40 protein-coding genes are annotated in these 44,868 nt (G+C 74.5%); 6 read left to right on the forward strand and 34 right to left on the reverse strand.

The genetic code is table 11. From position 1 onward, the window contains the following. Positions 1-618 precede the first annotated feature (618 nt). Genes CUD01_RS10615 through CUD01_RS16575 form a run of 3 tightly spaced genes read right to left on the reverse strand, consistent with a single transcriptional unit; the run spans position 619 to position 4,496 of the window. Positions 619-1,545 carry a tetratricopeptide repeat protein gene (locus CUD01_RS10615; protein WP_141320951.1) on the reverse strand — a complete coding sequence of 309 codons (927 nt, stop codon included), beginning with the start codon at positions 1,543-1,545 and terminating at the stop codon, positions 619-621. Between the two features lie 60 nt (positions 1,546-1,605). Continuing rightward, positions 1,606-2,622, reverse strand: coding sequence for a DUF8094 domain-containing protein (locus CUD01_RS10620; protein ID WP_141320953.1), 1,017 nt, complete (start codon positions 2,620-2,622; stop codon positions 1,606-1,608). After that, positions 2,619-4,496, reverse strand: coding sequence for a hypothetical protein (locus tag CUD01_RS16575; RefSeq protein ID WP_166772132.1), 1,878 nt, complete (start codon positions 4,494-4,496; stop codon positions 2,619-2,621). The genes CUD01_RS10620 and CUD01_RS16575 overlap by 4 nt, the downstream gene beginning before the upstream one ends. Before the next feature lie 333 nt (positions 4,497-4,829). On the opposite strand from CUD01_RS16575, the gene CUD01_RS10630 reads away from it, so the two are divergent. Further along, positions 4,830-7,136 (forward strand): hypothetical protein, encoded by a 2,307-nt coding sequence (locus CUD01_RS10630; protein WP_141320955.1) that lies wholly within the window; start codon positions 4,830-4,832, stop codon positions 7,134-7,136. Positions 7,137-7,260: 124 nt separating this feature from the next. Next, the gene (locus tag CUD01_RS10635) at positions 7,261-7,683 is read left to right on the forward strand and encodes a hypothetical protein (RefSeq protein WP_141320957.1); all 423 of its coding nucleotides are present in this window, start codon (positions 7,261-7,263) and stop codon (positions 7,681-7,683) included. 21 nt (positions 7,684-7,704) lie between these two features. On the opposite strand, the gene CUD01_RS10640 is transcribed toward CUD01_RS10635, so the two are convergent. From CUD01_RS10640 to CUD01_RS10670, 7 genes are all read right to left on the reverse strand, one after another. After that, positions 7,705-8,484, reverse strand: coding sequence for an alpha/beta fold hydrolase (locus tag CUD01_RS10640; protein ID WP_141320959.1), 780 nt, complete (start codon positions 8,482-8,484; stop codon positions 7,705-7,707). After that, positions 8,481-9,353 carry an alpha/beta hydrolase gene (locus CUD01_RS10645; protein ID WP_232514594.1) on the reverse strand — a complete coding sequence of 291 codons (873 nt, stop codon included), beginning with the start codon at positions 9,351-9,353 and terminating at the stop codon, positions 8,481-8,483. The genes CUD01_RS10640 and CUD01_RS10645 overlap by 4 nt, the downstream gene beginning before the upstream one ends. Before the next feature lie 10 nt (positions 9,354-9,363). Continuing rightward, a complete protein-coding gene (locus CUD01_RS10650; protein ID WP_141320961.1) occupies positions 9,364-10,227 on the reverse strand; it encodes an HAD family hydrolase in 864 nt (287 codons plus the stop codon). Between the two features lies 1 nt (position 10,228). Beyond that, complete coding sequence (locus CUD01_RS10655; protein ID WP_141320963.1) at positions 10,229-10,558, reverse strand: Rv1322 family protein; 330 nt, start codon at positions 10,556-10,558, stop codon at positions 10,229-10,231. A 189-nt stretch (positions 10,559-10,747) separates the two neighbouring features. Next, positions 10,748-12,193, reverse strand: coding sequence for a GH1 family beta-glucosidase (locus CUD01_RS10660; RefSeq protein WP_141320965.1), 1,446 nt, complete (start codon positions 12,191-12,193; stop codon positions 10,748-10,750). A 169-nt stretch (positions 12,194-12,362) separates the two neighbouring features. After that, the gene (gene yicI / locus CUD01_RS10665) at positions 12,363-14,666 is read right to left on the reverse strand and encodes an alpha-xylosidase (protein WP_141320967.1); all 2,304 of its coding nucleotides are present in this window, start codon (positions 14,664-14,666) and stop codon (positions 12,363-12,365) included. A 51-nt stretch (positions 14,667-14,717) separates the two neighbouring features. Beyond that, the gene (locus CUD01_RS10670; protein ID WP_141320969.1) at positions 14,718-16,751 is read right to left on the reverse strand and encodes a beta-galactosidase; all 2,034 of its coding nucleotides are present in this window, start codon (positions 16,749-16,751) and stop codon (positions 14,718-14,720) included. A 263-nt stretch (positions 16,752-17,014) separates the two neighbouring features. On the opposite strand from CUD01_RS10670, the gene CUD01_RS10675 reads away from it, so the two are divergent. After that, the gene (locus CUD01_RS10675) at positions 17,015-18,025 is read left to right on the forward strand and encodes a LacI family DNA-binding transcriptional regulator (protein ID WP_141320971.1); all 1,011 of its coding nucleotides are present in this window, start codon (positions 17,015-17,017) and stop codon (positions 18,023-18,025) included. Between the two features lie 10 nt (positions 18,026-18,035). On the opposite strand, the gene CUD01_RS10680 is transcribed toward CUD01_RS10675, so the two are convergent. From CUD01_RS10680 to CUD01_RS10695, 4 genes are all read right to left on the reverse strand, one after another. Beyond that, complete coding sequence (locus tag CUD01_RS10680; protein ID WP_141320973.1) at positions 18,036-20,564, reverse strand: glycosyl hydrolase family 95 catalytic domain-containing protein; 2,529 nt, start codon at positions 20,562-20,564, stop codon at positions 18,036-18,038. A 10-nt stretch (positions 20,565-20,574) separates the two neighbouring features. Beyond that, complete coding sequence (locus tag CUD01_RS10685) at positions 20,575-21,570, reverse strand: carbohydrate ABC transporter permease (RefSeq protein WP_094179444.1); 996 nt, start codon at positions 21,568-21,570, stop codon at positions 20,575-20,577. Then, the gene (locus CUD01_RS10690; RefSeq protein ID WP_094182034.1) at positions 21,567-22,493 is read right to left on the reverse strand and encodes an ABC transporter permease; all 927 of its coding nucleotides are present in this window, start codon (positions 22,491-22,493) and stop codon (positions 21,567-21,569) included. Before CUD01_RS10690 ends, CUD01_RS10685 begins: the two co-directional genes overlap by 4 nt. A 158-nt stretch (positions 22,494-22,651) precedes the next feature. Continuing rightward, positions 22,652-24,319 carry a type 2 periplasmic-binding domain-containing protein gene (locus CUD01_RS10695; RefSeq protein ID WP_141320975.1) on the reverse strand — a complete coding sequence of 556 codons (1,668 nt, stop codon included), beginning with the start codon at positions 24,317-24,319 and terminating at the stop codon, positions 22,652-22,654. A 390-nt stretch (positions 24,320-24,709) separates the two neighbouring features. Here CUD01_RS10695 and CUD01_RS10700 point away from each other — a divergent pair, with 390 nt between their 5' ends. Further along, positions 24,710-27,661, forward strand: coding sequence for a glycoside hydrolase family 3 N-terminal domain-containing protein (locus CUD01_RS10700; protein WP_307722678.1), 2,952 nt, complete (start codon positions 24,710-24,712; stop codon positions 27,659-27,661). Here CUD01_RS10700 and CUD01_RS10705 read toward each other — a convergent pair. Next, positions 27,651-27,791, reverse strand: a complete 141-nt coding sequence (locus CUD01_RS10705) for a VOC family protein (protein ID WP_174773870.1) — start codon at positions 27,789-27,791, stop codon at positions 27,651-27,653. The two genes, CUD01_RS10700 and CUD01_RS10705, sit on opposite strands and share 11 nt — an antisense overlap. A gap of 199 nt (positions 27,792-27,990) precedes the next feature. On the opposite strand from CUD01_RS10705, the gene tatA reads away from it, so the two are divergent. Next, positions 27,991-28,248 carry a Sec-independent protein translocase subunit TatA gene (gene tatA, locus CUD01_RS10710; protein ID WP_094179442.1) on the forward strand — a complete coding sequence of 86 codons (258 nt, stop codon included), beginning with the start codon at positions 27,991-27,993 and terminating at the stop codon, positions 28,246-28,248. Positions 28,249-28,252: 4 nt separating this feature from the next. Here the strand turns inward: tatA and CUD01_RS10715 are convergent, their stop codons facing one another. From CUD01_RS10715 to rpmE, 18 genes are all read right to left on the reverse strand, one after another. After that, positions 28,253-29,485, reverse strand: coding sequence for an N-acetylglucosamine-6-phosphate deacetylase (locus tag CUD01_RS10715; protein WP_141320977.1), 1,233 nt, complete (start codon positions 29,483-29,485; stop codon positions 28,253-28,255). 4 nt (positions 29,486-29,489) lie between these two features. Beyond that, positions 29,490-29,897, reverse strand: coding sequence for a hypothetical protein (locus CUD01_RS10720; RefSeq protein WP_094179440.1), 408 nt, complete (start codon positions 29,895-29,897; stop codon positions 29,490-29,492). Between the two features lie 35 nt (positions 29,898-29,932). Further along, on the reverse strand, positions 29,933-30,628 hold the full coding sequence (gene nucS / locus CUD01_RS10725) for an endonuclease NucS (protein WP_141320978.1): 696 nt from the start codon (positions 30,626-30,628) through the stop codon (positions 29,933-29,935). A 25-nt stretch (positions 30,629-30,653) separates the two neighbouring features. After that, on the reverse strand, positions 30,654-31,073 hold the full coding sequence (locus tag CUD01_RS10730; protein WP_094179438.1) for a DUF2550 family protein: 420 nt from the start codon (positions 31,071-31,073) through the stop codon (positions 30,654-30,656). A 10-nt stretch (positions 31,074-31,083) separates the two neighbouring features. Then, entirely contained in the window at positions 31,084-31,362 is a 279-nt protein-coding gene (locus CUD01_RS10735) for a F0F1 ATP synthase subunit epsilon (RefSeq protein ID WP_094179437.1), read from the reverse strand. After that, positions 31,362-32,849: a F0F1 ATP synthase subunit beta gene (atpD, locus tag CUD01_RS10740; protein WP_141320980.1), complete on the reverse strand. Its 1,488-nt coding sequence runs from the start codon at positions 32,847-32,849 to the stop codon at positions 31,362-31,364. Before atpD ends, CUD01_RS10735 begins: the two co-directional genes overlap by 1 nt. Before the next feature lie 62 nt (positions 32,850-32,911). Further along, positions 32,912-33,811, reverse strand: coding sequence for a F0F1 ATP synthase subunit gamma (locus tag CUD01_RS10745; RefSeq protein ID WP_094179435.1), 900 nt, complete (start codon positions 33,809-33,811; stop codon positions 32,912-32,914). Between the two features lie 2 nt (positions 33,812-33,813). Then, the gene (gene atpA / locus CUD01_RS10750; protein ID WP_141320982.1) at positions 33,814-35,442 is read right to left on the reverse strand and encodes a F0F1 ATP synthase subunit alpha; all 1,629 of its coding nucleotides are present in this window, start codon (positions 35,440-35,442) and stop codon (positions 33,814-33,816) included. A 55-nt stretch (positions 35,443-35,497) separates the two neighbouring features. Beyond that, positions 35,498-36,310 carry a F0F1 ATP synthase subunit delta gene (locus CUD01_RS10755; RefSeq protein WP_141320984.1) on the reverse strand — a complete coding sequence of 271 codons (813 nt, stop codon included), beginning with the start codon at positions 36,308-36,310 and terminating at the stop codon, positions 35,498-35,500. Then, positions 36,310-36,894 (reverse strand): F0F1 ATP synthase subunit B, encoded by a 585-nt coding sequence (locus tag CUD01_RS10760; RefSeq protein ID WP_141320986.1) that lies wholly within the window; start codon positions 36,892-36,894, stop codon positions 36,310-36,312. Before CUD01_RS10760 ends, CUD01_RS10755 begins: the two co-directional genes overlap by 1 nt. Further along, positions 36,891-37,136, reverse strand: a complete 246-nt coding sequence (atpE, locus tag CUD01_RS10765) for an ATP synthase F0 subunit C (RefSeq protein ID WP_280525821.1) — start codon at positions 37,134-37,136, stop codon at positions 36,891-36,893. Before atpE ends, CUD01_RS10760 begins: the two co-directional genes overlap by 4 nt. 95 nt (positions 37,137-37,231) lie before the next feature. After that, the gene (gene atpB / locus CUD01_RS10770) at positions 37,232-38,026 is read right to left on the reverse strand and encodes a F0F1 ATP synthase subunit A (RefSeq protein WP_141320988.1); all 795 of its coding nucleotides are present in this window, start codon (positions 38,024-38,026) and stop codon (positions 37,232-37,234) included. Positions 38,027-38,181: 155 nt separating this feature from the next. Beyond that, on the reverse strand, positions 38,182-38,697 hold the full coding sequence (locus CUD01_RS10775) for a Cg1360 family ATP-synthase-associated protein (protein WP_141320990.1): 516 nt from the start codon (positions 38,695-38,697) through the stop codon (positions 38,182-38,184). Further along, positions 38,694-39,806 carry an MraY family glycosyltransferase gene (locus tag CUD01_RS10780; RefSeq protein ID WP_141320992.1) on the reverse strand — a complete coding sequence of 371 codons (1,113 nt, stop codon included), beginning with the start codon at positions 39,804-39,806 and terminating at the stop codon, positions 38,694-38,696. Before CUD01_RS10780 ends, CUD01_RS10775 begins: the two co-directional genes overlap by 4 nt. Next, positions 39,803-40,570, reverse strand: coding sequence for an L-threonylcarbamoyladenylate synthase (locus CUD01_RS10785; protein ID WP_141320994.1), 768 nt, complete (start codon positions 40,568-40,570; stop codon positions 39,803-39,805). Before CUD01_RS10785 ends, CUD01_RS10780 begins: the two co-directional genes overlap by 4 nt. Beyond that, positions 40,567-41,505, reverse strand: a complete 939-nt coding sequence (prmC, locus tag CUD01_RS10790) for a peptide chain release factor N(5)-glutamine methyltransferase (protein ID WP_280525822.1) — start codon at positions 41,503-41,505, stop codon at positions 40,567-40,569. The genes CUD01_RS10785 and prmC overlap by 4 nt, the downstream gene beginning before the upstream one ends. Continuing rightward, entirely contained in the window at positions 41,502-42,587 is a 1,086-nt protein-coding gene (prfA, locus tag CUD01_RS10795; protein WP_141320996.1) for a peptide chain release factor 1, read from the reverse strand. Before prfA ends, prmC begins: the two co-directional genes overlap by 4 nt. 127 nt (positions 42,588-42,714) lie before the next feature. Beyond that, the gene (rpmE, locus tag CUD01_RS10800; RefSeq protein WP_048342972.1) at positions 42,715-42,927 is read right to left on the reverse strand and encodes a 50S ribosomal protein L31; all 213 of its coding nucleotides are present in this window, start codon (positions 42,925-42,927) and stop codon (positions 42,715-42,717) included. Positions 42,928-43,137: 210 nt separating this feature from the next. On the opposite strand from rpmE, the gene CUD01_RS10805 reads away from it, so the two are divergent. Next, a complete protein-coding gene (locus tag CUD01_RS10805) occupies positions 43,138-44,304 on the forward strand; it encodes a glycosyltransferase family 4 protein (RefSeq protein WP_141320998.1) in 1,167 nt (388 codons plus the stop codon). A gap of 38 nt (positions 44,305-44,342) precedes the next feature. Here the strand turns inward: CUD01_RS10805 and CUD01_RS10810 are convergent, their stop codons facing one another. Further along, entirely contained in the window at positions 44,343-44,711 is a 369-nt protein-coding gene (locus CUD01_RS10810; protein WP_141321000.1) for a TfoX/Sxy family protein, read from the reverse strand. Positions 44,712-44,868 lie beyond the last annotated feature (157 nt).

The raw sequence follows: 44,868 nt of genomic DNA on the forward strand, positions 1-44,868 counted from the left end.
GTTCGTGATCTTTCGATCCGGCCCGGAGGCAACCTCTCTAACTTAGCGGATCCGGATCCTCTCGTCAAACCGCTTGTCAGCGGTTCGTTGATCGGTCGGGCCCACGGCCGGCGCGCCTCTCAGTGCCGGCGACATGGTCGTCGGCTCGAGGAGCTCCGGGGGGCGTCACCTGCGGGACCAGCCATCGCGGTTCGATCCGCGGTGTCCGTTCCTCCCTGCCGGGCGACATCGAGAACATTACGCAGCGGATGGCGCGGAGATCAAATCCGCGGCTGCGTGACGCCGGTCACCGCGCGCGGATGCCCATGATCATGCGGATCCGGCACCCTGCGGCGGCCCCGAGGGGCCAGCACGGCACGGTCGGCGGCCGTTCGGCGTGCTCGGAGCGACTCGTCGCGCGCGATGACCCGACGGGTCGATGAGCGGTCGCGCGCCAGGAGCGTCCCGCATGCACGAGGCCGGCCCCCGCAGTGGGGGCCGGCCTCGTGTCCGGATGACGAGCGGGTCGGGCCCGCGTCCGTCCGGCATCGCGCTCGGACGGCGCCGGCGGGTCAGGCTCGTCGGCTCGTCTGCGCCTGGCCAGCTCGCGGCATGGTCCGCGTCGCCGTCGGTGCTTCGTCAGTACAGGGCGCTCGCCATGGCGCGGCGGGCGGCCACGACGCGAGGGTCCTCGCCGCCGACGACGTCGAACAGCTCGACCAGCCGGACCCGGACCCGCTCGCGGTCGTCGCCCGCGGTCGCACGCAGGAGGTCGACCAGGCGCTCGAACGCGTCGCCCACCTTCCCGCCCAGCACGTCGAGGTCCGCGACCGCGAGCTGCGCGTCCACGTCGGTCGGGCGGTCCGCCGCGGCTGCTCGCACCGCGCCGAGGTCCGCGTCACGTGTGCGGGCCAGCAGCCCCACCTGCGCGAGTCCCGCACGCGCGTCGTGGTCGCGCGGGTTCTCCCGCAGCGCCTGCTCGTACGCGGCGCTCGCCGCCTCGAGGTCGTCGCGCTCGATCGCGTCGTACGCCGCCTGGTGCAGCGGCGGCAGCTCGGGCTCGGGCTCCTCCTGCGACACCTCGCGCGGCGTCACCGTCCCGGTCAGGCCGTTCGCCTGTGCGGCCTGCAGGACCTGGTCGATCACCGGGCGGATCTGCTCGCGCGGCGCCGGACCGTGGAACAGCGGGACGGGCTGCCCTGCCAGCACCGCCGCGACCATCGGGGCCGACTGCGCCCCGAACGCCTGCGCGATCTGCGGGTTCGCGTCGAGGTCGACCCGGGCGAGCAGCCACCGGCCCCCGTCCTCGTCCGCCAGCGCGGCCAGGTCCGCGACGACCTGCTGGCTGGCCTCGGACCACGTCGCCCACAGGACCACCAGGACCGGGTACTGGGTCGAGTGGCGCACCAGCTCGGGGAACGACGCCTCGTCGACGTCGACGACGTACGCGCCGGGCGTCGGCAGCCCGCCGGGCGTGCCGGGCGGCGGGGTCGGCTTCGCGAGGGCAGACAGGTCGACGGCCCCCCTCGCGTCGAGCCGGGGTCCCTGGGGGTCGTTCAGTGCCATCGCGTCGTCCTTCGTCGTGCCTGTGTCCGCCACGCGTCGCCCACGGACGACGCGATCCTGTCAGGAAGCGGTCGCCGCCGTCACCACGAGCTCGCCCGCGAGCACGCGCACCTGCGCGTCCGAGCCCGACGGGGGCACGTACAGGACGACGACGCCCGTGTACGTGCGCTTGAACTCCTTGGTCGCCGTGCTCGTTCCCGCGAGCGCTGCGTAGAACGGGTCCGAGAGCGGGAGCGACGAGCCCTCACCCGTGATCGTCATGCGCGCGACCGCGGTGAACGAACCCGTGACGATCGCGCCCCCGTCGACCGTGCGCAGCGACGCCACCGGCACCGGGTCCACCGCGTAGCTCGTCGCGGCCTCGCCGACCTTGCCCATGGACGAGCGGTCCTGCGCGCGGACCTTCGCCATCTCGTCGACCAGCGGGCTGTCCGCGAACTGCTCGGCGTACTCCGAGGCGTCGGCGTTCGCCGTGACGTCCATGAAGCGCTCGAGCGCCTCGGCGGGCGTCATCGTCAGGCTGTCGTCGTCGGCCGCGAGCTCCTCGGACCCTTCGTCCGCAGGCGCCGTCGCCGGCATCTGCGCGCCGGGCATGAGCCGCGCCCAGCCCCACAGCTTGTACACCGCACGGGGTGCGTCCTGCCTCAGGACGAGGATGCGCTGGGCCTGCAGGTCCTCGGGCTGCTCGGTCACGACGAGCTGCGTGCGCGACCACGCCGTCGTCTGCGGCACCACCATCGCGAGGGCCGACGTCGGCAAGGACGTCGGCTGCTTGGCGCCGTCGGTCGCCGACGCGCGCACGTACTCCGCGGTGCGCATGGACAGCGCCGGGCCCTCGACGCGCGGCTTGAGGGCGGCGGCATCCAGCTTCTCGTCGGCGGTCGAGAGCACGTCGCCCAGCGCGCTCAGCACGCGCTCGGACTGCGGCACGGACAGCGCGGCCGGGGCCACCGCGGGGGCGGCCGGCGCAGCGGGCTGCGGGAGCTCGGGCGCGCACGCGCCGACGAGCAACGCGAGCGTCGCCATGGCGGTGACGCCGACGAGTCGACGAGGCGCGGACGTCCGTCGTGCGGTCATCGCTGTCCCTCCTGCGGCTGCGCGCCCTCGTCGTCCGTGCCCGGTGCGGCCGGCAGGCCCCACGCCCGGCGCCACGCGTCGGCGCGCGACCCTGCCGTCTCGCCTGCCCGCTCGTCGGCGGGCTCCGTCCCCGCGTCGGGGCCTGGTGCGGTGGGCGTGTGCGGGACCCAGCCGCCGGGGCTCGGCAGCACCGGCCCGGCGCCCGACGGGGACGTCGGGGCGGGCGGGCTGACCGCACCGGTGGGAGCGGTCGGGCCCGCGGGGGTCCGGGCGCCGAGCCACGACGGGCGGGTCCGGCCGGCGTGGTCCGCGGCGGCCGCACCGGACGGGGCCGGAGCGGCAGCGTTCGGAGACTGGGCGTTCGGGGCCGGAGCGCTCGGCGCACCCGCGTGGCCCGGTCGCCCGGCGGTGGGCGACGTCGCCGAGGACGACGGCGGAGCGCCGACCGGGTAGCCCGTCGCCGCGACCGGCGCGGGCCGGCCGGGGCGCGCGCCGGGCGTCGACCGTGGCGGGTTCGCGCCGGGCCGGGGCGGCTGCGGGGCGGACGGCCCGGGGCCGGCGGGGCGCGACGTGGGCGCAGCTGGCGGGGCGGCGCTCGCGGTGTCGTGGACGACGGGGATCGCCGAGGTGGGCGTCGAGCTGCCGCGCAGCGCGCGACGGCTCGGCGGACGCTGGTCCCCGGACGGTGCCGCGGGGCCGATTGCCGCGGGGCCGATCGCCATGGTCGCGGCCGCCCTGCCCTCGGGACCGCCGGTGGTGGTCGCCTCCGGCGCCGACGCCGCGGCGGACGAGCTGACGGGCGCCGACGAGGCCGTGCGCGCGTCGTCGGGACGCGTCACGGTCGCGGCGCCAGGGGCAGCGGACCCTGCGGTGGCAGGCCCGTGGGTGAGCGGCGGGATCGGCGTCAGGGCGGGGGTCGCGGAGTGGCGGCCCTCCTCGTGCGGGGGGTGGACCGTCTGCTGCGGGCCGGTCACGCGTGGGACGCCCCCGGTGGGCGGCCGGCCGGACCGGGCCGCCTCCTGCGCCTCGCGGATCTGGCGGCGGGTGAGCGGCTGCCCCTCGGCCGCGGCCACCGGGACGCTGCCGGTGTGCACCGGCTCCCAGCTGCCGGTGCGGCGCGAGGACCAGTCACGCAGCAGGACGACCCCGGCCGCCGCGACGAGCAGCGCACCGACGACCACGCACGGCCACAGCCACGGGGTCGTCACGACGCGGGGCCAGGAGATCTCGAGGGTCGGCTCGACCTCGCCGCGGCTCACCGCGAGCAGGCTCCACCGTCCCGGCTGCGCGGGCCACACGAGCTCGGCGCTGCCGTCGCCCGTCGCCTGCGCCACCCAGTTGTCGTTGCCCGCCGGGCTGGCCTGCGTGGGGGCGGCGGGAGCCTTCGCGTCGGCGGTCGCCTTCCCGGTCGGCGCGGCGGACGCCGCCGACGAGGCGGCGCTAGTCGCGGCCGCGGTCGCGGCAGCCTTCGGGGACCCGGTCGCGGCGGGCGTCGACGCGGGAGTCGGTGCGGGAGTCGGCGCGTCGGTGGGGACGGCTGCCGGGTCCGGCTCGCCCGTCGTCGTCGCGAGGCGGTCCCAGGCCGACAGCCCCGTGACGCGCGTGTAGGCGTCGGAGCCGACCCACCCGTCGACGTCGGTGTCGCGGCCCACCACGACGACGACCTCGCCGCCGTCGGAGGCCGTCACCCGCACGGTCGCGGGGTCGCCGCCGAGCTCGAGGACGCCGGGGTCGGTGACGACGACGTGCGACGACGCGGTCGTCGTCGCGACCATCACGTCGTCGGCACGCCACACCGTCGCCGATGCGACACCGAGGCCGATGACGACCAGTCCGACGACGCCGGCGGCGGCCGTGATCACTCGCTTGCGCACGCACAGTCCTCTCGGGCGGAGACGCCCAGGATAGGCGCAGGACCGCGAACAGCGACGACATGACCGGGCATATCCGGGCATTCCGGGCACCACTGACGACGACCTGCACATCCTGTGCACACGACGGCGACACCTGCCCGCCCCCGGGCGCGGGCACCGGGGCCGCCCCCGGGGCCGAGCGCGAGCCGGGCACCGGACCCGTCACCAGGCCGACCACCGGCACCCCGACCGCAGCCACTATCCTGGCGCAGGGCCCGGAGCCGCCGTCCACGCGCGCCGGCGGCTCGGCGACATCGCCATCAGCCCGGCCCACGCCACCGAGGAGGAAGTCTCGTGCCCGAAGCCCGGCCGCAGTTCCCCGTCGTCAACTTCCGCGGGTACGAGCGTGAGGCCGTCGACGCCCGGATCGCGAGCCTCGAGCAGGCGCTCGCGGACACCCGCGCCCAGGTCGAGGCCCTCGACTCCAAGTCCCTGCAGATCGCGGGCGAGCTGTCCGAGGCGCACCGTCAGCTGCGCGAGGCCGAGCGGCCCACGTACTCCGGCCTGGGCTCGCGGATCGAGCAGCTCCTGCGGTCCGCCGAGGAGCAGTCGTCCGACGTCGTCACGCAGGCCAACGCGCAGGCCGCGGACGCGCTCGCGCGGGCCAAGCTCTCCGCCGGCCAGCTGCGCGCCCGCGCCGAGAACGAGGTCGCCGAGCTGCTCGCGACCGCGCGCCGCGAGGCGGAGGAGGTCCGCTCGACCGCCGCGACCGAGGCGGAGAGCACGCTCGTCGCCGCACAGCGCCGGGCCGAGGAGCTCGTCGGGTCCGCGGAGCGCGAGGCGGCCCGCATCCAGAGCGCCATCACGACCGAGGAGTCGGAGCGCCGCACGACGCTCGAGCGCGAGCTCGGGACGCTGCGCGCGACGGTCGAGCACGAGGCGACGCAGCTGCGTGTGGCGACCGAGCGCACCGCGAGCGAGCTGCGCGCACGCACCGAGGCCGAGACGACCGCGCTGCGCGACGAGGCCGACCGGTACGCGCAGGACCTGCGGCAGACGGCCGACGAGGAGACGACGAACCTGCGCACGCGCACCGAGGCCGAGGCCGCGGCGCTGCGGGCGGAGGCCGAGCGGTACTCCGCCGAGCTGCGCGCGACCGTCGCGGTCGAGGCCGCGCAGGTGCGGCAGGAGGCCGAGAACGCGGCGACCACGCTGCGCACGCAGGCGCAGGAGTTCGCCGACAGCACGCGTGCCGCGGCGGAGCGCGACGCCACCGCGCTCCAGCAGCGCGTCGCCGCCGAGGTCGCGGCGCTGCGCACCGAGGCGGACCAGTACTCGGCGTTCGTGCGCGCCCAGGCCGACCGGGAGACGGGTGAGCTGCGGGCGAGCGTGAACGACGAGGTCGCGGCGCTGCGCCAGCAGGCCGACCAGGAGGTCGTGCTCGCCCGCACCGAGGCCGAGCAGTACGCGGCGGAGGTCCGCGCCGCGGCCGAGCGCGAGGCCGCCGAGCTGCGCGAGCGCGTCGCGTCCGAGACCACGCACCTGCGCGAGAGCACCGAGCGGGAGACCGCCGAGCTGCGCGAGACGACGACGCGCGAGGCCGCGGAGCTGCGCGCGACGACCGAGCGCGAGACGCGCGAGCAGCGCGAGCAGACGCGCCTCGACACCGAGCGTGTCCTCACCGAGGCGCGTCGTTCCGCGGGCGAGACGTTCGCGAACGCCAAGGCGCGCGCCGACGAGCTCGTCCGCGAGGCCGAGCAGCGCCTCGCGGACGCCGAGCTGGAGATCGCGTCGCGCCGCGAGGCGAGCGAGCGCGAGGACGCGGCCCGGCACGACGCCGCGCGCGCCGAGACCGAGCGTCTCGTGCGGGACGCCGAGGCGCACGCGGCCGACGCCGAGGAGCGGGTCGCCAAGGCGCTCGTGCACGCCGAGAAGGTCCGCGTGGACGCCGAGACGCACGCCAAGGAGCTGCTCGCGAACGCGCGGCGCAACGCCGACAAGGTCGTCGCGGAGGCGCGCGAGCACGCCGAGAAGCAGATCTCGGAGGCCATGACCGAGTCCGAGCGCGAGCGGACGACCGCGGCACGCCAGGTCGAGGACCTCAACCGGCAGCGGGAGTCGATCACGACGTACCTCGACGAGCTGCGCGGCCTGCTGGGCAGCGAGCCCACGAGCGCGTCGGTCGAGCGGGCGCGGCGCGCCGAGGCCGAGTTCGCGGCGGCCAACGGCCCCGCAGCGACGGCGACCGCAGCGGCTGCGTCGGCCACGCCCGCGGCGACGGAGCGCACGGCGCCCCCGGCGGCGAAGTCCCCGGCCCCCGCCCGGCCCGCGGCGAAGGCGCGCGCGAAGTCGCGGCCGGCGCCGCTGTCCGCCGCACCCGCACCGGTCGCGGTCGACGACCCCGCGCCGGAGCCGGCCGACGAGCCGAACAAGGACGCCGCCGAGGAGCAGGGCGGCTCCGCGCCCGCGGAGCAGGTCGACGCCCAGGCCACGGCTCAGGGCGACGGGCAGACCGACGGGGTCGCCGAGGCCGAGGCCGACGGCGAGCGCCCGCAGGACGCCCCGGACGGCGCGGCCGAGCAGGCCGACGACGCGGCCGCCGCGCAGCACGACGACGAGGCACGCAGCGACGCGGACGACGAGCAGGTCGGCTCGCGCTGACGCCGCAGCGGCGGCCGTCCCGACCGGGCCGGCCGCCGTCCCGCGTCGGACGGACACCTCGTCGGACGCAGGACGACCGCCCGGACCCTCAGGTCCGGGCGCCCGACGACCGATCAGGACGGTCATGAGCGACACCGACGCCGCGCGCTGGCGCGCCGAACGCCGTGAGGCCGCGCACGCGCACGCGGAGGCGCTGCGCCAGCGGCGCGAGTCGGAGTCCGCGCAGGCCCGCGCGATGATCACCGAGTTCCTCGCGCACGCGCGTGAGCACGGCCCGCAGCCCGAGCCGCTGCGCGTGCGCACGTACGACGGCCGTGCCCGCTACCGCACGCCGCTGCACGGCTGGTACCTGCGGTTCGACGAGACCGTCGCGATCGACACCGACGGCGAGTTCTACGTGCTGCGCACTCCCCCGAGCGTCGTCGGCCGGTTGCGCGGCGTGCGCCCCGAGCCGTCCGACCCGCCGCTCGTCATCGGTGCGGGCGGCAAGGACGGCGAGTCGATCGACATGAAGGACGCGCTCGCGCGGCTGCGCACGGAGGGCTGAGCGGGCCCGGCGTCGACGGCGTCAGGACGACACCGCCCGCTGCACCAGGTCGTCGAGGGCGGCCGCGACCGCGCCGGGCTGCTCGACCGCCGACATGTGGCCCGAGCGCGGCACGACGACGAGCTGCGCGTCGCGCGCCGACGAGGCGAGGTGCTCGGCCGCCGCGACCGGCGTCACCGCGTCCTCGTCACCGACCACCACCACCACCGGGCCGTCGAACGCCGCGAGGACGTCGGTGCGGTCGGGCCGCGACGCCATCGCGCGCTGCGCCCACGCGACACCGCCGGGCGACTGCTCGTCGATCCAGGCAGCGAGCTGCGCGGTGACGTCCGGCTGCGCGGCGCGCGTCGACTCACCCACGAGCGTCGTGGCCATGCCGCGGACCGGGTCGACCGTGCCCGTCGACTCCGCCTCGTCGGCGATGCGCAGGCGGTGGGCGCGCGCGTCGGCCGTGTCCGCGGTCGACTTGGTGTCGACCAGGCCGAGCGCCGCGACGAGGGGCGCGTGCCGCTCCGCGAGCGCGAGCGCGACGTAGCCGCCCATCGAGAGCCCGACGACGACCGCGCGCGTCACCCCCGCCTCGGCGAGCTCGGCCGCGACCCGGTCCGCCGCGGCCTCGACCGACGGCTCCGGCAGGTCCGCGTCCGCACCCGCCGCGCCCGGCAGGTCGGCCGCGAGCACGCGGTGCGGCGCGGTGAGGCGTCCCGCGACCGCGGTCCACATGCGGTGGTCGAGCGGGAAGCCGTGCAGCAGCACGACCGCCAGGTCGTCCCCGCCGTCCCGCAGCACGTGCAGCGTCATGCGTCCTCCTCGCGCGCGTCGCCGCGCTCGTCGTCGGCACCGTCCACGGGCGTGCCCGTCCCGGTCGTCGCGGTCGTCGACGGCCCGTCCCACGTCGTCGGCAGCGGAGCGTGCCCCGGCAGGACGTGCGCGACCACCTCGTCGAGCACGCGCCGCACGGCCGGCTCGCCGACCCACAGGTGCTTGGCCCCGTCCACGCCGATGACCTCGGCCTGCGGCACGCGCGCGAACCGGGCGCGCGCCTCGTCGGGACGCAGGTAGTCGTCGAGCTCGGGCACGAGCACGACGAGCGGACGGCCGAACTCGGCCCACGCGTCGAGGTCCGCGTCGCTCGCGCGGTGCAGCGGCGGCGAGAGCAGGATCGCGCCCTCGACCGACGGGTCGTGCCCGTGCATGAGCGCGAGCTCCGTGCCGAACGACCAGCCGACGAGCCACCGGCGCGGCAGGTCGTGGAACTCCGCGTACTCGATCGCCGCCGCGACGTCGAAGCGCTCACCCCGGCCCTCGTCGAACGACCCCTCGCTGGTGCCGCGCGGGCTCGACGTCCCGCGCGTGTTGAACCGCAGCACGGCGAGGTCCGCGAGCGCGGGCAGCCGCCAGGCCGCCTTGCGGTACACGTGCGAGTCCATGTAGCCGCCGTGCGTGGGCAACGGGTGCAGCGTCACGAGCGTCGCGGCGGGCGTCGCGGGTCCGCCGTCCGGGCCGAGCGGGCGGGCGAGCTCGCCGACGAGCGTGAGCCCGTCCGCCGTGTGCAGCTCGACGTCCTCGCGGTACGCGGGCAGGACGGTCAGGGAGCGGATCTGGGTGGGACCAGCGGTGGTCGCGCCTGCGTCGGTGGCCGGGTCCGGGGTCGGGGTCGTGGTGCTCATCCCGACGAGCCTATGCCGTGCCCCCGGCCGTGCGCGCGGGGCCCCGGACCAGCGCGGTGGCGTGCTCGAGCACCACCGCGACGCCGTCGTCGACGTTGGCGGGGCACGTGTGCCGTGCACCGGCACGCACCTCGTCGTACGCGTTCGCCATCGCGAACGAGTGGCCCGCCCACGCCAGCATCGGCAGGTCGTTGGGCGCGTCGCCGCACGCCCAGACGTCCTGCGCGCGCACCCCACGCTGCTGCGCCCACGCGGCGAGCGCACCCGCCTTCGTCACGCCGCGCGCGCTGACCTCCCCGAGCCCCACGGCACCCGAGTCGGCGACGAGCGCCGCGCTGCCGACCGCCCGCTGCACGACGGTCGCGTGCCCCGTGCCGTGGTCGGCCCGCGTGCGCACGAGCAGCTTGAGCGTCGAGTCGGTCAGGACGTCCTCGATGCGGTCCGCGACGGGGTACCGCTCGGGCAGCACGTGCGCGTCGACGTAGCCGCGCTCGGCGGCGAAGCCGTGCACGCTCTCGACCGCGAGGTGCACCTCCCCGAGCGCGTCCCGCAGCCTGCGGGCGAGCGCGCCGACGAGCGTGGCGGGCATGCCGTTCTCGGCGAGCACGCGACCGGTGGCGACCTCGACGACCGCGGCGCCGTTCGCGCAGATCGCCACGCCGTGCCCGGCGACGTGCGACGCGAGGTCCGAGAGCCAGCGCGGCGGGCGCGCGGTCACGAACACCACCTCGATCCCCGCGTCCTCGGCGGCGCGCAGCGCGGCGGCCGTCCGCGGCGACACGGCGCCCGCCGGGTCGAGCAGCGTGCCGTCGAGGTCGGTCGCGAGCAGGCGCGGCGCGCGCGTGGGCCAGGTCGCGGCGGGGCCCGCGGTCACGTCACGCCCCCCTCGTCGGGCGACGGGCGGCGCCACGCGTCGTCGGGCCGCGGCGGCCGCGCGCCTCGAAGCACGCCGCGTGCCAGTGCCGCCGGTCCTCGACGCCGGCACCGCGCCAGTCGTCGGTCCGCCACGCGACGACGTGCGCCGTGCCCGCGGGGACCGGCTGGTCGCAGCCCGGGCAGCGGTAGTCGCGCTCGCCGCCGCGCACCCGCTGCACGACCCACTCCCCGTCCGGTCCGTCCTGGACCGTGCGCCCGCCCGTGGCCCGGTGCACGTCGAGCGGGACGTGCTCGGCGCCGTAGGGGCGCTTGGTCGAGCGGCGGGCCATGAGCCGATCCTCCCCGATGCGCGCACGGGACGACGAATCGTGACGACGAGCCCGACGACGAGCCCGACGACGAGCCCGACGACGAGCCCGACGACGAGCCCGACGACGAGCGTGCCCGGCGGCGCGTGCTGCGCCGCCGGGCACGGGTGGCTCGGGGTGACGAGGTGGCTCGACCGGGTCGAGCCGACGTCAGAGCGTCGCGGCCGACTCGATCGTCGGGATGGTGCGGGTGCGCACGAGCTCGGCGTACCAGCGACCCGAGTCCTTGACCGTGCGCTCGAGCGTGTCGTAGTCGACGCGCACGACACCGAACCGACGGTCGTAGCCGTAGGCCCACTCGAAGTTGTCCAGGAACGACCAGACGAAGTACCCGACGACGTCCACGCCCTTGTCGATGGCCTCGCCGACGGCGTCGATGTGGTCGTGCAGGTACGCGACGCGCTCGACGTCGTGCACGCGACCGTCCTCGTCGACGGTGTCGTAGAACGCGGCGCCGTTCTCGGTGACGGCGAGCGGCAGGTTCGGGTAGCGCTCGTGCAGCTCGACGAGCAGCTCGACGAGACCCTCGGGCTCGATGTTCCAGCCCATCGCGGTGTGCGGGCCGGGCTGCGGGAGCCACTCGGAGTGGGTCGCACCGACCCACGGCGAGTGGACCGACGAGCGGTGGCCGTCCGGGCCGGGCTTGCCGTCGCCGACCGGCGGCGTGCCGTACCGGACCCGGCCGGTGGAGTAGTAGTTCACGCCGAGCAGGGCGAGCGGCACCTTGATGAGGTCGAGGTCCCCGTCGAGCACGAACGACCAGTCGGTGATCGACTCCGTGTCCGCGAACACCTCCTTGGGGTACTCGCCGTCCACCACGGGGCGCAGGAACACCTCGTTGGCGATGGTGTCGATGCGGCGCTTGGCCTCGACGTCCGCGGGGTCGTCGCTCGCGGCGCGCGTCACGTGCAGGTTGAGCGTGATGGAGATGGGCGTGTCCTCGCCGAGCACGTCCTTGATCGCCCGTGCGGCGAGGCCGTGCGCGAGGTTGAGGTGGTGCACGGCGCGCAGCGCCTTCTCGTCGTCCGTCACGCCGGGGGCGTGCACGCCGCTCGCGTAGCCGAGGAACGCCGAGCACCACGGCTCGTTGAGGGTCGTCCACAGGTGCACGCGGTCGCCCAGCACCTCGGCGACCTTGCGCGCGTACTCCTCGAAGCGCAGCGCGGTCTCGCGGTTGGCCCAGCCGCCCGCGTCCTCGAGCGGCTGCGGGAGGTCCCAGTGGTACAGCGTGACGACGGGCTTGATGCCCGCGGCGATGAGCCGGTCGACGAGGTCGGAGTAGAACGCGAGGCCGGCCTCGTTGAACTCCCCCGAGCCCGTCGGCTGGATGCGCGGCCACGCCAGCGAGAAGCGGTACGCCTCGAGGCCGAGCTCGGCCATGAGCGCGACGTCCTGCTCGACGCGGTGGTAGTGGTCGGCGGCGACGTCGCCGGTGTCGCCGCCCAGCACCTTGCCGGGCGTGCGGGAGAACGTGTCCCAGATCGACGGGCCCCGGCCGTCGACGTCGACGGCGCCCTCGATCTGGTAGGACGCGGTGGCCGAGCCCCACAGGAAGTCGGCGGGGAACTGGCGGCCGGACGGACGCGTCGTGGTCATGGCTGGGTCCTTCGGTGGCTGGGCGCGCCCACGCGGTGACCGGGCGGGGGCGGTACGGGTGGTGCGCAGGACGGGCGCCGGAACCGGTTCCGGCGGGATCGAATCGTTACGATACCCGACGAGCGGCCGTCGGACCAGCAGCGGCCGCCCGTCGAGAGACGATACGTCCTCAGCCCCGGGGGGCGGCCAGCTCCACGACGACCTCCGCGACGCCCGCGGGCGCACTCGCCGTCACCGCACCCGACTCGCGCCCGCGCTCCACGCTGACGTGCCACGGCGCGCTCGTGCCCTGCGCGACCACGCGCACGCGCTCCCCGACCCGCTCGACCGTGAACCACACGGGGTCGCCGCCCGACGACGACGGCACGCGCGTGCGGCTGCGGTGACCGTCGGGCAGGTCGAACAGACGCAGCGTCAGGCCGTCCGCCCAGTCGCCGTCCGGCCGGTCGGTGTGCGCGGCGAACGGCAGCACCGTGCCGGGCCGCACGTACAGCGGGAGCGAGCTGAAGCCGTGCTCCTCCCGCACCCACCGCGGGCCGGTGACCTGCGACCCGTCGAGCAGCGACGTCCACGTCCCGTCCGGCACGTACACGTCCACGTCGCCCTCGGCCGAGAACACCGGCGCGACGAGCAGCGAGTCGCCCAGCATGTACTGCGTGTCGACCGTGGCCGCGCCGCGGTCGGTCGGGAACTCCAGGACCATCGGGCGCATCACCGGCACGCCCTGCTCGTGCGCCTGCTCCCCCAGCTCCGCGAGGTACGGCATCAGCCGGTGCTTGAGGTGGGTGAACGTGCGCGTGACGTCCACCGCCTCGTCGTCGAACGCCCACGGCACCCGGTAGGAGTCCGAGCCGTGCAGGCGGCTGTGCGAGGACAGCAGCCCGAAGGCGACCCAGCGCTTGAACACCGCCGGGTCGGGCCGGCCCTCGAAGCCGCCGATGTCGTGGCTCCAGTACGCGAACCCCGACGCGGCGAGGGACAGGCCGCCGCGCAGCTCCTCCGCCATCGACTCGAACGTCGACTCGCAGTCCCCGCCCCAGTGCACCGGGAACTGCTGGCCGCCCGCCGTCGCCGACCGGGCGAACAGCACCGCCTCGCCCTCACCGCGCTCCGCCTCGAGCAGCTCGAACACCGCACGGTTGTACAGGTGCGTGTAGTAGTTGTGCATCCGGTGCGGGTCGCTGCCGTCGTGCCACACGACGTCCGTCGGGATCCGCTCGCCGAAGTCGGTCTTGAACGCGTCCACCCCCTGCCCCAGCAGCTCGCGCAGGTAGCCGGTGAACCACGCCACGGCGTCCGGGTTGGTGAAGTCGACGAGCGCCATGCCCGCCTGCCACATGTCCGTCTGCCACACCGAGCCGTCCGCGCGCGTCACCAGGAACCCGCGGTCCCTGCCCTCGTCGAACAGCCGCGAGCGCTGCGCGATGTACGGGTTGATCCACACGCAGATGCGCAGGCCTCGGGCCTTGAGCCGGGACAGCATGCCCACCGGGTCCGGGAACGTCGCCGGGTCCCACACGAAGTCGCTCCAGTGGAACTCGCGCATCCAGAAGCAGTCGAAGTGGAAGACGGACAGCGGCAGGTCGCGCTCCGCCATGCCGTCGACGAACGACGTGACCGTGGCCTCGTCGTAGCTCGTGGTGAACGACGTGGACAGCCACAGCCCGTACGACCACGCGGGGACGCGCGCCGGGCGGCCCGTGAGCGCGGTGTACTTGCGCAGGATCTCCTTGGGGCTCGGCCCGTAGATCAGGTAGTAGCGCAGGGTCTGGCCCGCGACCGAGAACTGCGTCCGGGAGACCACCTCGGTGCCGACCTCGAACGACACGCGCCCCGGGTCGTCGACGAACACGCCGTAGCCCGCGTCCGACAGGTAGAACGGCACGTTCTTGTACGCCTGCTCGCTCGCCGTGCCACCGTCGGCGTTCCAGATGTCGACGCTCTGGCCGTTCTTGACGAACGGTCCGAACCTCTCCCCCAGCCCGTACACGTGCTCGCCGACGCCCAGCGAGAGCTGCTCGTGGACGTACGCGTCACCCACCGCGTCGGTCACGACGCCGATGCTGCGCGGGGTCGACGACGTGAGCACGCGCCCGCCGCCGGAGAACTGCACGCCCCATGCGCCCTCGGTGCGCACGGTCGCCGTGAGCGCGCCGGAGCGCACCTCGGCCGTGCCCGTGCCCGGCTCGTGCGTGATCTTGAGGTCCGGTGTGCCGCCCGCGACCTCGAAGCGCGGGCCGCGGTCCGTGCCGCCGCGGTGGTGGTCGACCTGCACCCCGATCACGTCGTCGAGCGGCGAGGTGAACGTCACCGTGACGAGCGGGCGGTTGAGGGTGTCGCCGCGCGTCGTCAGCGGTGCGGTCGAGGACCACACCGTGAGCCGGTCGTCGTCGACCCGCACGTCGGCGACGTCGCGGGGGCGCAGCACCTGCACCCCCGGCAGCGGGAGCCAGTAGCCGTCGGTGAACTTCATCGCAGTGCTCTCTCTCGTCGAGGACGACGGGTGGTGTCGGGGCGGGGCGGGTCAGCCGGGCGGGGCCGACGCGACACCCGCGACGACCGCCGCCCCGCCCGAGGGCAGACGCAGGACGCCGTCGCGGACGGGCACGCCGAGCAGGTCGCGCGCACCCGGCGCGAGCTCGACCGCCCGCTCGTCGCCGGCGTGGTTGAGCAGGAGGACGAGGTCGCCGCGCTGCGCGACCTCGACGCCGTCGGGGACGAGCGGCAGCGGGCCGTGCACCCCGGCGGCGGCCGCGCAGTCGAGCACGACACGGTCCAGGACCGCCGGGTCCGGGAGCGTCGAGACGTACCAGGCCTGGCCGCCGCCAGGCAGCACGCGGCGGGTCACCGCGGGCGCGCCCGCCAGGTCCGCCCCGTCGTACGTCGCGAGCACCTGCGCGTCCCGCGCCTCGAGCCGCTCCGACCACACGTGCGCCCGGTGGTCGCCGTACGTCGCGCTGCGCAGCGCGACGCCCGCGTCGGGCAGCGGCCGCCACTCCTCGCCCGCGACGCCGAGCACGTCCGTCCAGGGCCCCGGGAACGGGCCCGTCCGCACGCGCGTCGTCGGGTCCTGCACGCCGCTGAACGGCCCGACGAGGAGCACGCCGCCCCGCCGCGGGACGTGCGCGATCGCGGCTGCCGCCCGGTCCGCGACCAGCGGCAGGGCGGGGACGACGACGAGGTCGTACGCGTCGAGGTCCGCGTCCGACGGCACGACGTCGGTCGCGACGCCCGCGCGCCACAGGGGGCGGTGGTACGCCTCGAGCTGCGCGACGACGTCCAGACGGTCCGACGGCCGCGCGGGCAGCCCGCCCGCCCACAGCGCGGGCCAGTCGAAGACGAGGGCCGCGCGCGCCGGGACGCGGGTGCCCACCAGGTCGCCCAGCAGCGCGAGCACGCGGCCCTGGTCCCGGACCGCCCGGTGCAGGTGCGTGTCCGGCCCGGCGTGCGGGAGCAGCGCCGAGTGGAAGCTCTCCGCGCCCGCGGCGGACTGGCGCCACTGGAAGTAGCAGACGCCGTCGGCGCCGTGCGCGACCGCGCGCAACGAGTCCTGCAGCATCTGCGCGGTCGTCTTGGGGACGTTGTGCGGGCGCCAGTTCACGGCCCCCGCCGCCTGCTCCATGAGCAGCCACGGCGCACCACCGGCCACCCCGCGCGTCAGGTCGTGCGTCAGCGCCGCGCGCGCCGGGCTCGTCGGGTCCTGCGGGTCGCCGTAGTGGTCGTCGGACACGACGTCGAGGTCGGCGGCCCACGAGTGCTGGTCGACGCCGCCGAAGAAGCCCATGGCGTTCGTGGTGACCGGCGCGTCGGAGCCCGCGCGCAGCACGGCGGCCTGCTCGCGGTACAGGGCCAGCAGCTGGTCGGACGTGAAGCGCCGCCAGTCCAGCAGCTGCGCGGGGTTGTGCAGGTAGGGCGCGGCGCGCGGCGGCACGACCTCGTCGAACGTGCGGTACCGCTGGCTCCAGAACGCCGTGCCCCACGCGTCGTTCAGGGCGTCCACGTCGCCGTACCGGGCGGACAGCCAGCGGCGCAGCTGCGCGGCGCACAGGTCGCAGAAGCACTCCTGGCCGAACTCGTTGCCGACGTGCCACATCGCGAGCGCGGGGTGCCCCGCGTACCGGTCGACGAGCGTGGTCGCGACACGCAACGCGGCCGCGCGGTACGCGGGCGCGCTCGGGCAGAAGTGGTTGCGCGACCCGACGGACATGCGCACGCCGCGCGCGTCGACCGCCGATGTCTCGGGGTGCAGCGCAGCGAGCCACGGCGGCGGCGACGCGGACGGGGTCGCGAGGTCGACCGCGACGTCGTGCTCGTGCAGCAGGTCCATGACCTCGTCGAGCCAGTCGAGGTCCCACGCGTCCTCGGCGGGCTGCAGCACGGACCACGAGAACACCCCGACGGTCACGAGCGAGACGTGCGCGTCGCGCATGAGCGCGGCGTCCTCGCGCCACGTGGCGCGCGACCACTGCTCGGGGTTGTAGTCCGCGCCGTACAGCAGCCGGCGACCGCCGGGACGATCGGTGAGGGACGCGAGGCCGCGGCGGGTGGGGGCGGTCATCGCGGTCCTCCTGGGCTGGGTGACGCGGCCGGGTGGTGGGGCGCCGAGGATGTCGGTCGGCATCGCGCCCGACGATCGTCGAAGCGCTTCAACGCGCTGTCGTCGATGATGCTAGCCACGCGCGAGCACCGGCGTCCACAACCGGGCGTCCGGCGCGTGCCTTGGTGCGGGGACGCCGCGAGCGGGTGAATCGAAGCGATTAGTCGAGATCCACGATGAAGACGTTCGACACCGCGCCCCGCGGCATCGGTAGGATCCGCCGCATGGCCACGATCGCCGACGTCGCGAAGCTCGCCGGCGTCTCGTCGTCCACCGTCAGCTACGTGCTCTCCGGGAAGCGGCCCATCTCCGCCGCCACCCGCGCGCGCGTCGAGCGCGCGATCCGCGAGCTCGGGTTCAGCCCGCACGCGGGCGCCCGCGCGCTCGCGACCAACCAGACCAACGTGCTCGGGCTCGTCGTCCCGCTGCGCGCGCTCGAGACGAACTCCGCGACCGTCATGGAGATCGTCGCGGGCGTGCTCGCCGGGGCCCGTGAGCACGGCGACGACGTGCTGGTCCTCACCGACGAGGACGTCGCGGACGTGCACCGGCTCGCCGCCGGGTCGCGCGTCGACGCGCTCGTCCTCATGGACATCGAGCGCCACGACCCGCGGCTGCCCGTGCTCGCCGCGCTGCGCCAGCCCTCGATCCTCATCGGCGTGCCCAGCGACTCGCAGGGCCTGTCGTGCGTCGACCTCGACTTCACGGCCGCGGGCCGGCTCGCCGTACGGCACCTGACCGAGCACGGCCACCAGCGCATCGCGCTGCTCGGCGCGAGCGAGGCCGCGATCGCGCGCAGCGCCAACTACGCCGTGCGCATCATCGAGGGCTTCCGCGAGGAGGCGGGCCGCCTCGGCGTGCGGCACACCGTGGTGCCGCTCGAGGAGTCCTACCCGCAGGCCGCGGCCGCCGTCGCCCGCGCGCGCGCCGAGGTCGAGGGCGTCACGGCGTTCGTCGTGCACAACGAGGGCGCGCTGCCCGGGGTGCTCGACGCGCTCGCCCGCGAGGGCCTGCGCGTGCCCGAGGACGTCTCCGTGCTCGCGGTGAGCCCGACGCGGCTCGCCGCCCACCTGCCCGTCCCGCTGTCCGTCATCGACATCCCGTCCGTCGAGATCGGCCGCACCGCCGTCGCGATGGCCGTCGACCGGCAGGCTCGCCCCATGGCCGTCGAGACACGGCTGCTCGCCCCGCGGCTGCTCGAGCACGGCAGCTGCGCGGCACCGCCCGCGCCCTGAGCCCGTCGCGTCAGCCCGCACGGTCCACCAGCCCCGGCCCGAGCCGCGTCGCGCGGCCCGCGCGCAGCCGCACCCGCCGGACCGTCCCCGCGTGCTCGACCTCGCGCTCCTCGTCGCGCCCCGGGTGCAGGACCACCTCGACGAGCCGCCCCGCCGACCAGCGCACGTCGAGCGTCAGCGCACCCGGCGCGCGGACGCCGACCACCGCGCCGTCGGGCCACGACGATGGCAGCGCGGGCAGGACACGCACGCGCGTACGCGTCGCGGACACGAGCGCCTCCGCGATCGCGGCCACCAGCCCGAGGTTGCCGTCGACCTGGAACGGCGGGTGCGTCGAGAACAGGTTCGGCAGCAGACCGCCAGCGGTCGGGCCGTCGCCGCGCGCCGGCAGGAGGGCGTCCGCGAGCACCGACTCCAGCGCGGGACCGTCGCCGAGGCGCGCGCGCAACGCGGCCTTCCAGGCCATCGACCACCCGGTCGACCCGGGGCCGCGCGCGTCCAGGCTCGCGCGCGCCGCCTCGGCGACGTGACGTCCGGACCCGGGCACGGCGGGGCCGGACGCGTGCTCCCGCGGCGACCGTGCGGTGTCGCCGAGGAGCTCGTCGAGCGGGTACAGCCCGACGAGGTGGGAGAGGTGCCGGTGGTGCGGGTCCCGCGCGGGCGCGTCGTCGGGCCACTCGCGCAGCAGGCCGCCCGCACCGGCACCCGGACGCGGCAGGCGCTCGAGCGCGTCCGCCCAGCGCGGCACCAAGGGCTCGTCGAGCCCGAGCACGTCGACCGCCTCGAGGCAGTGCGTCAGCAGGTCGCGCACCAGCGCGACGTCCATCGTCGAACCCGCGCACAACGCGACCGGCCGGCCATCGACGAGTCGCTCGTTCTCGGGTGACGACGACGGGCTCGGGACCAGCCCGCCCGCGCCGTCGGGTACCAGCCAGTCGAGCGCGAACGCGGCCGCACCGCGCAGCACCGGCCACACCTCGCGCAGCACGTCCTCGTCCAGCGAGTAGGCGTAGCGGTCCCACAGGTGACGGCACAGCCACACGCCGCCCATCCACCACCCCGCCCATGCCGGGTCGCCCTGACCCCGGCCCACCGGCAGCGCCCAGCCCCACACGTCGCTGTTGTGGTGCGCGACCCAGCCGTCGCAGCCGTACAGCTCGCGCGCCACCGCCGTCCCCTGGAACGCCAGCAGCCGCACGAGGTCGACGAGCGGCCCGACGCACGCCCCGAGGCCGGTCGGCTCCGCCGCCCAGTAGGCCATCTGCAGGTTGATGTTCAGGGTGTACGCGCTCGACCAGGGCGGGCGGTGCTCGTCCATCCACCGCCCCTGGAGCGTCACGGGCGGCGCACCGGGCCGCGACGACGCCATGAGCAGGTAGCGGCCGAACGCGAACGCCGCCTGCGCACGCTGCGCGAGCGGCACGCCGCGGACCTCGTCGATCGCGTCGGGCAGGACGAGGTCCACGGGAGCCCCGAAGGACAGCGTGGTCGCGTCCGCGAGCGCCCGGTGGTCGGCCACGTGCCGACGCTCCGCCAGGTCGCCGTCCGCGGTCCCCCGCGCGAGCGCGGCGCTCGCGGCGCGCGTCGCGTCGGCGAGCGCGTCGCCCGGCGCCCGCAGCGGGCCCGGGTCCGGCCAGCGGGACGTCGTCGCGGTCGCCAGGACGGCCTCGACCCACGTCGCGCCGGTCACGCGCACGCCGTCCCGCGCCGACGTCAGGCGTCCGTCGCTCGCGACGCGCAGGACCGCGGCGCCGACGAGCGTGCGGGCTGGTCCGTGCCGCGTCACGCCCGGCACGACCTGCTCGTGCGGCGGCGCGACGTCGAACGGCAGCTCGACGAGCACGCGGACCACGTCGGGGCCGACCGCGTCCGGGTCGCCCGCGTCGAGGCCGACCGCGTCGAGGCCGACCGCGTCGGTCTCGACCGCCGCGGGACCCGGATGGGCGCCCACGAGGCGCAGCGCCAGCGTGAACCGCGTGCCCGTGGCGCGCCAGCGGCCGTGCAGGCAGCCGTCCGGCGCGGACGCGAACCACCGCACGTCGAGCTCGCCCGGCGCCCCCGCACGCGGGGTCGTGAGCCGCTCGGTGACGAGGCCGTCGCGCAGGTCGAGGGCTCGCCCGCGGTACACGAAGTCCGCGGCGCGCCCGTCGTCGGCAGCACCGTCGTCGGCAGCACCGTCGTCGGCGCCCCCGTCGTCGGGAAGGACGTCGGCCCACAGGTCGGCGAACGGCTGGTACGCCTGCGCGTACGGCCCCTGCAGGGACCCGAGGAGCGCGGCGGCCTCGTCGTGCCGGCCGTCGGCGACCGCGTCGCGCAGCCGCGCGAGCGTGCCCGGCCCCACGCCGCGCGCGCGCAGGTCCGCGAGCGCACGCGCCGGCCCGTCCGGGTGGCCGGACCACGCGGTCGCGTCGTTCACCTGCACGCGCGCGTCGCGCACCCCGCCGTGCACCATCGCGCCGAGCCGGCCGTTGCCCACGGGGAACGCCTCGACCCACCGGCGCGCGGGGCCCGTGAACCGGAGCCGGTCACCGCCCGACACGTGCGACGCCTCAGCCCTTGACGGCGCCGAAGATGACGCCCTTGGTGAAGTGGCGCTGGACGAACGGGTACACGACGAGGATCGGGATCACCGCGAGCACCATCACGGCCATCTTCACGGGCATACCCGTGACGGCGCCCGCGCCGACGTCCACCTGCCCGGTGCCCGAGCCCGGCAGGGTCACGCCCTGCAGCACGTACGAGCGCAGGACGAGCTGCAGCGGCCACTTGGTGTTGTCGTTGATGTAGAGCATCGCGTTGAAGAACGCGTTCCAGTAGCCCACGCCGTAGAACAACGCGACGACGGCGACCACGGCCTTCGACATGGGCAGCACGATCCGCAGCAGGATCCGCCAGTCACCCGCGCCGTCCATGCGCGCCGCGTCGAGGATCGCGTTGTCGATGCCCATGAAGAAGTTGCGCAGGATCAGGACGTTGAACGCCGAGACCGCGCCGGGCAGGATCAGCGCCCAGTACGTGTCGATCAGGTCGAGCGAGCTCACCAGCAGGTACGTCGGGATCATGCCCGCACCGAAGAACATGGTCACGAGGAACACGAACAGGATCGGCCGGTGCGCGAACGAGCCCGGGCGCGAGAGGCCGTACGCGGCGAGCACCGACACGACCACCGAGATGACCGTGCCCACCGCGGTGACGCCGACGCTCACGAGCGCGGCCCGGGTCACGACGCCACCCGACAGGATCTGCGTGTAGGCGCGCAGCGTGAGGTCCCCGGGGACGACGACGAGCCCGCCCGCGTCGATGGACTCCTGCGTGGTCGACAGGCTCGTCACGACGACGGTCCACAGCGGGAACAGCACCGCGAGGACGACCAGCGTGAGGACGACGACCTTCGTCGTCTGACCCGCGAGCGAGGGGCGTTCCTCCCACACGGCGCGGTACTTGTTGCGGCGCGGCCGGCGCGGCCTCCTGCCACGCGCGTCGTCGACGACGTCGCGTGGCAGCACCGCCGCCTGACCTGAGATCTCCGGACCGGTCCCCGTCATGCGCGCTGGTACACCCCCGCCTCACCGAACACGTGCGCGAGCTTGTTCGCCCCGAGGACGAGCGCGAGGCTCACGACACCCTTGACCAGCCCCGCGGCGGCCGCGAAGCTCCAGTCCCCGTAGATGACACCCTGGTAGTAGACGTAGGTGTCGATGACCTCGGACACCTGCGCACCGACCGCGTCGCGCTGCAGGATCAGCTGCTCGAACCCGACCGTCAGCGCGTCGCCGAGGCGCAGGATCAGCAGCAGGACGATGACGGGCCGCAGCGCGGGCAGCGTCACGTGCCACATGCGACGCCAGCGGTTCGCGCCGTCCATGACGGCGGCCTCGTACTGCTCGGGCGGCACCGTGCTGAGCGCGGCGAGGAAGATGATGATCCCCCAGCCGGCGTCCTTCCAGATCGACTGCGACGTGATGAGCACCAGGAACGTGTCCGGGTTCGTCATGAACGTCACGGCGTGGTCGACGCCGTTGTTGCGCAGCGTCTGGTTGATGAGCCCCGCGCCGCCGAAGATCTGCTGGAAGATCGTCACGACGAGCACCCACGAGAAGAAGTGGGGCAGGTAGACGATCGACTGGATGACCGTGCGGACGCGCGGCGAGACGACGCTGTTGAGCAGGAGCGCCAGGAAGATCGGGACCGGGAAGTAGAACACGAGCTGGAACAGCGTGATCGCGAGCGTGTTCTCGACCGCGTCGAGGAACAGCGGGTTGTCGAACACCCGCACGAAGTTGTCCCAGCCGACGAAGGGGCTCGCGACGAAGCCCTGGTAGGGCGAGTAGTCCTGCCACGCGATGACGTTGCCGAGCATCGGGACGTACGCGAACACGACCAGGAGCACGATCGCGGGCAGCGTCATGAGCAGCAGCGAGCGGTCGCGGCGCAGCCGGGTGGTCCACGGGACCGCACGGTGCGGCACGTTGGTGCCCGGCCGCCGCGGGCCGCGCGGCGCCCGCGTCCTGGCGGCCGTCCATGCGTCCGACCCTGCGGCCGGTCCGCTCGTCGGGCCGCTCGTCGGGCCGTCCGCAGGTGCCGCCGCCTCGTCGGCGGCGGCACCCTGCGTGAGTCGAGCACCCGTCACAGCTGGTCCAGGATCTCCTGGTAGAACGCGCGCAGCTCCTCGCCGCCCGACGCCTTCCAGGTCTCGACCGCGGGATCGAGGTCGGTGAGCTTCTTGCGGCCGCGCACGATGTCCTTCTCGAGGTCGACGAACGGCTGGCCGATCGACGCGTAGCGCGCCGGCTCGACGATCTGCATCGCGAAGAACAGCGGCTCGGTCACGTACTGCGCCGCGCCCGCCATCCACGTGCTGTACGCCTCGACGAAGCCCGGGTACTGCACGCGTGCCTGCGCGACCGGCGGGTCCACCAGGAACATGTACGTGGGCTGCAGCTCGGTCGCCGCGAGCTCGGTCGGTACGGGCACGCCCTGGTCGTCCTTGGTGTAGTGCACCCCCTCGACGCCGTTGTTGATGACGTCGAACTCGGTGGTGCCGAACGGTGCGGCGAGGACGTTCGCGAGTGCGAGCAGCTCGGTGATGCGCGCCTCGTCGTCGGACTTCTTGAGGAAGGAGAAGATGTTCGCCGGGTTGCCCTGGAACAGCACGGGCGTGCCGCCGTCGGCCGCGATCGGCGCGAACGGCTGCTGCCAGTAGTCGGGGTTCGCGCCCAGGTTGTCGCGCAGCGCCTCGTGCCAGCCGCCCAGGCCGTCGCTCGCGATGAGGGAGCGCCCGCCCTGGAACCGGGTCTTCGCCTCGCCCGTGTTGCCGGCGACCGCGTCGGGGTGGACGGCGCCCGACGCGAACAGCTTCGCGGTCCACTCGAGCGCGGCGCGGTACTCCTCGGTCTCGACGCGGTTGACGAGCGTGTCGCCCTCGAGCGTCCACTTGGGGGGCACCGCGAACATCTGGGTCGCGGTGATCCACAGGTCCTCGGCGCCGTACACGTTGCCGCCCGTGAGCTCCTTCGCGAGGTCGAGCAGGTCCTGCGCCGAGCGCACGTCGACGGTGATGCCCTTGGCCTCGATGAGGTCCTTGCGGTAGAAGGTCGCGTCGGTGATGAGCTCGCCCGGGAACGGCAGGCCGTAGAGGCGGTCGTTGAACACGCAGAACTTCCACGCGGCGGTGGGGATGTTCGCGAGGTTCGGGTAGTCCTTGACCTTGTCGCCCGCGAGGAACGGCGTGAGGTCCTGGAACAGGTTCGGCACGATCTCCGAGCCGAACCGCGGCGGGATGTTCCACGTCGGGACGCACACCCAGTCCGGCACGTCCTTCGCGGACGCGAGCACGGTCGCGAGCTTGTCGCCGTACGTGTTGCCGTCCGAGATGCGGAACTCGATCGTCGAGCCGAGCGCGCCGTTGACCGCCTCGTAGTACTTGTTGCCCTGGACCGGCGGGATGGTGCCCCACAGGGGCGTCATCGCGGTGAACGTCAGGCCCGTGCCCGGCGGCTCGGGGACCGACTGCACGAACGACTCCGGGATGGTCGTGTACCCCGGCGTCGAGCCGTCGACGCCCGGGACGTCGGGCTTCGCGTACTCCACGGGGTAGTACGCGGGCAGGATCTGCGCGGACACGGTCGCCTGCGCGGAGGGCGCGGCGGCGCCGCCCTGCCCGCCGCCGCTGCACGCGGACAGCAGCGACGGCACACCGACGACCGCGGCACCCGCGGCGATCATCCCGAGGAACCCACGGCGGCCGACCTCCACGTCGGCGAGCCGGCCGGTTCGAGGGGTGGAGCTGTTCATGAGCGTCCTCACTCCCTTATGCGGACGAGCCCCGCGCACGCCTCGGTGCACGGGGTAAGACAGGCACCTGCTCGGCCAGACATCGGCGCGAGTCGACGCGCTGCGGACGGCCGCCGAACCGCCGACCCGGTTGTCGAAGCGGTTCGACGGGGAACGTAGTCGGGATGCCGTCGGATTGCAACCATCCTCACCGATCCGGGTGGAGACCTCCGGCGTTGCCGGGTTCCGTGTCCGAAACCTGGACGTCAACGTGGTTCGTCCGGGCGATCACGCGCGCTCTGCCGCGATCACGGCACCGCTCGGTGCCGCCCGGACTTGTGATCCACGCCATCGAATCGGTTCAATGACCGGCGGCGACTGCCACCCTGTGCCGCCTGGAGGAGAGCGACCGTGCCCGACGTGACCACCCCCGACCCGCGTGCGCCGTACCTCGACCCGTCGCGCTCGCCGCGCGAGCGGGCGGCCGACCTGGTCGGGCGCCTCACGCGCGACGAGAAGATCGCGATGCTGCACCAGCGCGGCCCCGCGGTCGAGCGGCTCGGCCTGCGCGCGTTCACGACCGGCGCCGAGGTCCTGCACGGCGTCTCCTGGCTCGGCACCGCGACGGTGTTCCCGCAGCCCGTGGGCCTCGCCGCGACGTGGGACCCGGACCTGCTGCGCCGCGTCGGCGACGCGGTCGGCGTCGAGCTGCGCGCCAAGCACGCCGCCGACCCGTCCGTCTCGCTCAACGTGTGGGCGCCCGTGGTCAACCCGCTGCGCCACCCCGCCTGGGGCCGCAACGAGGAGGGCTACTCCGAGGACCCGTACCTCACCGCCGAGCTCGCCACGGCGTACGCGCACGGCCTGCGCGGCGACCACCCGACCTACTGGCGCACCGTCCCCACGCTCAAGCACGCGTTCGGCTACAACAACGAGACCGACCGCGCCGTGACGAGCTCGCAGCTGCGCCCGCGCGTGCTGCGGGAGTACGAGCTGCCCGCATTCACCGGCCCCCTGCGGGCACGGGCCGCGGGCGCGGTCATGGCCGCGTACAACCTCGTCGACGGCCGCCCCAACCACCTCGCGGGCGAGCTGCTGGACCTGCTGCGCGAGGCGACGCCCGACGAGCTGTTCGTGGTCTCCGACGCCGCCGCGCCCGGCTTCGTGGTCGACCTCCAGCGGTTCTACGACGACCACGTCGAGGCGCACGCGGCGATGCTGCGCGCCGGGATCGACTCGTTCACCGACAACGACGCCGACGCGGGCCCGACGACGCGGCGCGTCAACGAGGCGCTCGAGCGGGGGCTCGTCGACGAGGCGGTCATCGACCGCGCGGTCGCGCGCCAGCTCGAGATGCGGATCCGCACCGGCGAGCTCGACCCGGAGCTCGACCCGTTCGTCGTGCCCGCGGACGCGATCGACCTGCCCGAGCACCGGGCGCTCGCCCGCGAGGCCGCGGCGCGCGGCGTCGTCGTCCTCGAGAACGCCGGCGCGCTCCCCGTCGCCCCGGGTGCCGTCGTCGCGGTCGTCGGACCGTTCGCCGAGCGCGTGCTGCACGACTGGTACTCGGGCACCCCGCCGTACACCGTCGGCCTCGCGACCGCGCTGCGTGAGCGGCTCGGCGACGCCCACGTGCGGGTCGCGGACGGAGCGGACCGGATCGTCCTGCGCTCCAGCAGCACCGGCCGGGCCGTGCGGGCCGCGGGCGCGGGCCACGTCCTGGTCGCGGACGGTGACGCCCGCGACGCGGCCGCGCAGCACGACGCGACGCTCTGGGAGAGCGGGCTGTGGACCCTCCAGGTCGCCGCGACCGGCCTGCTGTGGACCGGCGCACGGTGGGTCGCGCACGCCGACGCCACCCGCGTCGGCGGATGGGTCGCGCAGGAGACGTTCCGCCGGCACGTGCACGACGACGGCACGTGGTCGCTGCAGCACGCCGGCTCGGGCCGGTGGCTGCGTGTGCAGCACGACGAGCAGGGCACGCTCGTCGCCGACGGCGAGACGCTCGCGCACGCCGAGCGGTTCGACGTCGAGACCGTCCGCGCGGGTGCCAGCGCCGTCCGCGAGGCGTGCGACGGCGCGGACGTCGTGGTGGTCGCGCTCGGCAACGACCCTCACCTGGGCGGACGCGAGACGCAGGACCGCCCCGCGCTGACGCTCCCCACCGGCATGCTCGCCACCTGGCGGGTCGCGGCGGACGCGTCACCGGCGGCCCGGCACGTGCTGCTCGTCGTCTCGTCGTACCCGTACGTGCTGTCGGAGGACCTCGACGCCGACGCCGTCGTGTGGACGTCGCACGGCGGGCAGGAGCTCGGGCACGGCCTCACCGACGTCCTGGTGGGCGACTGCGAGCCCACCGGCAGGCTCGCCCAGGCGTGGCCCGCGCGGGTCGAGGACGTCGGCGACCTGCTCGACTACGACGTCATCGCCGCCCACCACACCACGTGGTACGCGACCGCGGCGCCGCGCTACGCGCTGGGCCACGGGCTCACCTACGGCGAGGTCGCCTACCGCGCCGTGACGCCGACCACGCGCACGTGGGCCGCCGCGGGCACGAGCGGTGGCGACGACGAGGTCGCCCTCACCGTCACGATCCGCAACGACGGGACGCGCACCGCGCACGAGCTCGTCCAGGTGTACGCCCACGCACCGGGTCACCGGCTGCCGTACGGCCACCGCCTCGTCGCGCACGCACGCGTCGCGCTCGAGCCCGGCGCGACGCGCGACGTCGAGCTGCGGGTGCCCCTCGCGCGCCTCGCGACCTGGGACGTCACGCGCGACCGCTTCGTCGTCGAACCCGGGACCTACGTGCTCGGCGTGGGGGCGTCCGCCGCCGACCTGCCGCTGCGCGCGTCGCTGACCGTCACCGGCGAGCCCGTCCCGCCGCGCGCGCTCGTCGGGCGCGCGGTGCGCGCGGCCGACGCCGACGAGCTGCACGACGTCGAGCTCACGGCCCGCACGCGCGAGCGCGGCACCGCGGTCCAGGTCGCGCGTCGGCGTGCCCGCGGGTCGGTGGTCATGTCCACGTGCGACCTCGCCGGTGCGCGCGCGGTGCGGGCGGTCGTCGCGCGCACCGGACCGGGGACCGCGCGGGTCGAGGTCGAGGTGCGCGTCGCCGGCGGCGCGATCCCCGACGGCGTGGCTCGCGCGACGGGTGGCACGGCGGGTGGCACGGCCGACGAGGCGACGGAAGAGCCGTGGCGCACGGTCGCGCGGCTGGAGGTCCCCGCCGGCGGCGGCCGCTGGGACTGGCGCACGGTCGAGGCCCTCCTCGACCCCGGTCCGGACGGCACGCCGCTCGGCGACGTCCGGCTCGTGCTCGTCGGCGCGGCCCGCCTCGCGACCGTCGAGCTCACGCCGTGACGGCGCTCCGCACGAGCCAGCGGTGACCGTAGGGGTCGACGAGCCAGGCGCCGCGCGTGCCGTCCGGCAGGTCCGCGGGCGGCCGGTCCGGCGTCGCACCGGCCCGCAGCGCGTCCGCCCACGCGCCCATGGCGCGTCCCTTCGTCCACGGGTCGGCGTCGGTCGCCGCCCCTGTTCGAGGCGGTTCGAGGCGGTTCAATTCAACGCCGCGAGCGGAGCACCGGTCAACGGCGGGCGTCGCGGGCGTTGGTTGACGGATCGGACCTGCTGGGCGACCATGGGCCGTTGAAGCGCTTCGACGACGAAGCCCCGAGCTGGGAGAACCGCCCGTGCTGCGAAACCTGTCCGCCTGGCACCTCGTCATCCTGGTAGCCGTGCTCGTGCTGCTGTTCGGCGCGAACAAGCTGCCCGAGCTCGCGCGCGGCGTCGGGCAGTCGCTGCGGATCTTCAAGAGCGAGGTCAAGGACCTCACGGCCGACGAGCCCGCCGGCAGCCCCGCCGCGCCCGTCGGCCTCGCCCCCACAGCCCCGGGCGGCGTCGTGCCCGCACCCGCCACCCCGCCGGGTCCGCAGCAGCCCGCGGCCTGACGGGTCAGTCCACCGGCACACCCGCGCGCAGCACGAGCTGCGGCGTGAGGTCCCCGTCCACGACCAGGACGTCCGCCCGCAGGCCCGCCACCAGGCCGCCCACGTCCCGCAGCCCGAGCACCGTCGCCGGCGTGAGGGACGCCGCGCGCACCGCGTCGACCACCGGCACACCCGCGGCCACGGTCGCGCGCACGACGTCGAGCAGGTGCGCGACCCCGCCCGCGATCGCGCCCGCCTCACCGTCGCCGTCGACGACCCGCGCCACACCGTCGGCGACCCGCACCGCCATCGGCCCGAGCTGGTAGTCGCCGTCGGCCATCCCCGCGGCCGCCATCGCGTCGGTCACGAGCGCCACCGCGTCCGCACCGACCAGGTCGAACACCGCCACGACCGTCGCGGGATCCAGGTGCGTGCCGTCCGCGACGAGCTCGACGACGAGCTCACCGCGTCCCGCCGCCGCGAGGCACGCCAGGACCGGACCCGGGTCGCGGTGGTGCACCGGGCGCATCCCGTTGAACAGGTGGGTGGCGGTCGGCCGGCCCGAGCGCGCCGCCGGGTCCGCCGCGAGCAGGTCGAACGTGCGGTCGACGGCCGCCTCCACCTGCACCGCGCTCGCGTCCGTGTGGCCGATCGACGGGAGCGCGCCGCCGCGCACCAGGGCGGCCAGCACGTCGTCGCCCTGTCCCGCGTGCACACCGACGACCTCGGGCGCGACCGTCATCGTCACCAGGTGCCCGCGCGCGGCCTGGACCACCGCGTCGACCAGCGCCGGGTCGCCCGCGAGCATGTCACCGGGGTTCTGCGCGCCGCAGCGTGCGTGCGACAGGAACGGCCCCTCGAGATGGATGCCCGCGACGACGCCGGCGTCGGCCGCGTCCGCGAGCAGAGCCGTGCGCGCGAGCAGGACGTCCGGCGGAGCCGTCACCAACGACGCGACGAGCGTCGTCGTCCCGTGGCGCAGGTGCTCGTGCGCCGCGGTGGCGACCTGCTCCGCCGTCGTCGCGTCCGGGAAGCTCGCACCGCCACCGCCGTGGCAGTGCACGTCGACCAGACCGGGCAGCACGATGTCGTCGGACGCCTCGGGCAGGCGCTCGTTCCACGGCGCGGGCGCCTCGTCCGCGGGACCGATCCACGTGATCGTCGCGCCCCGGGTGACCAGGAGCCCGTCCTCGAGCACGTGCGTCGGCGTGACGACCCGGCCACGCAGCAGGATCTCGGACTCCGGGAGGTCGCTCACGCGGTCATTGTCCCCCACGCCCCCGCGACCACGCGGCCCACACGCACGCCCCCGCCGCGGACGCCGCACCGACGGACGCGAGGACGACCCCCCACCAGGACGCCACACCCGCCTGCAGCACGACCAGACCGGCCAGGAGCGCGACGCCCGCGCCGAGCGCCCCGTACACCGCGGCGCGGTGCGCGGGTCCGGCGTCGACCAGCCGGTGCTCGACCAGCATCGCCCCCGTCCCCCCGACGACGAGCACGGGGACGGCCCCGAGCACCACCGCGTACGAGACCAGCCCGACCCCCAGCCCGCCCGCGCCCGTCACGAGCGCGAGCACCACGCCGAGCACCCAGCACAGCACGAGCGCGCGCCAGACGACGCCCGCCGCGCGACGGACGTCCAGGTCGGGAGCGGTGCCGGTCATGCCGTCATCATCGCGGACCGACGGCGGTCGCGGGGTCAGAAGAGCCGGGAGTCCACGTCGTCGACGCCGCGCATCGCGTCGTAGTCGAGCGTCAGGCACGCGATGCCGCGGTCGGTGGCGAGCACGCGCGCCTGCGGCTTGATCTCCTGCGCCGCGAACACGCCCCGCACGGGCGCGAGCAGCGGGTCGCGGTTGAGCAGCTCGAGGTAACGCGTGAGCTGCTCGACCCCGTCGATGTCGCCGCGGCGCTTGATCTCGATCGCGACCGACCCGCCCGCGGGGTCCTTCGCGAGGATGTCCACCGGGCCGATCGCCGTGGGGTACTCGCGGCGCACCAGCACGTGCCCGTCGCCGAGCAGGCCGATCTGGGCGGCCAGGAGCTCCTGGAGGTGCGCCTCCACGCCGTCCTTGACGAGGCCCGGGTCCACCCCGAGCTCGTGCGCGCTGTCGTGCAGCACGTCGAACAGCTCGATCTCGAGCCGGTCGTCGGACTTCTGGTGCTGCACGGTCCAGACCTGCGTGACCCCCGCGGCGCGCGACTCGTCGTCCGGCTCGCCCACGGCCAGCGAGCACGGCGGGCTCATCCAGTTCAGCGGCTTGTAGGAGCCGCCGTCGGAGTGCAGCAGCACGCTGCCGTCCGCCTTGACGACGAGCAGACGCGTCGCGCGAGGCAGGTGGGCCGACAGCCGGCCCGTGTAGCGGGCGGCGCAGGACGCGACGACGAGACGCACGCGAGGATCCTCCCGGACGAGGGGGTCAGATGACCGAGCCGACGCGCGACGGCGTCGCCTCGATCCAGGAGGTGAGGCCCGCGTACGCGTCCGCGGACAGCAGCAGCTCGAACTCGACCGGCCGCCCGGCGGACCGGGACCGGCACGTCACGACGAGGTCGCCGGGCGCACCGGGCACGTCGGCCTGGCGCTTGGCGACGACCGCGAGGGACTCGCGCTCCCACCGCCGCGCGGGCCGCGGGGCCAACGACCACGAGCGCCACCAGTACAGGGACGCCGCGCCGTACTGCGCCACGCCACCCGGCCAGCGGGTGCCGTGGCGCAGCGCGCAGCGGAAGGACCCCACGCGACGGTCGAGCGTGTGCCGTCGCGAGAGCCACAGGGCAGCCGTCACGAGCGCGAGCAGCACCACCGTCACGACTGCGACGACGACGCCCCCGTGCACGCGGCCGGCCTCAGTGGGACGAGGACGTCGAGTCGCTCAGCGCGTCGACGACGATCGTGACCGTGTCCGAGTCGACGGACAGGAAGCCCCCGTCGACGTGCCACGAGAGCACACCCTCGCCCTCGGTGCGCACCCGCACCTCACCCGCGCGGAGCACCGAGAGGATCGGCGTGTGCCCCGCGAGGATGCCGATCTCCCCGTCGGCCGCGGGGGCCGAGACCTGGCGGGCCCGGCCCGACCAGACCTTGCCCACCGCGTCGACCAGGTCGACCTCGAGCGTGGCCGCCATCAGACCCCGTACTCCTTCTGGATGCGGGCCCAGTTCTTCTCCAGGTCCTCGAGACCACCGATGTTGAAGAACGCCTGCTCGGCGATGTGGTCGAACTCGCCCGCGGCGATCTTCTTGAACGCCTCGACCGTCTCGGACACCGGCACGGTCGAGCCCACGACACCCGTGAACTTCTCGGCCATGTAGGTGTTCTGCGACAGGAACTGCTGGATGCGACGCGCCCGCGCGACGACGGTCTTGTCCTCCTCCGACAGCTCGTCGACACCGAGGATCGCGATGATGTCCTGGAGCTCCTTGTTGCGCTGCAGGATCGACTTGACCTGCGTCGCGACGTCGTAGTGCTCCTGGCCCACGTAACGCGGGTCGAGGATGCGGCTCGTCGACGACAGCGGGTCGACCGCGGGGTACAGACCGCGCGAGGCGATCTCACGGCTGAGCTCGGTGGTCGCGTCGAGGTGCGCGAACGTCGTGGCCGGGGCCGGGTCGGTGTAGTCGTCCGCCGGCACGTAGATGGCCTGCAGCGACGTGATCGAGTGACCGCGGGTCGAGGTGATGCGCTCCTGCAGGAGGCCCATCTCGTCGGCCAGGTTCGGCTGGTAGCCCACCGCGGACGGCATGCGGCCGAGCAGCGTCGACACCTCGGAACCGGCCTGCGTGAACCGGAAGATGTTGTCGATGAACAGCAGTACGTCCTGGTTCTGCACGTCGCGGAAGTACTCCGCCATCGTCAGCGCCGAGAGGGCCACGCGCAGACGCGTGCCCGGCGGCTCGTCCATCTGGCCGAAGACGAGGGCCGTCTTGTCGAAGACGCCCGCCTCCTCCATCTCGACGATGAGGTCGTTGCCCTCACGCGTGCGCTCACCGACGCCCGCGAACACCGACACACCACCGTGGTCCTGCGCGACGCGCTGGATCATCTCCTGGATGAGGACCGTCTTGCCGACGCCCGCACCACCGAACAGGCCGATCTTCCCGCCCTGCACGTACGGCGTGAGCAGGTCGATGACCTTGATGCCGGTCTCGAACATCTGCGTCTTCGACTCGAGCTGGTCGAAGGCCGGGGGCTTGCGGTGGATGGGCCAGCGCTCGGTGATCTCGAGCGTCTCGCCCTCGGCCAGGTTCAGCACGTCACCCGTGACGTTGAAGACCTTGCCCTTGGTCACGTCGCCGACGGGCACCGAGATCGGGGCACCGGTGTCGGTCACCTGGGCGCCACGGACGAGGCCGTCCGTCGGCTTCAGCGCGATGGCGCGCACGAGCGAGTCGCCGAGGTGCTGCGCGACCTCGAGCGTCATGCGCAGCGTGCCCTCGCCCTCGCCCTCACCCTGGCCGGACAGGTCGATGTCGACCGTCAGGGCGTTGTAGATCTCGGGGATCTGGTCCGCCGGGAACTCGATGTCCACGACGGGGCCGATGACGCGGGCGACGCGACCGACGCCGGGCGTGCCGGCGGCGGCGGCCGTCTCGTCGACGGTGGTGGCGGTCATGTCTGGCCTGCTTTCTCGTCCCGGGGTGGTCGACCCCGGCGTGGTCTTCGGTCGGTCGTGGCTCAGGAGGCCGAGGCGAGCGCGTCGGCGCCCGAGACGATCTCGCTGATCTCCTGCGTGATCTCGCCCTGACGGGCCTGGTTGGCCAGTCGGGTGTACGTGCGGATGAGGTCCTCCGCGTTGTCGGTCGCGGTGTGCATGGCCCGCTGACGCGCGGCGAGCTCGGACGCCGCGGCCTGCAGCAGGCTCGCGAAGATCCGGGCGCGGAAGTAGCGCGGCAGCAGCGCGTCGAGCACCGTCTCCGGGTCCGGCTCGAAGTCGTACAGCGGGAGCGGACCGCCGTCGCCGGCGGGCGCGACACCCTCCACGACCTCGAGCGGCAGGAGCCGGATGACCCGGGGCCGCTGCGTGACCATGTTGACGAACTGCGTGTACACGACGTGCACCTCGGCCACGCCGCCCTCGTCGGCCGGGGCGCCGAACCGCTCCAGGAGCGTGTCGGCGATCTCCCGTGCCGTCTCGAGCTGCGGGGCGTCGGACTGGCCGACCCACCGCCCCGCCAGCTCACGCTGGCGGAACGTGTAGTAGCTCACCGCGCGGCGACCCGAGACGTACAGGTCGACCTCGCGGCCCTCGTCGCGCAGCTGCTCGATGAGCCGCTCCGTCTCGCGGATGACGGTCGCCGAGTAGGCGCCCGCCATGCCGCGGTCCGACGCGACGAGCAGCACGGCCACGCGGTTGGTGTCGGTCCGCCTCGCGAGGAACGGGTGCGTCACGTCCGAGTGGGTGGCCACGGCCGAGACGGCACGCGTGATCGCCCGCGAGTACGGCGACGCCAGGGCCACCCGGTCGCGGGCCTTGCCGATGCGGGACGCAGCGATGAGCTCCTGCGCCCGGAACATCTTCTTGAGCGACTGGGTGGACTTGATGCGCTGCTTGTAGACGCGCTGCGAACCGGCCATGCTCAGGCCTTCTTCTGCCGGACGATCTGCTCCTGCTCGACCTCGACCTCGGCGTCCTCCTCGGCACCGCCGACGAGCGGCGTCCCGTCGAACTTGAGGAAGCCCCCGCGGAACTGCTCGACCGCGGACGCGAGCTGCTGCTCGGTCTCGTCGCCGAGCTTGCCCGTCGAGGCGATCGTCGTGAGCACGTCCGTGTTACGGCGCAGGTGGTCGAGCAGCTCGGACTCGAACCGCTTGACGTCCTCGATCGGCACGTCGTCCAGGTGGCCCTTGGTGCCGGCCCAGATCGACGCGACCTGGTCCTCGACCGGGTACGGCGTGTACTGCGGCTGCTTGAGCAGCTCGGTCAGGCGCGAGCCACGGGCCAGCTGGGCGCGCGACGTCGCGTCGAGGTCCGACGCGAACATCGCGAACGCCTCGAGCGAGCGGAACTGCGCGAGGTCCAGCTTGAGCGTGCCGGAGACCTGCTTCATCGCCTTGACCTGGGCCGCACCACCGACGCGCGACACCGAGATGCCGACGTCGACCGCGGGACGCTGGTCCGCGTTGAACAGGTCCGACTGGAGGAAGATCTGGCCGTCGGTGATCGAGATGACGTTCGTCGGGATGTACGCCGAGACGTCGTTCGCCTTGGTCTCGATGACCGGCAGACCCGTCATCGAGCCCGCGCCCAGCTCGTCCGAGAGCTTGGCGCAACGCTCGAGCAGCCGGGAGTGCAGGTAGAAGACGTCACCGGGGTACGCCTCGCGGCCCGGCGGGCGACGCAGGAGGAGCGACACGGCGCGGTACGCCTCGGCCTGCTTCGACAGGTCGTCGAACACGATGAGGACGTGCTTGCCGCCGTACATCCAGTGCTGGCCGATGGCCGAGCCGGTGTAGGGCGCGAGGTACTTGAAGCCCGCCGGGTCGGACGCGGGCGCCGCGACGATGGTCGTGTACTCGAGCGCACCGGCCTCTTCGAGCGCGCCGCGCACCGCGGCGATCGTCGAGCCCTTCTGGCCGATCGCGACGTAGATGCAGCGGACCTGCTGGGTCGGGTCGCCCGAGTCCCAGTTGGCCTTCTGGTTGATGATCGTGTCGATCGCGATCGCCGTCTTGCCGGTCTGGCGGTCGCCGATGATCAGCTGGCGCTGACCGCGGCCGATCGGGATCATCGAGTCGATCGCCTTGATGCCGGTCTGCAGCGGCTCGTGCACGGACTTGCGCGCCATCACGCCCGGCGCCTGCAGCTCGAGCGCACGGCGCGCCTCGACCTCGATCTCGCCCAGGCCGTCGATCGGCTGGCCGAGCGGGTCCACCACGCGGCCGAGGTAGCCGTCACCGACGGGGACCGAGAGGACCTCGCCCGTGCGGCGGACCTCCTGGCCCTCCTCGATGCCGGAGAACTCACCCAGCACGACGACGCCGATCTCGCGCACGTCGAGGTTGAGCGCGAGGCCGAGCGTGCCGTCCTCGAAGCGCAGCAGCTCGTTCGCCATCGCGCCGGGCAGGCCCTCGACCTGCGCGATGCCGTCGCCCGCCAGGGAAACCCGGCCGACCTCTTCCGCGACGGCGCCCGAGGGCTCGTAGCTCTTCACGAAGCTGTCCAGCGCGGCGCGGATCTCCTCCGGCCGGATCGTCAGCTCAGCCATTGCTCTCTCCTGTCATGGGCCTGCCGGTGCAGGCTCAGCGTTCTGGGGTGCCGGATCAGCCGGCGAGTCGTCGTCGGGCGTCGGCGAGGCGGGACAGCACGGTCGAGTCGACCACCTGCGCGCCCACCTGGATGCGCAGACCACCGAGCACGTGCGGGTCCACGATGACGTTGAGCTGCACGTCGCGGCCGTACGCCTGGTGCAGGATCTGCGCCAGGCGGTCACGCTGCGGGGCGCTGAGCTCGGTCGCGCTGGTGACCGTCGCGACCTCGCGGCTGCGGCGCTCGGCGATGAGGTCGGCGATGCGGCCGAGCGTCGCCACGTAGCGGCGGCCCCGGGGTGCGAACGCGGCGCGACGCGCGATGATCGCGGTCACCTCGCTCGCGCGGCCCGCGAGGATGCGGTCCACGAGGTCGGCACGTGCCGCGCCCGGGAACGCCGCGTCGAACAGCGTCCGGCGCACCTCGCGCTGACCGGCGAGCGCGCGCGTCAGCCGGAACAGCTCGTCCTCGACCCCCGCGAGCGTGCCGTCGTTCTCGGCACGTGCGAGGACCGCGGAGAACCCGAGCCGCTCGAGCGCGTCGCCCAGGTCGGCGTCCGCCGACCAGCGCTGACGCACCGCGTCCTGCGCCACCGCGACGACGCGCGGGTCCGCGGACGACAGCAGCCGCGCGACGAGCTCGGCCTTGGCCTCGCCGTCGATCGACGGGTCACCGAGCACGCGACGCAACGAGCCCGAGGAGTCGAGCGCGTCGACGAGCGCGAACAGCTGCTCGCCCAGGTCCGACGCCTGTGCCCCGGCGGCGGCGAGAACCGGCTCGAACCGCTCCTCGACCGCCGCCAGCGACGCGCGAGAGGTCCCGCGCATCAGGCCCCCTTGCCGCTCGTCGCCGTGGTCGCCTCGAGCTCGTCGAGGAACCGGTCGACGACGCGCGAGCGCCGCACCTCGTCCTCGAGCGACTCGCCGACGATCTTGGAGGCGAGCTCGGTCGCGAGCGCACCGACGTCCGTGCGCAGCTGCACCGCGGCCTGCTGACGCTCGGCCTCGATCTGGCGCTGCGCGGTCTCGGCGATGCGCGCGGCCTCGTCCTGGGCGCGGGTGCGCAGCTCGGCGACGATCTGGCCGCCCTCGGCGCGTGCGTCCTCACGGATGCGCGCGGCCTCGGCGCGGGCCTCGGCCAGCTGCTGGTGGTACTCGTCGAGCGCCGCAGCGGCCTCGGCCTGCGCCTGCTCCGCCTTGGCCAGGCCACCCTCGATCTTCGCGGTCCGCTCGTCCAGCACCTTCTGCAGGGCGGGGAGCGCGAACTTGAAGAACGGGATCGCGATGAGCAGCAGGACCACGGCCGACCAGAAGATGTCGTAGGCCTCGGGCAGGAGGAGCTGGATGCCCTTGATCTCCTCCGAGCTCTCCGCGGCCGTCACGACAGCCGCGGTGATCGCGGCCGCGCTCACGGGAAGAGGAACCCGGTGATGAGGCCGAGCAGGCCCAGGACCTCGACGAAGCCGATACCGATGAACATCGTCGTGCGCAGCTGGCCGGCGACCTCGGGCTGACGCGCGATGCCCTCGATCGTCTTGCCGATCAGGATGCCCAGGCCGATGCCGGGGCCGATGACCGCGAGGCCGTAGCCGACGGTCGCGAGGTTGCCCGAGACAGCGTTCTCGGCCGCGAGGATGGTCTCCGCAAGAACCACGATTGCTCGTTCCTTCCGTTGGGTACCCGACCGGTCGGCCGGCTACTCGTGCATGGCGGGGACCGTGACGGCGCCCCGAGGGGGTGGGATGAGGGTCAGTGCTCTTCCTCGACCGACAGGCTGATGTAGACCGCGGTGAGGACGACGAAGATGTAGGCCTGCAGCGCCCCGACGAACATCTCGAAGAGCGTCATCGCGAAGCCGGCCGCGAACGTCAACGCGCCGAACGTCTTCATGACGCCGGTGGCGTCGAACAGGAAGTACTGCGTGGCCGAGAAGCAGAGCACCAGCATGAGGTGCCCGGCGACCATGTTCGCCATGAGTCGGATCGCCAGGGTGGCGGGCCGCAGGATGAACACGGTCAGGAACTCGATCGGCGTGAGCAGCACGTACATGAACCACGGCACGCCCGGGGGGAACAGGCTCGCCTTGAGGAAGCCGCCGAGGCCCTGCGCCCGCACACCCGCCGAGAGGTACCGCACGTAGGCCCAGGCCGCGAGCAGCAGCGGCAGGCCGATCAGCGCGGTCCCGGCCATGTTCAGGCCGGGCACGACGCTCGTGAGGTTGAACGCGAGGATCGCGAAGAACATCGTGGTCAGCAGCGCGGTGTGCTCACGCGCGCGCTCCTTGCCGAGGATCTGCTCGGCGACCTGCACCCGGACGAAGTCCATGCCCATCTCGACGACGTTCTGGAACCGGCCGGGGACGAGCCGGGCGCGACGCGCCGCGAGCACGAACACGAGCACGATCGCGACGGCCGCGATCAGCCGGACCAGCTGGATCCGGTTGAACTCGAAGATCGTCCCCTCCCACAGCACCGGCGGCGGGAAGAAGTCCGCGATCGACGGCGCGTGGAAGCCGCTGCCTCCCTCGTCGGACGCGAGTGGCATGAGGGTCGCGAGGCTGGACAGGGTGCGCTCCTGGAAGGTCGTTGGCGCCGGTGCCGGGCATCGTCGCGGGCACGCGATCGGCGTCGGCCGTCGGGGTCGGTGGGAAGCCTAACCCATCGGCGACGGTGGAAGGGCCGAGGTCCGGGACCGTCGTCCTACGAATCCGGCGTCGTCGTACCGGACGATGCCGGGTCGACGTACGGGATGCGCGCGCGGGACACCGCGCGGTAGTCCAGGTAGGCCGAGCCGAGCACGCCGGCGAGCAGGACGACCGCGAGCACGCCGCGCGAGTAGAAGTCCTGGTCCCGCAGGACCGCGAGCACGACGATGACGACGAGCACCTTCGCGAGCCATGTGCCCATCACCACGGCGGCCATGGTCTGCGCGCTCGAGTGCGCGGTGCGCAGCATCGCGACGATGGTCGTGCCGGAGAACACGAGCGCGAGCCCCACGCCGATCAGCGCGCCCCAGACGCCCGGCGCACCCGCGACGAGCCACCCGACCCCGACGCCGACCACGAGCAGGGCGCCCAGCAGCCAGAGCACCGTGCGCAGCGACGTGCGGAACACCTCCTCGGCGGAGCTGTCGTGGTGCGCGGGCCCGCTGGGCGCGGGTTCGACCCCCGGCGCGCCGGGGACGTCGTCGTGGTCGGGGCTCGTCGGCTCGCTCATGCGGTTCCTACCGGTGTGGTGCGGTGCGACCGGCCGCGCAGCGGCCCGATGGTCAGCAGGACGGCGACGACGACGGCGGCGAGGAAGATCCACAGCACGGTCGTCGTCGAGAACAGGACGAGCGCGCCCACGCCGTAGGCGAAGACGGCCGTCCACAGGTACATGATCGCCACCGCGCGACGGTGGCTGTGCCCGAGGGCGAGCAACCGGTGGTGCAGGTGCAGGCGGTCGGGGTGGAACGGGGACTTGCCCTGGATGGTGCGTCTGATGATCGCCAGCCCCATGTCGAGCAGGGGCAGCAGCAGGACCGCGATGGGCAGCAGGATCGGCAGGAACGCGGGGAACGACTGCCGGCGGGACACCTGCTCGGGGTCGATCTGGCCGGTCACGATGATCGCCGCGGCGGCGAGCACGAACCCGAGCAGCATCGAGCCGGAGTCCCCCATGAAGATGCGCGCGGGGTACAGGTTGTGCGGCAGGAACCCGACGCACGCCCCCACGAGCGCCGCGAGGACGAGCGCGGACAGGCTCGCGTAGTCGCCCGACGTCGCGCGCGTGAGCAGGTAGCAGTACAGGAAGAACGCGCCGCCGCCGATGGCCAGCACGCCCGCGGCGAGGCCGTCGAGCCCGTCGACGAAGTTCACGGCGTTCATCGCGACCACGACGATCACGATGGTGAGGAACGTCCACATGCGCCCCGAGCTCACGGTGACCCCGCCGATCGGCAGCTGGTAGAGCTGCACGCCCTGCCAGGCGAGGAAGCCCGCGGCGAGCACCTGACCCATGAGCTTGGTGAGCCAGTCGAGGTCCCAGATGTCGTCCGCGACCCCGAGCGCGACGACGAGCCCCGCTCCCCCGACGATCCCGACGAGCGCGCGCGGGTTGTCGTACACCCCTTCGAGGAACGGCAGGCGGCTGGCCACGACGATCGTCACGACCACGCCGAGGAACATCGCCAGCCCGCCGAGCCGCGGCGTCGGCACCGCGTGCACGTCGCGGTCGCGCACCGCGGTGATCGCGCCCCAGCGCAGCGCGCACCAGCGGGCGAGCGGCGTCATGAGGTAGGCGACCGCGGCGGCCACCAGGCCGACGAGCAGGTAGACCCTCACCCGGCGGCACCGTCCCCCGTGGCGGGCCGGTCGGCGCCCTCCGGGTCACCAGGAGCCTCGTCGGGAACGCCCTCGTCCGGACCGCCCTCGTCGGGCACGACCTCGTCGGGCAGGAGCCCGTCCGTGCCGCGCACGGGCGCGACCTCGTTGAGCGCGGCGAGCGAGATCGCCCCCTGCCGCACGACGCGCAGCCCGGGGGTGGTCGCGTCGACGATCGTCGACGCCACCTGCCCCGGCGACGTGCCCGCGTCGAGGTACACGCGCACCCGGTCGCCGAGCATGCGGTACGCGTCGGCGGCGCTCAGCGCGGCGTCCTGGCCGGTGCGGTTGGCGCTGGACACGGCCAGCGGGCCGGTGCGGCGCAGCAGCGCACGCGCGGCCGGGTGGTCGGGCACGCGCAGCGCGACGGTGCCGTGCGTCTCGCCCAGGTCCCACGCGAGCGACGGCTGCGCACGCACGATGATCGTCAGCCCGCCGGGCCAGAACGCCTCCGCGAGCAGCCGCGCGTGCGCGGGGACGTCGGTCGCGAGCCCGTCGAGCGTGCGCACGTCACCGATGAGGACGGGCGGCGGCATCTGCCGGCCGCGCCCCTTGGCGTCGAGCAGCGCCTGCACCGCGGGCGGCGAGAACGCGTCCGCGCCGATGCCGTAGACGGTGTCGGTCGGCAGGACGACGAGCCCGCCGTTCGCGACGACGTCCACCGCCTCGTCGATCGCCGGTCCCCACGTCGCGGGGTCGTGAGCAGACAGGGTGCGCGCGGTCACGGGTGCGATCCTTCCACGTGCGACGGTGCCTTCCGACGTGCGACGAGCATCCGGGGCCGTCCGGTGAGGTCCGGCAGCGTGCCGACGTCGACGAACGCGCCGGTCCGGTCCGCCGCGGCGCGCGCCTCGGCGTCCTGCACCTCGGCGTGCTCCATCACGAGCAGGCCGCCCGGGACCAGGAGCCGCGCGGCGGCGGCGAGCACGGCGCGCGGCACGTCGAGGCCGTCGGCACCACCGCCGTAGAGCGCCAGGTCCGGGTCGTGGTCGCGGACCTCGGGCTCGCGCGGGACCGCGTCGGGCGGGACGTAGGGCGGGTTGGAGACGAGCACGTCGACCTTCCCGACGAGGTCCGCCAGCAGGTCGGGGTCGCGCACGTCGCCCTGCTCGACGCGCAGCGTGCGGGTGCCCACCGCGCCGCTGTTGGCGCGCGTGAGCCCGACGGCCTGAGGCGACAGGTCGACCGCGACCACGTGCGCGCCGGGCACCTCGGTGTCGACCGACAGCGCGATCGCGCCGGTCCCGCAGCACAGGTCGACCACGACGGGCGTCGCACCCGCGGCGACGAGGCGCGCGGCCTCGTCGATCGCGACCTGCGCGACGACCTCGGTCTCGGGCCGGGGCACGAACACGCCCGGCTCGACACGCAGCGTGAGGTACCGGAACACGGTGTGCCCGACGATGTGCTGCAGCGGCTCGCGCCGGCGTCGCCGCTCGACGAGCTCCGCGAGCTCCTCGACGAACCCGGCGGGCGCCGGGTCGGGTGCGAGCGCGAGCTCGAGACGCGGCAGCCCGAGCGCGTACGCCGCGAGCGCGACCGCGTCGACGCGCGGCGACGGCACGCCGGCCTCGTCGAGCACGCGCACGGCGGCCTCCACGAGCGTGCGCACGCCGGGCGCGCGGTCCGCGCCCGCGGAGCCGGGGGCCGGGGTGCTCACGCGCCCGCCTCGGCGAGCCGCGCGGCCTCGTCGGCCTCGATCGCGGACGCGATGACGGGCCCGAGGTCGCCCGCGAGGACCGCGTCGAGGTTGTACGCCTTGTAGCCCGTGCGGTGGTCCGCGATCCGGTTCTCCGGGAAGTTGTACGTGCGGATGCGCTCGGAGCGGTCGACCGTGCGCACCTGGCTGCGCCGCGCCTCGCTCGCCGCGGCCGCGGCCTCCTCCTGGCGTGCCGCGAGCAGCCGCGCGCGCAGCACGCGCATCGCCTGCTCGCGGTTCTGCAGCTGGGACTTCTCGTTCTGCATCGACACGACGCTGCCCGTGGGCACGTGCGTGATGCGCACGGCCGAGTCGGTCGTGTTGACCGACTGCCCGCCGGGGCCGGACGAGCGGTAGACGTCGATCCGCAGGTCGTTCGGGTCGATCTCGACCTCGCCCTCGTCGTCCGCCTCCGGGAAGACGAGCACGCCCGCGGCCGACGTGTGGATGCGCCCGGCCGACTCCGTGACGGGCACGCGCTGCACGCGGTGCACGCCGCCCTCGTACTTCAGGTGCGCCCACACGCCGTCCTCGGGCGCGACGCTCCCGCGCGACTTGACCGCGACCTGGACGTCCTTGAAGCCGCCGAGGTCCGAGGGCGTGGACTCGAGCACCTGCGTCGTCCAGCCCTGCTGCTCGGCGTACCGCAGGTACATGCGCAGCAGGTCGCCCGCGAACAGCGCCGACTCCTCGCCGCCCTCGCCGGCCTTGATCTCGAGGATCACGTCGCGCGCGTCGTCGGGGTCCCGCGGGATCAGGACCTCGCGCAGGCGCGCGGCGGCCTCGTCGGCGGCGGCCCGCAGCGCGGGGAGCTCGGCGGCGAACGTCGCGTCCTCGTCCGCGAGCTCGGCGGCGGCCGCCGCGTCGTCGGATGCCGACCGCCACGCCCGGTAGGCCTGCGCGACCCGGCCGAGCTCGGCGTACCGGCGGCCGAGGGTGCGGGCGCGCCCCGCGTCGGCGTGCACCGCGGGGTCCGAGAGCTGTGCCTCGATCTGCGCGTGCTCGGCGAGCAGCGCCTGCGCGGCGGCGAACTGCTCGCTCACGGGACTCCCTCAGGTGCGGGTGCGACGGGGCACGCGACGCACCCCGGGGACGACGCAGCGCCGGTGCCCTCGCGGACACTGCCATGGAGGGCAGTCGTCCGCGCCGGGCACCGGCGCTGCGGAGGTGCTAGTTGGCCTTCTTGCCGTAGCGGGCCTCGAAGCGGGCCACGCGGCCGCCGGTGTCGAGGATCTTCTGCTTGCCCGTGTAGAACGGGTGGCAGGCGCTGCAGACGTCGGCGTGGATCTTGCCGCTCGTCACGGTGCTGCGGGTGACGAACGTGCTGCCGCAGGTGCACGTGACCTCGGTGACCACGTACTCCGGGTGGATGTCAGACTTCACGGGGATCTCCTTGGTGGGGTGTCTCCGGGTCCCGACGCGGATGTGCGCGGGTGAACCGCAGACCAGCGGACCATTGTGCCAGAACCCCCGCGCGCCCCGAAATCTTCCCCGGGCGTCGATGCGTCCTGCCCACGTCCACGACCACGTCCACGCCCGGGTCCACGCCCGGGTCCACGCCGCCGCCGGCGTGCCGGTCCCTAGGATGCGTGGGTGCCGTCTGCTGCTGGTCCCCGTGACGACGACCGTCGCCTCGTCGTCGGCCTCGTGATCGACGACGACCTCGACCGCCCCGACGGCGTGCAGCAGTACGTGCTCACCCTCGGCGCCGAGCTGACGCGCCGCGGCCACGACGTGCACTACGTGGCGTCCACGACGCGCCGCACGGACCTGCCGCTGCACGTCGTCGGGCGCAACGTGGGCGTCACGTTCAACGGCAACCGGCTCAACACGCCGCTGCCGGCGTCCCGCGCGCAGGTGCGCGACCTGCTGGCGCGCGTGCCGTTCGACGTGCTGCACGTGCAGATGCCGTACTCCCCCGTGCTCGCGGGCCGCGTCGTGTCGGCCGCGGCACCCGGCACCGCGGTCGTCGGGACGTTCCACATCTACCCGCACTCGTGGTGGGTGAGCGCGGGCACGCGCGCGCTCGGCCTGCTCGAGCGGCGGCGCCTGCGCCGGTTCCGGCACGTCTTCGCGACGTCGCAGGCGGCGGCGCAGTTCGCGCAGCGCACGTTCCGCGTGCCGACGCACGTGCTGGGCAACCCCGTCGACGTCACGCGGTTCCCCCCGGCCACCGGTCCCGTGCCCGCGGACCGCCCGGTCCGCATCGTGTTCCTCGGGCGGCTGGTGCCGCGCAAGGGTCCGCGCGAGCTGCTGGACGCGGTGGTCGCGATGGCGCGCGCCGGCACCCGCAACCCGTGGACCCTGACGATCGCCGGGCGCGGGCCCCTGCACGACGAGCTCGCGGCGACGGTCGCGCGCGAAGGGCTGACCGGCGTCGACCTGCCCGGGTTCGTCGCCGAGGAGGACAAGGCCGCCCTGCTCGCCGACGCGGACGTCGTCGCGCTGCCGTCGACGGGTGGCGAGAGCTTCGGCATCTCCGTCGTCGAGGCGCTCGCCGCCGCGCGTGGCGTGGTCCTCGCGGGCGACAACCCTGGCTACCGCACGACGATGGCCGGCCTCGAGCGCCAGCTGCTCGACCCGGCCGACACCGCGACGTTCGCGCGCGTGCTCGGCCGGTGGGTCGACGACCCGCAGGGGCGCGCCGCGATCGCCCGGCGCCAGCGCGCCGCCGCGGCACGGTTCGACACGCCCCGCATCGCCGACGAGGTCGAGCGGGCCTACCGCTCGGCGCTCGCCGCCGCGCGCGCCGAGCACTGACGGCGCCCGGCACACACGCTGACCAGCGCTCCCGCGCGTCAGCGCGCGGGCACTGACGCGGCCGTGCGCGCGCCGATCGCGACCCACCGGCGCAGCACCGCGTCGTCGGCCAGCACGGCCGTGTCGACCACGACCCACCCCCGCATGTCCGAGCCCCGCATCTGCATGGGCCGCACCCCGGCGCTCGCCAGGAGCTCACCGCGGTCCTCGATCGGGACGCGCACCATCAACCCGCCCGAGCGCGTGCTCACGACGACGGCCATCCGCCCGTCGAGCAGGAACGCGAGCCCGCCGAACATCCGCTTCTCGCCGACGGCGGAGCCGCCCGACCCCGCCCCGGCGCCGCGCGCCGCGAGATGGTCCGCGAGAGCCGCGCGCACGCGTGCCCCCAGAGCCTCGTCGACCATGGGTCCCCCCTCGTCCCGTCGCGTCCGGGACCCATGGTGCCCCGGCGTGCGCCGGGGCGGAAGGCGCTGCACTGTGGAGTGAGCACTGTGGAGTGAGCACTGTGGAGTGAGCACTGTGGAGTGAGCACTGTGGAGTGAGCACCGTGGAGTGAGCACC

The sequence above is a fragment of the Cellulomonas uda genome (assembly GCF_006538705.1).
Classification (GTDB): Bacteria; Actinomycetota; Actinomycetes; order Actinomycetales; family Cellulomonadaceae; genus Cellulomonas; species Cellulomonas uda.

Excerpts from the sequence above, each read along its gene's own strand:
- CUD01_RS10655 (WP_141320963.1), bottom strand. The coding sequence starts at position 10,558 with ATGGCCCGCCGCTCGACCAAGCGCCCCTACGGCGCCGAGCACGTCCCG.
- CUD01_RS10615 (WP_141320951.1), bottom strand. The coding sequence starts at position 1,545 with ATGGCACTGAACGACCCCCAGGGACCCCGGCTCGACGCGAGGGGGGCC.
- CUD01_RS10675 (WP_141320971.1), top strand. The coding sequence starts at position 17,015 with ATGGCCACGATCGCCGACGTCGCGAAGCTCGCCGGCGTCTCGTCGTCC.
- CUD01_RS10755 (WP_141320984.1), bottom strand. The coding sequence starts at position 36,310 with ATGCGCGGGACCTCTCGCGCGTCGCTGGCGGCGGTCGAGGAGCGGTTC.
- CUD01_RS10645 (WP_232514594.1), bottom strand. The coding sequence starts at position 9,353 with ATGAGCACCACGACCCCGACCCCGGACCCGGCCACCGACGCAGGCGCG.
- CUD01_RS10685 (WP_094179444.1), bottom strand. The coding sequence starts at position 21,570 with ATGACGGGGACCGGTCCGGAGATCTCAGGTCAGGCGGCGGTGCTGCCA.
- CUD01_RS10695 (WP_141320975.1), bottom strand. The coding sequence starts at position 24,319 with ATGAACAGCTCCACCCCTCGAACCGGCCGGCTCGCCGACGTGGAGGTC.
- CUD01_RS10670 (WP_141320969.1), bottom strand. The coding sequence starts at position 16,751 with ATGACCGCCCCCACCCGCCGCGGCCTCGCGTCCCTCACCGATCGTCCC.
- CUD01_RS10640 (WP_141320959.1), bottom strand. The coding sequence starts at position 8,484 with ATGACGCTGCACGTGCTGCGGGACGGCGGGGACGACCTGGCGGTCGTG.
- CUD01_RS10635 (WP_141320957.1), top strand. The coding sequence starts at position 7,261 with ATGAGCGACACCGACGCCGCGCGCTGGCGCGCCGAACGCCGTGAGGCC.
- CUD01_RS10810 (WP_141321000.1), bottom strand. The coding sequence starts at position 44,711 with ATGGTCGACGAGGCTCTGGGGGCACGCGTGCGCGCGGCTCTCGCGGAC.
- yicI (WP_141320967.1), bottom strand. The coding sequence starts at position 14,666 with ATGAAGTTCACCGACGGCTACTGGCTCCCGCTGCCGGGGGTGCAGGTG.
- atpA (WP_141320982.1), bottom strand. The coding sequence starts at position 35,442 with ATGGCTGAGCTGACGATCCGGCCGGAGGAGATCCGCGCCGCGCTGGAC.
- atpB (WP_141320988.1), bottom strand. The coding sequence starts at position 38,026 with ATGCCACTCGCGTCCGACGAGGGAGGCAGCGGCTTCCACGCGCCGTCG.
- CUD01_RS10775 (WP_141320990.1), bottom strand. The coding sequence starts at position 38,697 with ATGAGCGAGCCGACGAGCCCCGACCACGACGACGTCCCCGGCGCGCCG.
- atpD (WP_141320980.1), bottom strand. The coding sequence starts at position 32,849 with ATGACCGCCACCACCGTCGACGAGACGGCCGCCGCCGCCGGCACGCCC.
- CUD01_RS10660 (WP_141320965.1), bottom strand. The coding sequence starts at position 12,193 with ATGACCACGACGCGTCCGTCCGGCCGCCAGTTCCCCGCCGACTTCCTG.
- CUD01_RS10620 (WP_141320953.1), bottom strand. The coding sequence starts at position 2,622 with ATGACCGCACGACGGACGTCCGCGCCTCGTCGACTCGTCGGCGTCACC.
- CUD01_RS10720 (WP_094179440.1), bottom strand. The coding sequence starts at position 29,897 with ATGACCGGCACCGCTCCCGACCTGGACGTCCGTCGCGCGGCGGGCGTC.
- CUD01_RS10735 (WP_094179437.1), bottom strand. The coding sequence starts at position 31,362 with ATGGCGGCCACGCTCGAGGTCGACCTGGTCGACGCGGTGGGCAAGGTC.
- CUD01_RS10705 (WP_174773870.1), bottom strand. The coding sequence starts at position 27,791 with ATGGGCGCGTGGGCGGACGCGCTGCGGGCCGGTGCGACGCCGGACCGG.
- CUD01_RS10745 (WP_094179435.1), bottom strand. The coding sequence starts at position 33,811 with ATGGCCGGTTCGCAGCGCGTCTACAAGCAGCGCATCAAGTCCACCCAG.